The 57,671-nt window shown below is 65.1% G+C and carries 49 protein-coding genes and 1 pseudogene (1 of these 50 only partly in view); 17 read left to right on the forward strand and 33 right to left on the reverse strand.

Going from position 1 to position 57,671, the window contains the following annotated elements; genetic code table 11:
• On the reverse strand, positions 1 to 928 hold a 928-nt coding region (znuA, locus tag BVH01_RS02670), incomplete at its 3' end, for a zinc ABC transporter substrate-binding protein ZnuA (RefSeq protein ID WP_168177262.1).
• Positions 929 to 1,114: 186 nt separating this feature from the next.
• On the opposite strand from znuA, the gene BVH01_RS02675 reads away from it, so the two are divergent.
• From BVH01_RS02675 to BVH01_RS02705, 7 genes are all read left to right on the forward strand, one after another.
• Positions 1,115 to 1,615 (forward strand): Fur family transcriptional regulator, encoded by a 501-nt coding sequence (locus tag BVH01_RS02675; RefSeq protein ID WP_075928838.1) that lies wholly within the window; start codon positions 1,115 to 1,117, stop codon positions 1,613 to 1,615.
• Positions 1,612 to 2,415, forward strand: coding sequence for a zinc ABC transporter ATP-binding protein ZnuC (gene znuC, locus BVH01_RS02680; protein ID WP_075928839.1), 804 nt, complete (start codon positions 1,612 to 1,614; stop codon positions 2,413 to 2,415). Before BVH01_RS02675 ends, znuC begins: the two co-directional genes overlap by 4 nt.
• Positions 2,408 to 3,196: a zinc ABC transporter permease subunit ZnuB gene (gene znuB / locus BVH01_RS02685; protein WP_074886094.1), complete on the forward strand. Its 789-nt coding sequence runs from the start codon at positions 2,408 to 2,410 to the stop codon at positions 3,194 to 3,196. The genes znuC and znuB overlap by 8 nt, the downstream gene beginning before the upstream one ends.
• Positions 3,197 to 3,280: 84 nt before the next feature.
• Positions 3,281 to 4,108: a hypothetical protein gene (locus BVH01_RS24625; protein WP_075928840.1), complete on the forward strand. Its 828-nt coding sequence runs from the start codon at positions 3,281 to 3,283 to the stop codon at positions 4,106 to 4,108.
• A 147-nt stretch (positions 4,109 to 4,255) separates the two neighbouring features.
• Entirely contained in the window at positions 4,256 to 5,260 is a 1,005-nt protein-coding gene (locus BVH01_RS02695; RefSeq protein WP_075928841.1) for a methionine ABC transporter ATP-binding protein, read from the forward strand.
• Positions 5,260 to 5,925: a methionine ABC transporter permease gene (locus tag BVH01_RS02700; RefSeq protein ID WP_075928842.1), complete on the forward strand. Its 666-nt coding sequence runs from the start codon at positions 5,260 to 5,262 to the stop codon at positions 5,923 to 5,925. Before BVH01_RS02695 ends, BVH01_RS02700 begins: the two co-directional genes overlap by 1 nt.
• A gap of 61 nt (positions 5,926 to 5,986) precedes the next feature.
• Positions 5,987 to 6,763, forward strand: a complete 777-nt coding sequence (locus tag BVH01_RS02705) for a MetQ/NlpA family ABC transporter substrate-binding protein (protein WP_075928843.1) — start codon at positions 5,987 to 5,989, stop codon at positions 6,761 to 6,763.
• Between the two features lie 79 nt (positions 6,764 to 6,842).
• On the opposite strand, the gene BVH01_RS02710 is transcribed toward BVH01_RS02705, so the two are convergent.
• The 24 genes from BVH01_RS02710 to BVH01_RS02825 form a co-directional block, all read right to left on the reverse strand.
• Positions 6,843 to 7,274 (reverse strand): GFA family protein, encoded by a 432-nt coding sequence (locus tag BVH01_RS02710; RefSeq protein WP_075928844.1) that lies wholly within the window; start codon positions 7,272 to 7,274, stop codon positions 6,843 to 6,845.
• Positions 7,275 to 7,414: 140 nt separating this feature from the next.
• Positions 7,415 to 7,828, reverse strand: a complete 414-nt coding sequence (locus BVH01_RS02715; protein ID WP_075928845.1) for a YbaN family protein — start codon at positions 7,826 to 7,828, stop codon at positions 7,415 to 7,417.
• Positions 7,821 to 8,414, reverse strand: coding sequence for a biliverdin-producing heme oxygenase (locus tag BVH01_RS02720; protein WP_075928846.1), 594 nt, complete (start codon positions 8,412 to 8,414; stop codon positions 7,821 to 7,823). The genes BVH01_RS02715 and BVH01_RS02720 overlap by 8 nt, the downstream gene beginning before the upstream one ends.
• A gap of 90 nt (positions 8,415 to 8,504) precedes the next feature.
• Complete coding sequence (locus BVH01_RS02725; RefSeq protein ID WP_075928847.1) at positions 8,505 to 9,842, reverse strand: TolC family outer membrane protein; 1,338 nt, start codon at positions 9,840 to 9,842, stop codon at positions 8,505 to 8,507.
• Positions 9,839 to 11,167 carry an HlyD family type I secretion periplasmic adaptor subunit gene (locus BVH01_RS02730; RefSeq protein ID WP_305883334.1) on the reverse strand — a complete coding sequence of 443 codons (1,329 nt, stop codon included), beginning with the start codon at positions 11,165 to 11,167 and terminating at the stop codon, positions 9,839 to 9,841. The genes BVH01_RS02725 and BVH01_RS02730 overlap by 4 nt, the downstream gene beginning before the upstream one ends.
• Positions 11,164 to 12,924 carry a type I secretion system permease/ATPase gene (locus tag BVH01_RS02735; protein ID WP_075928849.1) on the reverse strand — a complete coding sequence of 587 codons (1,761 nt, stop codon included), beginning with the start codon at positions 12,922 to 12,924 and terminating at the stop codon, positions 11,164 to 11,166. The genes BVH01_RS02730 and BVH01_RS02735 overlap by 4 nt, the downstream gene beginning before the upstream one ends.
• 188 nt (positions 12,925 to 13,112) lie before the next feature.
• Positions 13,113 to 13,676, reverse strand: coding sequence for a heme acquisition protein HasA (locus tag BVH01_RS02740; RefSeq protein WP_075928850.1), 564 nt, complete (start codon positions 13,674 to 13,676; stop codon positions 13,113 to 13,115).
• A gap of 118 nt (positions 13,677 to 13,794) precedes the next feature.
• Entirely contained in the window at positions 13,795 to 16,791 is a 2,997-nt protein-coding gene (locus BVH01_RS02745) for a TonB-dependent receptor (protein ID WP_168177260.1), read from the reverse strand.
• 192 nt (positions 16,792 to 16,983) lie between these two features.
• Positions 16,984 to 17,961: a FecR family protein gene (locus BVH01_RS02750; RefSeq protein WP_075928851.1), complete on the reverse strand. Its 978-nt coding sequence runs from the start codon at positions 17,959 to 17,961 to the stop codon at positions 16,984 to 16,986.
• An 89-nt stretch (positions 17,962 to 18,050) separates the two neighbouring features.
• Positions 18,051 to 18,554 carry an RNA polymerase sigma factor gene (locus tag BVH01_RS02755; protein WP_075928852.1) on the reverse strand — a complete coding sequence of 168 codons (504 nt, stop codon included), beginning with the start codon at positions 18,552 to 18,554 and terminating at the stop codon, positions 18,051 to 18,053.
• A 207-nt stretch (positions 18,555 to 18,761) separates the two neighbouring features.
• On the reverse strand, positions 18,762 to 19,391 hold the full coding sequence (locus tag BVH01_RS02760) for an SCO family protein (protein WP_075928853.1): 630 nt from the start codon (positions 19,389 to 19,391) through the stop codon (positions 18,762 to 18,764).
• Positions 19,392 to 19,588: 197 nt separating this feature from the next.
• A complete protein-coding gene (locus BVH01_RS02765) occupies positions 19,589 to 21,118 on the reverse strand; it encodes a SulP family inorganic anion transporter (protein WP_075928854.1) in 1,530 nt (509 codons plus the stop codon).
• Positions 21,119 to 21,315: 197 nt separating this feature from the next.
• Positions 21,316 to 22,047 carry a carbonic anhydrase gene (locus BVH01_RS02770; RefSeq protein ID WP_075928855.1) on the reverse strand — a complete coding sequence of 244 codons (732 nt, stop codon included), beginning with the start codon at positions 22,045 to 22,047 and terminating at the stop codon, positions 21,316 to 21,318.
• 371 nt (positions 22,048 to 22,418) lie between these two features.
• Positions 22,419 to 24,083: a glucose-6-phosphate isomerase gene (pgi, locus tag BVH01_RS02775; protein ID WP_075928856.1), complete on the reverse strand. Its 1,665-nt coding sequence runs from the start codon at positions 24,081 to 24,083 to the stop codon at positions 22,419 to 22,421.
• Positions 24,084 to 24,206: 123 nt separating this feature from the next.
• Positions 24,207 to 25,142: a carbohydrate kinase gene (locus tag BVH01_RS02780; RefSeq protein ID WP_075928857.1), complete on the reverse strand. Its 936-nt coding sequence runs from the start codon at positions 25,140 to 25,142 to the stop codon at positions 24,207 to 24,209.
• 72 nt (positions 25,143 to 25,214) lie between these two features.
• Entirely contained in the window at positions 25,215 to 26,699 is a 1,485-nt protein-coding gene (xylB, locus tag BVH01_RS02785) for a xylulokinase (RefSeq protein WP_075928858.1), read from the reverse strand.
• Between the two features lie 3 nt (positions 26,700 to 26,702).
• On the reverse strand, positions 26,703 to 28,178 hold the full coding sequence (locus BVH01_RS02790) for a mannitol dehydrogenase family protein (RefSeq protein ID WP_075928859.1): 1,476 nt from the start codon (positions 28,176 to 28,178) through the stop codon (positions 26,703 to 26,705).
• 17 nt (positions 28,179 to 28,195) lie between these two features.
• Positions 28,196 to 29,302, reverse strand: a complete 1,107-nt coding sequence (locus tag BVH01_RS02795; protein ID WP_075928860.1) for an ABC transporter ATP-binding protein — start codon at positions 29,300 to 29,302, stop codon at positions 28,196 to 28,198.
• 12 nt (positions 29,303 to 29,314) lie between these two features.
• Entirely contained in the window at positions 29,315 to 30,148 is an 834-nt protein-coding gene (locus tag BVH01_RS02800) for a carbohydrate ABC transporter permease (protein WP_075928861.1), read from the reverse strand.
• A 9-nt stretch (positions 30,149 to 30,157) separates the two neighbouring features.
• Positions 30,158 to 31,090: a carbohydrate ABC transporter permease gene (locus BVH01_RS02805; RefSeq protein WP_013793411.1), complete on the reverse strand. Its 933-nt coding sequence runs from the start codon at positions 31,088 to 31,090 to the stop codon at positions 30,158 to 30,160.
• 108 nt (positions 31,091 to 31,198) lie between these two features.
• Positions 31,199 to 32,509: a sugar ABC transporter substrate-binding protein gene (locus tag BVH01_RS02810; protein ID WP_075928862.1), complete on the reverse strand. Its 1,311-nt coding sequence runs from the start codon at positions 32,507 to 32,509 to the stop codon at positions 31,199 to 31,201.
• Between the two features lie 225 nt (positions 32,510 to 32,734).
• Entirely contained in the window at positions 32,735 to 33,640 is a 906-nt protein-coding gene (locus tag BVH01_RS02815) for an AraC family transcriptional regulator (RefSeq protein WP_075928863.1), read from the reverse strand.
• Between the two features lie 268 nt (positions 33,641 to 33,908).
• Positions 33,909 to 34,631 (reverse strand): carbonic anhydrase, encoded by a 723-nt coding sequence (locus BVH01_RS02820; protein ID WP_075928864.1) that lies wholly within the window; start codon positions 34,629 to 34,631, stop codon positions 33,909 to 33,911.
• Positions 34,632 to 34,937: 306 nt separating this feature from the next.
• A complete protein-coding gene (locus tag BVH01_RS02825) occupies positions 34,938 to 35,999 on the reverse strand; it encodes a PA0069 family radical SAM protein (RefSeq protein WP_075928865.1) in 1,062 nt (353 codons plus the stop codon).
• A gap of 149 nt (positions 36,000 to 36,148) precedes the next feature.
• Between BVH01_RS02825 and BVH01_RS02830 the strand changes: the two genes are divergently transcribed.
• The 3 genes from BVH01_RS02830 to BVH01_RS02840 are packed head-to-tail and all read left to right on the forward strand — an operon-like array spanning position 36,149 to position 41,402.
• Positions 36,149 to 37,258: an efflux RND transporter periplasmic adaptor subunit gene (locus BVH01_RS02830; protein ID WP_075928866.1), complete on the forward strand. Its 1,110-nt coding sequence runs from the start codon at positions 36,149 to 36,151 to the stop codon at positions 37,256 to 37,258.
• On the forward strand, positions 37,255 to 38,319 hold the full coding sequence (locus BVH01_RS02835; protein ID WP_075928867.1) for an efflux RND transporter periplasmic adaptor subunit: 1,065 nt from the start codon (positions 37,255 to 37,257) through the stop codon (positions 38,317 to 38,319). The genes BVH01_RS02830 and BVH01_RS02835 overlap by 4 nt, the downstream gene beginning before the upstream one ends.
• The gene (locus BVH01_RS02840) at positions 38,316 to 41,402 is read left to right on the forward strand and encodes an efflux RND transporter permease subunit (RefSeq protein WP_075928868.1); all 3,087 of its coding nucleotides are present in this window, start codon (positions 38,316 to 38,318) and stop codon (positions 41,400 to 41,402) included. Before BVH01_RS02835 ends, BVH01_RS02840 begins: the two co-directional genes overlap by 4 nt.
• 197 nt (positions 41,403 to 41,599) lie before the next feature.
• On the opposite strand, the gene BVH01_RS24900 is transcribed toward BVH01_RS02840, so the two are convergent.
• Both BVH01_RS24900 and BVH01_RS02850 read right to left on the reverse strand, forming a co-directional pair.
• Positions 41,600 to 41,887 (reverse strand): transposase, encoded by a 288-nt coding sequence (locus BVH01_RS24900; protein WP_256562690.1) that lies wholly within the window; start codon positions 41,885 to 41,887, stop codon positions 41,600 to 41,602.
• A 313-nt stretch (positions 41,888 to 42,200) separates the two neighbouring features.
• A complete protein-coding gene (locus tag BVH01_RS02850; protein WP_075928869.1) occupies positions 42,201 to 43,967 on the reverse strand; it encodes a sigma-54-dependent Fis family transcriptional regulator in 1,767 nt (588 codons plus the stop codon).
• A 256-nt stretch (positions 43,968 to 44,223) separates the two neighbouring features.
• Between BVH01_RS02850 and BVH01_RS02855 the strand changes: the two genes are divergently transcribed.
• Genes BVH01_RS02855 through BVH01_RS02865 form a run of 3 tightly spaced genes read left to right on the forward strand, consistent with a single transcriptional unit; the run spans position 44,224 to position 47,528 of the window.
• Positions 44,224 to 45,714 (forward strand): benzaldehyde dehydrogenase, encoded by a 1,491-nt coding sequence (locus tag BVH01_RS02855; RefSeq protein WP_075928870.1) that lies wholly within the window; start codon positions 44,224 to 44,226, stop codon positions 45,712 to 45,714.
• Between the two features lie 43 nt (positions 45,715 to 45,757).
• Entirely contained in the window at positions 45,758 to 46,522 is a 765-nt protein-coding gene (locus tag BVH01_RS02860) for a coniferyl-alcohol dehydrogenase (protein ID WP_075928871.1), read from the forward strand.
• 58 nt (positions 46,523 to 46,580) lie between these two features.
• Entirely contained in the window at positions 46,581 to 47,528 is a 948-nt protein-coding gene (locus BVH01_RS02865) for a transporter (protein ID WP_075928872.1), read from the forward strand.
• 21 nt (positions 47,529 to 47,549) lie between these two features.
• On the opposite strand, the gene BVH01_RS02870 is transcribed toward BVH01_RS02865, so the two are convergent.
• Positions 47,550 to 48,566 (reverse strand): bile acid:sodium symporter family protein, encoded by a 1,017-nt coding sequence (locus BVH01_RS02870; RefSeq protein WP_075928873.1) that lies wholly within the window; start codon positions 48,564 to 48,566, stop codon positions 47,550 to 47,552.
• 98 nt (positions 48,567 to 48,664) lie between these two features.
• Here BVH01_RS02870 and BVH01_RS02875 point away from each other — a divergent pair.
• Positions 48,665 to 49,450, forward strand: a pseudogene (locus BVH01_RS02875) (helix-turn-helix transcriptional regulator); the annotation flags it as partial.
• A gap of 151 nt (positions 49,451 to 49,601) precedes the next feature.
• On the opposite strand, the gene BVH01_RS02880 reads toward BVH01_RS02875, so the two are convergent.
• From BVH01_RS02880 to BVH01_RS02890, 3 genes are all read right to left on the reverse strand, one after another.
• On the reverse strand, positions 49,602 to 50,381 hold the full coding sequence (locus tag BVH01_RS02880) for a DUF1835 domain-containing protein (RefSeq protein WP_075928874.1): 780 nt from the start codon (positions 50,379 to 50,381) through the stop codon (positions 49,602 to 49,604).
• Positions 50,382 to 50,400: 19 nt separating this feature from the next.
• Entirely contained in the window at positions 50,401 to 51,474 is a 1,074-nt protein-coding gene (locus BVH01_RS02885) for a hypothetical protein (RefSeq protein ID WP_075928875.1), read from the reverse strand.
• A 73-nt stretch (positions 51,475 to 51,547) separates the two neighbouring features.
• Positions 51,548 to 52,966, reverse strand: a complete 1,419-nt coding sequence (locus BVH01_RS02890) for an FAD-binding oxidoreductase (protein WP_075928876.1) — start codon at positions 52,964 to 52,966, stop codon at positions 51,548 to 51,550.
• Between the two features lie 647 nt (positions 52,967 to 53,613).
• On the opposite strand from BVH01_RS02890, the gene BVH01_RS02895 reads away from it, so the two are divergent.
• The 3 genes from BVH01_RS02895 (at position 53,614) to BVH01_RS02905 (ending at position 56,661) form a co-directional block, all read left to right on the forward strand.
• Complete coding sequence (locus BVH01_RS02895; protein WP_075928877.1) at positions 53,614 to 54,582, forward strand: tripartite tricarboxylate transporter substrate binding protein; 969 nt, start codon at positions 53,614 to 53,616, stop codon at positions 54,580 to 54,582.
• Between the two features lie 62 nt (positions 54,583 to 54,644).
• Positions 54,645 to 55,124: a tripartite tricarboxylate transporter TctB family protein gene (locus BVH01_RS02900; protein ID WP_075928878.1), complete on the forward strand. Its 480-nt coding sequence runs from the start codon at positions 54,645 to 54,647 to the stop codon at positions 55,122 to 55,124.
• Positions 55,125 to 55,134: 10 nt separating this feature from the next.
• On the forward strand, positions 55,135 to 56,661 hold the full coding sequence (locus tag BVH01_RS02905) for a tripartite tricarboxylate transporter permease (protein ID WP_075928879.1): 1,527 nt from the start codon (positions 55,135 to 55,137) through the stop codon (positions 56,659 to 56,661).
• A 63-nt stretch (positions 56,662 to 56,724) separates the two neighbouring features.
• Here BVH01_RS02905 and BVH01_RS02910 read toward each other — a convergent pair whose 3' ends face one another.
• Entirely contained in the window at positions 56,725 to 57,012 is a 288-nt protein-coding gene (locus BVH01_RS02910) for a YheV family putative zinc ribbon protein (protein WP_075928880.1), read from the reverse strand.
• Positions 57,009 to 57,671 carry the 3' portion of an oligopeptidase A gene (gene prlC, locus BVH01_RS02915; RefSeq protein WP_075928881.1) on the reverse strand. Its footprint extends 1,386 nt past the window's final position, so the window shows 663 of its 2,049 coding nt (coding positions 1,387–2,049); its start codon lies beyond the right edge, outside the window — the gene reads right to left on this strand; it ends in the stop codon at positions 57,009 to 57,011. Before prlC ends, BVH01_RS02910 begins: the two co-directional genes overlap by 4 nt.

The following is a 57,671-nucleotide window of genomic DNA, read 5'->3' on the forward strand; positions in this document are numbered from 1 at the left end:
GCTTGCCCAGGCAGGCGCTGTACCCATCGGCCAGGGTCTGCAGCATGCGTTCGTATCCCGACGCATCAAGGGGCGCTGCGGCCCCCATGGCATCGAGCTCGGCCAGGGTCGCCGGCAGGCCGGCGGTCAGGGTTTCGGCCAGGCGCGGGCGCAGCGGCGGCTCGCTGAACACGCAGCTCGGCCCGACTTCCTGCAAGCGCTCACGCATGGCCGCCACATGGCGGGCGCCGGGCTGTACTTCGCTGGCGACGCTGAACACGCCGACATGCCTGAGGCCGTGGGCAGCCTCGAAGTAATCGAAGGCTTCGTGGAACACGAAAAACGGCTTGGCAGCCAAGGGCTCCAGCTGAGCCTTCAGCCGTGGTTCCAGAACATCCAGGCGCTTGCCGAACGATTCCAGGTTGGCCTGATAGCGCGCGGCGTTGGCCGGGTCGGCCTTGGCGAGGTCAGCTGCCATGCGCGCGGCGATCACCCGGGCATTGGCCGACGACAACCACAGGTGGGCGTCCAGGCTGCCAGGGCGATGGTCATGGTCGTGCTCGTCGGCGGCCGCCTGCGCTTGCTCGGCCTCGTGATCGTGATCGTGATCGTGATCGTGATCATGCTCCTCGCCGAAGTGACGCAATGTCATGTCCGGCAGGCTCTGCACCGCCACGCTGGGCTTCTCGCGGGTCGCCAGCACGCGGGGCATGAAGCTCTCCATGTCCGGACCGATCCAGTACAGCAGGTCTACTTCCTGCACCCGACGCATGTCGGATGGGCGCAGCGCGTAGTGGTGCGGCGATGCGCCCGGCGGCAACAGCACGTCAGGCTTGCCCACGCCGTCCTGCACCGCGGCGGCGATCAGTTGCAGGGGCTTGATGCTGGTCAGCACGCGCACCTCGGCCTGGGCAGAACCCACGACAAACAGCAGGGCGAAGGAGATCATCAACGAACGTGGAGAAAGCAGGCGCGGCAACATAGGCAGGAGATTCGGTCAGCAGGCGAAAGGAGTAATACAATAACATCTCTTTATGCCCATCGTCGAAATGCATCGACGGGCTGGCTGGTCGATGCGTGGCGCCGGGCGGCCAATGCGTAATAGAATAACGTCCTACGTTTCGAGGCCCACGCCATGTACAAACCCGCCAGCGTCGTGCCGCCACTGGCATCGCGCCCCCACGATCACTCCCACTGCGTCAGCCATGCGCTGGCCGAAGCCGAGGCCATCTGCGCGCGCCAGGGCCTGCGCCTGACCGCCCTGCGCAAGCGCGTGCTGGAGCTGGTCTGGGCCAGCCACAAGCCGCTGGGCGCCTACGACATTCTAGGCGTGCTCAGCGAGGAAGACGGCCGCCGCGCCGCGCCGCCAACGGTCTACCGAGCCCTGGATTTCCTGCTGGAAAACGGCTTGGTGCACCGCATCGCCTCGCTCAACGCCTTCGTCGGCTGCAGCCACCCGGCCCACGCACACCAGAGCCAGTTCCTGATATGCCGCAGTTGCAGCGCCGCCGTCGAGCTCGAGCAGACCGCCATCAGCGACGCCATCGTGCGCGGCGCCAAGGGCGTTGGCTTCGCGGTGGAAAACCAGACCGTGGAAGTCGTCGGCCTGTGCGCAGGCTGCCAAGGCAAGAAATGAGCGACGCGCTGATTCGCCTCGAAGGCGTGACTGTCGGTTTCACCGGGCAGACCGTGCTCGACAAGGTCGAGCTGACCATCCAGCCCGGCCAGATCGTTACCCTGATCGGCCCCAACGGCGCCGGCAAGACCACTCTGGTACGCGCCGTGCTCGGCCTGCTCACTCCGGACAGCGGCACGGTGTGGCGCAAGCCGAAGCTGCGCATCGGCTATATGCCGCAGAAGCTGCACGTCGACCCGACCCTGCCGCTCAGCGTGCTGCGTTTCCTGCGTCTGGTGCCGGGCGTCGATCGCGCTCGTGCCCAGGCCGCTCTGGCCGAAGTGGGCGCCAGCCAGGTGCTCGACAGCCCGCTGCAAGGCATTTCCGGTGGGGAGATGCAGCGTGTGCTGCTGGCCCGTGCGCTGCTGCGTGAGCCGCAATTGCTGGTGCTCGACGAGCCAGTGCAGGGCGTCGACGTGGCCGGCCAGGCCGAGCTGTACCGGCTGATCACCCGCCTGCGCGACCGCCATGGCTGCGGCGTGCTGATGGTTTCCCACGACCTGCACCTGGTGATGAGCACCACCGACCAGGTGGTCTGCCTGAACCGCCACGTATGCTGCTCGGGCCATCCGGAGCAGGTCAGCTTCGATCCGGCCTTCGTCGAACTGTTCGGCCGCGACGCCCAGAGCCTGGCCGTGTATCACCACCACCATGACCACGAACACGACCTGCACGGCAGCGTGGTCAGCGACGAACCGGGCCTGACCATCCACGGCCCGGTCCGCCCTCACGTACATGGAGACGGCTGCAAGCATGGCTGATTTTCTGCTCAACGCCCTGCTCGCCGGTCTCGCCCTGGCCCTGGTCGCCGGCCCTCTCGGTTCCTTCGTGGTGTGGCGGCGCATGGCCTACTTCGGCGATACCCTGTCCCATGCCGCCCTGCTTGGCGTGGCACTGGGGCTGATGCTGGACGTCAACCCGACCTTCGCGGTGACCGTCGGCTGCGTGCTGCTGGCGATCCTGCTGGTGACCCTGCAAACCCGCCAGCCGCTGGCCAGCGACACCCTGCTCGGCATCCTCGCCCACAGCACCCTGTCCCTGGGCCTGGTGGTGCTGAGCTTCATGCGCGACGTGCGTATCGACCTGATGGGCTACCTGTTCGGCGACCTGCTGGCGGTGAGCCCTACGGATCTGGCCTGGATCCTCGCCGGCAGCGCCCTGGTGCTGGTGCTGCTGGTGCTGATGTGGCGTCCGCTGCTGGCGATCACCGTGCACGAGGAACTGGCACGCGTGGAAGGCCTGCCGGTAGCCGCCATCCGCCTTGGCCTGATGCTGCTGATCGCCATCGTCATCGCCGTGGCCATGAAGATCGTCGGCGTGCTGCTGATCACCTCGCTGCTGATCATCCCCGCCGCCGCCGCCCAGCGGCACGCCCGCACGCCTGAGCAGATGGCCTTCGGTGCCAGCCTGCTGGGCATCATTGCGGTGTGTTGTGGTCTGAGCCTGTCGTGGTTCAAGGACACGCCGGCCGGGCCATCGATCGTGGTGTCGGCCGCCAGCCTGTTCCTGCTGAGCTTTCTGCTGCCACGCCGCAAGGCCTGACACCCCGCCGTGATGGCACATTTGGTGGCCCGCCGGCCGCCGTGTAGAATTGCGTATTTTTTGCACAAACCGAGACCCGCAGCCATGACATCGTTCCCTTTACGCTGCGCCGCCCTGGCCGTACTGGCCCTGCTGACTATTGGCTGCCAAAGCCAGCAGGCAGCCGAGCCGGCGCCAGCCCCGGCCGAAGCTGCCGCAGCCACGGGCGCCCAGGAGCAGTTCGAGGCACATCTGGCCGCCGGCCAGCTGGCCGAGGCCGAAGCCCAGTTACCAGCGCTGCAGGCAGAAGGCGATTCCGCTGCACAGTTGCAGGCCCAGCGCCAGCTATCCGAGGCGTACCTGCAGGAAGGCCAGAAGGCCCTGGAAGCCGGCGACCTGGACAAGGCCGCCAAATCCCTGGCCCACGCGCGCACCCTGATGCCCAAGGCGCCAGCCCTGACCACCGGGCTGGATGGCGCCATCGGCAAGGCCCGCCAAGCCGAACTGAGCGCCGTAGAACAGGCGCGCCAAGCCGGTGAACAGGCCCAGGCAGCACGCCAGGAGCAACTACGCCTGCTGCGCCAGGCCGCCGAAGCGCAAGCTGCCGCCAGCCGTGCGGCCGATGGCGCACCCGCGCAGGTGCCGGCGCAATTGATCGACCCGGCAGACAAGCGCAGCGACGTCAGCCTGGCGATGCTCGACAGCCGTGACGAGGCGGCGCTGTTCCAGCGCCTGGATGCCGTGGCCGCCGATGTGGTGGCCTTCGACCGCAGCGTGCATGTCCAGGTACGCAGCGCCGAAGATCTGCGCCGTGTGACGGCCCTGCTCGAAGCTCGGGTGATGAAGCTCGACCCGACGTTCAAACTTGTACTCAGCCACGCCGTCAAACCGGTTCAGGTACCGCGCCTGATCTTGCGCGTTCGAGGCCAGTAAGGTTTCGATCCGGGCTCGAATCCAGCTTTTTAGATATAAACATAGGCCTACAAAGATTTTTGAGGTCTAAGCAGCGCCGGGTAAACTGGCAATCATTTTTATGCTTATGCCTACCCGGCAGAACGAAGAACCCAAAAGGTTTAACGCGTGATCGACTTTCATCAGGTTCACAAGGCGTATCGCGTCAGTGGCCGCGATATTCCCGCCCTGCAACCCTGCGACCTGCATATCGAACGTGGCGAAGTGTTCGGCATCATCGGCCATTCCGGTGCTGGCAAGAGCACCCTGCTGCGCCTGATCAACCGCCTCGAGGAGCCCTCCGGCGGGCGCATCGACATCGACGGCGTGGATGTCACCGCCCTGGGCGCCGACGGCCTGCGCAAGTTCCGTCAGCAAGTAGGCATGATCTTCCAGCACTTCAACCTGCTGTCTTCCAAGACCGTTGCCGCCAACGTCGGCATGCCGCTGAAACTGGCGGGCGTGCCGGCCAGGGAAATCGACCAGCGCGTCGCCGCCCTGCTCGAGCGTGTCGGTCTCAAGGACCACGCCAGCAAGTACCCGGCGCAACTCTCCGGCGGCCAGAAGCAGCGTGTCGGCATCGCCCGCGCCCTGGCCACGCGGCCGAAAATCCTGCTGTGCGACGAGGCCACCAGCGCCCTCGACCCGCAAACCACCGCCTCGGTGTTGCAGCTGCTGGCCGAGATCAACCGCGAGCTGGGCCTGACCATCGTGCTGATCACCCACGAGATGGATGTGATTCGTCGTGTCTGCGACCGCGTGGCGGTCATGGATGCCGGCGTGATCGTCGAACAGGGCCCGGTAGCCGAGGTGTTTCTGCACCCGCAGCACGCCACCACCAAACGCTTCGTGCAGGAAGCCGAGCATGTCGACGAGGACGACCAACGCGATGACTTCGCCCATGTGCAGGGCCGCATCCTGCGCCTGACCTTCATCGGCGAGTCCACCTATTCGCCGGTTCTCGGCCAGGTGGCGCGGGAAACCGGCATCGACTACAGCATCCTCGCCGGGCGCATCGACCGCATCAAGGACATGCCTTACGGCCAGCTGACCCTGGCGCTGACCGGCGGCGACATCGACGCTGCCCTCGCTCGCTTCGAAGCGGCTGACGTGCACCTGGAGGTACTGCGCTGATGGAAACCTTACTGCCCAATGTCGACTGGCCGGAAATCTGGCAGGCCAGTCTCGATACGCTTTACATGATTGCCGGCACCATGCCATTCACTGTGCTGCTCGGCCTGCCCTTGGGCGTGCTGCTATTTCTGATAGGCCCAAAGCAGATGTTCGAGAATAAACCGCTCTACGCTGCAGTGGCGGCGATAGTGAACATTCTCCGTTCGATCCCTTTTGTAATCCTGCTGATCCTGCTGATTCCAACAACGGTGCTGATCACCGGCACCTCGCTGGGCGTCGCTGGCGCCATTCCACCGCTGGTGGTCGGTGCCACGCCTTTCTTCGCGCGCCTGGTGGAAACCGCCCTGCGCGAGGTTGATCGCGGCATCATCGAGGCGACTCAGGCGATGGGCGCCAGCCCTCGGCAGATCATCTTCAACGCCCTGCTGCCCGAGGCCCTGCCGGGCATCCTGGCGGCCATCACCGTTACGGTAATCACCCTGGTGTCCTATACCGCGATGACCGGCTTGATCGGCGGCGGCGGCCTGGGCGACCTGGCGGTGCGCTACGGCTACCAGCGTTACCAAACGGACGTAATGTTTGTGACCGTGGCGCTCTTGGTGGTGCTCGTACAGATTCTGCAAACCATCGGCGACCGCCTGGTGGTGCACTTTTCCCGTAAATAAAAACAGCTGGAAGGGCCAGCGGCAGCGTGCCGCCACGCCATCTCACTTCAAGGAGTCAACGATGAAAAAACTGCTCACTGCCCTGGCTGTCGTCGCAGCCTTCTCCAGCGCCGCCCAGGCTGAAACCCTGCGCGTCGCCGCCTCGGCCGTCCCGCACGCCGAGATCCTCGATTTCGTCAAACCGGCCCTGGCCAAGGAAGGCGTGGAACTGGACGTGAAAGTCTTCACCGACTACGTGCAGCCCAACGTGCAGGTCGCCGAGAAACGCCTGGACGCCAACTTCTTCCAGCACCAGCCGTACCTGGACGAGTTCAACAAGAGCCGTGGCACCAGCCTGGTCAGCGTCGGTGGCGTGCATGTCGAGCCGTTCGGCGCTTACTCCAGCAAGATCAAGGACCTCAAAGACCTGCCGCAAGGCGCCAACGTGGTGATCCCCAACGACGCCACCAACGGCGGCCGCGCTCTGCTGCTGCTGCAGAAGGCTGGCGTGATCACCCTGAAGGATCCGACCAACATCCTGTCCACGCCGAAGGACATCGCCGAGAATCCGAAAGGCATCAAGGTGCGTGAACTGGAAGCCGCGACCCTGCCGCGCGTACTGACCCAGGTCGACCTGGCGCTGATCAACACCAACTACGCCCTGGAAGCCAAGCTGAACCCGACCGAGGACGCCCTGGCCATCGAAGGCAGCGACTCGCCGTACGTGAACATTCTGGTGACCCGCGAAGACAACAAGGACAGCCCGGCCGTGCAGAAGCTGGTCAAGGCCCTGCACAGCGATGAAGTGAAAGCCTTCATCCTGGAAAAATACAAAGGCGCGGTGGTTCCGGCGTTCTGATCGCCGCTACGCAACCGTTGCATCCAATGCCGCGTCGCCTCCGGGCCACGCGGCATTTTCATATCTTTGGCCCGGGTTCTCAGTCGGCGGGAATGAAGCGCAGCACCCCGGCCTGTCGCGGGCCAGCTCCGCTGGGATCGTCCTTGGGATGGGCGATGCCATCGCTGACCGGCACTTCCTCGAAATCGAACGGGCTGATGCCCTCCAGGCAGGCGACGTTGACGCCGTACTGATGGGGATTGGAGCGACGCTGGTGGTGGGTGTAGATACCGCAACGCGAGCAGAAGAAATGCTCGGCGCTCCCGGTATTGAAACGATAGGTGGTCAGCAGCTGCGCACCCTGAAGAATCCGAAAGCCGGCCAGCTCGGCCAAAACCGCTACCGCGCCGCGCATCCGGCAATAGGAACAGGTACAGCGCCGTGCCGTGTGCAGGCCGTCGCTGAGCGCCACGTGAAAGCGCACGCCACCGCAATGGCAGGCGCCGTTGATCTCGCCGATATCCTTGTTCATCGCCAGGCCCTCGTTCGCACAAGCGCACAGCATAGGCTAAATACCGAACAGGTAGCCTGGCGTTGCACTTAGCGATACTCAGGAACAGTTGTCCCAACTACTTCCGATCTACCCTGGGTATCGCTGCGCTCAACCACGGGCTACGAGACGTGATGGTCTTTGCGGGGGCGCTCTGGCCGTGACCAGATCCACAGTGCGCCGCAACTCATGCCCAGCCCGGCGAAGATCACTGACGGTGTATGCGCTACCGTGAGAACCATGATGGCGAACGCCACCAACATGCTCAGGCTGGCCGCCAGCTTGGTACGCCGAGTGATCACACCACCGTCTCGCCAGTTGCGCAGCAGCGGGCCGAACAGCCGGTGGTTTTCCAGCCAGGCGCTGAGCCGCGGCGAACTGCGCGACGCGGCCCAGGCGGCCAGCAGCACGAACTCGGTGGTCGGCAGACCAGGCACCAGTACACCGACTGCCGCCATGCCAATGCTCAGGTAGGCGAGCGCCAGCCACAGCCAGCGCGTCCAGCCGCTGGCCAGCGCCCCAGGCGTATCAGGCAAAGCAGCGCTCCAAGTGCTCGGTGAAACGCTCGAAGGCGGCGATGGCGGCAGCTTCGGCCTCGCGTTCCTGGCGCTCGTCCAGCTCGACGCCGTCGAGGGTTGCCACGAAGCTTTTCCAGCCTTGCGCCCGGCCGCCCTCGGGCTCGCCCAGATGCCGCGCCCCGAACGTTTCGCTCAGGCCCAGAGCGGGCATGCGCTTGAGCAGGAAGGCCGCGCCCAGCTTGGAACCCTCGGACACGAACAACCAGGCCAGCGCGGCACCGAGCCCGAGCGAACGGCTGCGGATGGCCTCGTCACCCTCGGGAATCGGCAAACCGAGATCAGCCAGATCCAGAAGCGCCTGCTGGAGTCGGCAACGGGCGGGCAGGTCCGGTATCAACGCGACCAAAGCCGGATCGTTGTAAAGCGTCTCCAGGTCGTACTGGAACAGGTACTGCGCGGCGACGAAGCGCGCGAAACGCTCCGGGCTGCCGAACGGATCATGGCTCTTCACCAGAGTATCGAGCTTGCCATGAGGCTCGTGGGTCAACTGGTTCAGGCGTTGCGAACGCAGAGGGTGGGCAAGCTGTGCCGGTTGGGCGGTCATCGTTCTCTCCTTGGACGGGGCCTGCCGAGCGGTGCTCGGAATAGTCTAGATAAATGACGAATCAGCGGCGCAAAGTCGGTAACGCGCCCCTCACCCCTGGCCTGGAAAGTAGCGGTTCAAGTGGCGCAGATCCGCCTCCCCCAACACCCCGGCCAGGTAACGCAGTTGCAACCAGGCCCGCAGGTAGCCGTGGCGCGCCTCGGCCAGATCGCGACGTGCGCCGTAGAGTTGCTGCTCGGCATCGAGCACGTCGCGGTTGACCCGTTCGCCACCGGCCACGCTCTTGCGGGTCGCGTCGGTCAGCGCACTTGCCGACTCGACCGCCAGCTCATAGGCGCGCACCTTGGCCGTGCTGCTGGCGCACAGGTTGAACTGCCGACGCAGGTCGACGAGCACTTCGTCGCGCCGGGCATCGAGTTCATAGCGAGCCTGCTCAAAGGACGCCGAAGCCTGACGCCTGGCCGCCGAAACGCCGCCGCCAGCGAACAGCGGCATGCTGAGCTGGATACCGATGCTGTCGGTGTCGTATTTCTGGTTGTAGGTGCTTTCCGAGTCGGAGCGGGTTTGCCGCGAGGTGGCGTACAACCCCAGCGTTGGCAGGTGTCCGGCACGCTGACGCTCGACCTCTTGCTCAGCCACGGTCAGTCCGTGACGCTGGCCGGCGAGGTCGGCATTGTGCACCAGGGCCATATCGCGCCACCCTTCGAAGCGCGCCGGTGCCAAGGGCTCGGCGCTGAACGGGCCGCTCAATGGCGCCAATTGCTGCAGCTCCACCGGCTCGCCGATGATCGCCTGCAGCTCGCGCAGCGCGGCGTCCAGCGCATCCTGCGCCTCGATCTCCTGCGCGCGGGACAGATCATGGCGGGCGCGGGTTTCCAGCAGATCGGTATGGGTACCCTCGCCGGCTTCGAAGGTGCGCTGGTTGAGCTCGAGCTGCTCGGCATAGGCACGCCGCTGGGCCGCCGCCAGCTCGATCTGCTCGCCGGCCAGCAAGGCCTGGCTGTAGGCCGCGAAGACGCGCACCACCAGCTCCTGACCACGGCCGCGCAAGCGCTCGTCGGCCAATGCCGCCTTGGCGACGCCCTGGCGGTATTCGGCCCAGGCGGCGTAGTCGAACAAGGGCTGCTGCAAGGTCAGCGTCGAGGAATAACTGTCGTAGTCGCGGTCGAGAGTCACATCGCCAGAGGTCACCTCGGATTCGTTGCGAGCCTTGCGATAGTTGTAGGAAAGGCTCGGCAACAACCCGGCACGACCGATGGCCAGGTTTTGCGCACCGGCATCCCGCTCATGGGTGGCAGCGCGGAAGGTCGGGTCGTTGCGCAGGGCTAGGGCGTAGGCGTCCATCACACCGAATGCGAAGCTCGGCGCAGTCAGCAACGCACCAATCAGCAAAACCAGGAGCCTGACGACGACGTTCGAAGGCTTCATTCTTCCACCAGCGCCATGTGGGTACGATCGGTCAGCGGCTTGAACAGGTAGTTGAGCAGTGAGCGCTCACCCGTGCGCACGAAGGCCTGCACCGGCATGCCGGGACGAATCGTCTGGCCCTGCAACTGGCGCAAGCCATCGTCATCCACCTGCACACGCAGCCTGTAGTAGGGCTGATCGGTCTTCTCGTCGAGCAGGCGATCGGCGGAAACCAGCGTCACCTTGCCGTTGACCCGCGGCGTGCGGCTCTGGTTGAAGGCAACGAACAGCAGCTCCACGTCCAAGCCCGGCTGCAGCTTGTCGACCAGTTCGACCGGCGCTCGGGCGTCGACCAGCAACGGCGCGTCCTGCGGGACGATTTCCATGAGCATCTGCCCTGGCGAAATCACCCCACCCTCGGTGAACACGTCGAGCCCGACCACGGTGCCCGCGGCCGGGGCACGGACTTCACTGTGGGCCAGTTCGAAGTCGGCGGCGCTCAGTCGGCTACCCAGTTCCTCGACCCTGAGGCGGGCGTCGGCGAGTTGCTGACGCACGTCCTGCTGATATTCCTCGCTGCGCTGGGCGGCACGCAGGCGCAACTCGAGGATCTGCCGCTGGGTACGACCGATGGTGCCGAGATCCTGGGAGATGTCACCATTGAGCTGGGCATACAGTCGCTCGTTCTCGAGCAGACGATTGCGCGCCACGTAGCCATCACGCGCCAGCTCGCGCAGCCCCTGCAACTGCGTCTGCATGCTGAGGCGTTGCTCGTCCTTGTGCGCCCTGGCGGCCTGCAACCCTTGGAGCACGGCCTGACTGCCGGCAATGCTCTCCTGCAGGCCTTCGAGCTCCAGACGCAACGCGGCCCGACGGCTGGCGAGCAACTGGCGCTGCAGGGCGACGGTCGCCTCGACGCGCGGATCCGCCATGGCACTGACGCCAGCAGGCAGGGCGATTTCCGGCAGGCCATCGCGCTCGGCTTCCAGCCGGGCGGTGCTGATCAGCGCGCCGAGGTGCTGGACGAATAACGCCTCGCGCTGAGCGCCGATCTGCGTGGCGTCCATGCGCACCAGTACCTGGCCGGCCTTGACCTGATCACCATCACGGACCAGCAGGCGCTGCACCACGCCGCCGGAAGGGTGCTGCACCGCCTGACGATTGCCGGCGACCACCACGTTGCCGCTGACCGCCACGCCCTTGTCGAGCGGAGCCAGGCCGGCCCAGAGCAGAAAGCCGCCAAACCCGAGGGCCAGCAACCAACTGCCCATGCGCGAATAACGCCGCTCGTCGAGGTGCAGCACGTCGGCCAACTGGCCTTCCTTGCGAAGCGATTCGCCCATCACGAGGCCACTCCCTGGCTGCCGTAGCTCATGCTGAACGTTGACGTGCTGCGCACCGCAGCCGCGACCGGCGGCGCCTTGGGCTGCAGCTCCTGGAGCACTCGCTCGGCAGGCCCGAATGCCTGCATCTGCCCGGCACGCAGCACCAGCAGCTTGTCGGTGCTGGCCAGTAACGACGGCTTGTGGGCGATCAGCACCACGGTGCGGCCTTGTCGCTTGGCCTCGGCAATGGCGGCCAGCAAGGCCTGTTCCCCCGGTTCGTCGAGATTCGAATTCGGCTCGTCGAGCACGATCAACGCCGGCAACCCATACAGCGCCCGGGCCAGGCCGATACGCTGTCGCTGCCCGCCGGACAGCCCGGTTCCACCCTCGCCGAGAAGCGTGTCATAGCCGTCGGCCAGTTGCAGGATCAGGTCATGCACCCCGGCCATGCGTGCCGCGGCGACTACCTTGTCCGGGTCCACCTCGGTAAAACGCGCGATATTCTCGGCCACGCTGCCGGCGAACAGTTGCACGTCCTGCGGCAGGTAGCCGATATGGGCACCGAGGGCGATGCGGTCCCACTGTTGCAGATCTGCGCCGTCCAGCCGAACCTTGCCGGTCTGTGCAGTGCTCACGCCTACCAGCAGGCGCGCCAGGGACGACTTGCCAGAGCCCGAAGGGCCGATCACACCGAGGACTTCCCCTGCCTCCAGCGCGAAACCGAGATTCACCAGGCATGGCGTGCGGGTTCCCTGCGCAAAGGCACTGAGTTGCTCGACACGCAACGTGCCACGTGGTGTGGGCAGCGGCATCCCCGCCTGACGTCGCGGGTTGGCCGCAAGCAACGCAGACAGCCGCTCGTAGGCCAGCCGTGCATTGCTCCATTGCCGCCAGACACCGAGCACCTGGTCGATGGGTGCCAGCACCCGCCCCATGAGGATGGAGCCGGCGATCATCATGCCGGGCGTGATCAGCCCATCCAGCGCCAGCCAGGCACCCAAGCCCAGCACCAGTGACTGAAGTGCCAGGCGCACGTACTTGGACCAGGCACTGAAGGCGGCGGTCTTCTCGCTGGCCAGGTTCTGCTGGCCCAGAAAACCGGCATGCAGCGCGAACCAGCGCTGGCGCAGGGCGGTGAGCATGCCCATCGACTCGATGGCTTCGGCCTGGCGCAGGTGGCCGGCAGCCTGCTGATTCGACGCGATGGACAGGCGCGCCGCCTCGCCGAGCGGCACCCGGGTCACGCGCTGGTTGAGCCAGGCCAACGTCACCAACACCAGCGCACCAACCAGGGCCAGCAGGCCGAGCCACGGGCTGAACAGAAAGATCACGCCCAGATACACCGGAAACCAGGGGGCATCGAAGAACGCGAACAGCGCATTGCCGGTCGCGAACTGGCGCAGGCTGGTGAGATCGCTCAACGCTTGGGTCGAGGTCTGCCGGGTGTTCCCCAGGTTGGCGTCGAAGGTGGCGTCGAACACCCGCCCGTTGAGGTGCATGTCCAACTGTGTACCGAGGCGGATCACCAACAGGCTGCGAACCCACTCCAACGCGCCGGCGAACGCGAACAGGCCGACCACGATGAGGGTCAGCATCAGCAGGGTCATGGCATTGCCCGAGGCGAGCACGCGGTCGTAGACCTGCAGCATGTACAGCGCAGGCGCCAGCATCAACAGATTGATCGCCGCCGAGAACAGGCCAACGTGCAGCAGCCCCGAGCGGCAGGCACGCAGGGCCTGAAGTATCTCGTTGCCAGCCGTGGGGACGGGCGCGCGCATGCAGGAACTCCTTGGCGCAGTGCCAGGCGCAGCACGCCTGGCGGTATCCCCCGGAGCCATTGACGGGCGCCCGGGCGACACCCAGAATTGATGACCGTCACAGCCTGGGCCTTGGAAAACACGGGCCGTGACGGCGTTACCAGAGCGAACGGGATGACACATCCGTTCGCTTTTTCATTGCCGGATGATCAAGCCGCCAGCAGCAGCTCGGACTCGCTGAGCGAAGAACCCGCTGCGGTGATGATGTCGTCGGTCAGCCCGGCTGCTTCCAGCACGGCCAGCAGGCCGCCGTCGTTCGGGGTGCCGGCGCTGTCGGAAGCGCCTTCGACCGAACCGTTCATCAGCCCCCAGATCACATCGTGCACGGCATTGTCACGACCTTCCGCGGCGGTTGCGGTGAGCGGCGTGTTGCCGAAGTCGAAGGTGATCAGCGGGCTGGAAACGGTACCGTTGGCGTTCAGGCCGCCACCCAGGGTCACCTGCTGCAGGGTGCCGTACAGCGAGTGGCTGCTGAAGTTGTAGGACAGGTTGCCGACTGCCGAAAACGAGAACGAGCCGTTGTTGAGCGACATCGCGTAGGTATCACCGGACAAGCCAGACGCGACGCCATTGGTGTAGAAGCCGCCGGTGTTGGCCGGGTGCTGACCGGCAACGCCATTGGTTTCGTAAGCGCCCAACAATTCTGCAAGCGTGCCACCCGAAGTGAAGCTGGTCGGGAAGTGGTCGGCATCGTAGCTATAGGAAATTGCCATCTTTGTTTCTCCTTGCTTGGCGATCGTTCGCCGGTTGATTGGCACCTCGCGGTACCGATTCGCACACCGTCACCGGTGTGCATCGAACAGGGCGGGCCATCACGGGCGACGACCCTACTCAGAACTGCAGTTCGAAGCCGCCCATCACGGTACGGCCGGGCCCATAGGATTTGACGAAGATGTCCGAGTAGCCCATGACGTAGCTGCGGTCGCGGATGTTCTCCACGGTGGCACGCAGCAGCAGGTTGCGGTTGATGCGATAGCTGGCGAACAGGTCCCAGGTGGTGTAGCTCGGCCACAGGTCGGTGCTCCAGCCCTTGGGTCGGCCGGCGGCGCTGTAGTTGAGGCGAGTACCGAGTTCCAGGCTTTCGTTCAGCCAGCGGGTGCCGAACACCCAGCTGCCGCGATCCATCGGCGAGTTGCGGGCGCTGTTCATGCCGAACACGTCTCCCCCGCAGTAGGTTTGGGCGTCCAGATAGGCCTGATAGGAGGGATATCCGGCGGCCAGGGCCTGGTTGCGAAGATCCGAATAGCTGCCGTCTTCCCGGGGCATGTCTTCGCGAATGTTGTCGCTGCCAAGCGGGTAGGTCTTCTGGCAGATATCGTTGTGGCCACCGATGACATGGGTGTAATTGACGCCGCTGTACCAACGCCGGGCGTCGTAGTCCAGTTCCAGCTCGACCCCGCGAAACTGCATGCGGGCCTGGTTATTGACGAACATGGTGTTGCCCAAGCCGCCGGTCCTGCCTGGCAGGGTATTGTTCATCGAGGTGATCAGGTAATTGTCGACGCGCGTGTCGTAGTAGGTGACCTTGGCGTTGAACTGGTCGCCCAGCGTGACCAGGTCCAGCTTGCTGATATTGAAACCCACATCCCAACTGCGTGAGGTCTCAGGCTCCGCATAGGGGTTGGGGTACATGGTGGCGAAGGGATCGCCGGGATGGGAGCCCTCCATCAGCGACTCGGTCAGCGCCGGCGGCCGCCAGGACTTGCCCCAGCTGGCGAAGACTTCCAGCCAGTCGGTAGGGCGGTAGGCGGCGGCGAGGGTAGGCAGGAACTTGTCCAGGCTCTCATCGACCTTGTACTCGCGCATGCCGCTGTTGGACGACCAGGTACCATCATAGGCACTCGTGTAGTAGCGCGGATCCGAGGTCGGGTCGGCCAGTCTGGCCTGCAGCCCCGGGATGGTGGCGCAGGCACTCGCTCTGGTACGTGCCTGACGGGCCAGGCGTGCCTCTTCGCTCTGGCCGCGGATTACAGGCGCCACGTAGCTGGTGCAGCGTAGCTCGCTGCTAGCGATGGATTGCGTGAGCAAACGGTTGTAAACCTGGGCACGGTCTTCATAGCTCCAGTCCGTGACAGGCACGCGGGTCTTGCCCTTGAGGCTGTAGTGGTCATAGCGCAGCCCACCCGACAGCGTGACCTGCTCGGTTTCGAAGGTGAGGCTGCCAAAGGCGCTGGTGATGCTGCGCTTGCCGTTGGGGTTGAGGGTATTGGTGTCGCTACCCACTTCACGGCCCTGGCGGTTGTAGACGGTGTCCGAGGCGCCTCGGTCCTGGAAGTACTCCAGGCCATGGTTGAAGCGGAAACCCTCGACGCCAGCCAAGGCGAAGCGCGCGGTGTTGTCCAGGGTGAAGCCGATGGTGTCGATCTTGGTACGCGCATCGTTACCCAGCCCCGCCTCGCAGGCACTGGTCCAGGAACCGGGCACCGGGCTCTGGTCGCAGTAACCCAGTCGCCAGGCGGTCTCGGTCATGTCCACGCCGTCAGTGACGATCGGTCGGCCAGCAGCGGTGTCGCGCTGGTTTCGGGTGGTGACGTAGTAGAGCTTGGTCTTGAGATCAATCAACGGCGAGTCGGGATTGAAGCTGTAGTCCAGCCCGAACGATTGCGAGCGGGCACTGGCATCGCCGTATTTCTGCCAAGCCTCCTCACCGTCCCGTGCGGCGCCGTCGACCGGGTTGATCACCCGGCGATCGGACACGTTGGCATAGCTGAGGTCGGTATTGAGGTAGGTGAACTGCAGCGCCTGCTCAGGGTTGAGGGCAAAGCGCGCCTTGAACAGCTCCGAATCCTGCTCCTGACCGGAGAACTTGATGCGATCGACGACCTGCGTGATCGGGCGGTCGGAATCCTGAACGCCACCGAGCAGGAAATCGAAGTTCTCGCGGCGCGAACCCGGTGCGTAATCGCCAAAGCTGCGTCTGCTACGGGCAGCGAGCAGTTCCCAGCGATCACCGAAACGCCCGGCCACCGCTGCACTGCCGATGAAATTGACGCCATTGCCGTGGCCGCCCAGGCCGGTCATGCCGCGCAGGCGCGCGCCCTGGTCCTGGCCCGGCAGAATGATGTCGTCGACATTCAGGGTGCCGAAATTGGCGCTGCCGGCAATCGACGCGGCACCGGTGACGTCGGAGCGCGGGCCCTTCTCGATCACCACGCTGCTGATCAGCTCGGAATCCACGTAGAGCTGGCCATTGCGCTGCTGGTGGCCGTTCTCGTTGAAGTTCTGGCGCATGCCATCGATCATCGTGTTGACCCGGCCGAAGTCCTGCATGCCGCGGATGTTCACCGACAGGCCGGGGTCCTGAGCGCTCACCGCGCTGTACACGCCTGGCGTTTCGACCAGCATGTCGGCGGCATGCCGTGGCGGATTGCGGTCGAGCTGCTCGCGTGTGATCACGCTCACCGAGCGGGGCGTCTGGTAGATCCACTCGTTGCTGACGTCGCGGGTCGACTCGATCAGGGTCGTGTCGATCTGCAGGGTGCCGGCGACTTCGGCCAGGCGCTCCAGACTGACTCGCCGTTCACCGGTGAAGCTGTAGCTTACCGGCGACCCGCCAAGCAGTACGCGCAAGCCCTGCTCTGGCGCGTAAGGCCCTTTCAGCTCGTGGCTTTGCAGGCCAGCCAACTTACCGCTGTCGAAGAACACCTGGATCCCCGCCTGCTCGGCGAAGGCGATCACGGCACTGCGCAGTGGCTGCGCCGGAATGTCGAAGTCGACCTCCTTGGCTGCTGAACCGCTGCCCACATCGACTTCGGCAGCCGCAGGCTGTTGAGCCCAGACGCTGCCGCCAGACGCCAGCACCATGCTGACCAGCAGGCTACCAGCCAACCCTCGCCAGCGCTGTATGCCGGACGCTGTGCGGCTTGAATGACACGTTCCCTTGATGCCCATCGACCCTGCTCTTTTCTTGTGTTGACGTGTAATGAAAATCACTATCAACAAGCAAGACGATGCAGCCGGGCAAACTCAGTAAGCGTTTTTGAAAATTATTCGATCAGGGCCAAGTGCCAAGGCGCCTGTTCAGTAGATCAGGCTCAGGCCGGGCAGATCGGCATGGCGGGCCTTCAGCTCGCCAGTGAGAGTAGCGACTGCGCCGCCCAGCGAATCGAGGCGAAACACGCCACTGACCCGGCGCTGCGCCAGCCCGTCGCCAGCGACGAAGATGTGCCCGTCCCGGTACCGGTTGAGCTGAGTCACCACCTGCTGCAACGGCACCTGATCGAAAATCAGCAGGCCGCGCTGCCAACTGCTGGCCCGCGATAGCTCCAGACTCAGGCGTTCGAGGCGCCCGTCAGCCTCGACCCGCGCACTCTGCCCCTGCTCGAGAACCAGGCTCTGGCCGTGTTTGCTGACTGCGACCCGGTGCTGCATGACGCCGACGAGCATCTGCCCGCCCTCCTCGCGACTGACCAGAAAGCGTGTGCCCAGCGCCTGGGCCTTGCCCCCGTTACTGTCGACGATGAAGGGTCGCGTTTCCTGTGGCCCAACGGGCGCCGTCTGGAATACCGCCGAGCCGGCGAGCAACTCGATACGCCGGGCCTGGGGCGTATAGTCCAGGCGTATGGCGCTGCGTGCATCGAGTGTCGCCAGGCTGCCGTCAGGCAATTCGACGGTGCGCACCTCACCGGTAGCGGTGCGGTGATCGGCGACCAACGGCAGGTACACCGCAGGCGCCTGGTTCCAGCCGATCAGGGTGACGACCCCAGCCAGCGAGGCGCTGCTCAACCAGCGCAGCACACGGCGGGTGCGGCGCCTGGGCGTAGCGATCGGTCGGGCCGGCGAGCGACGCGGCGCCTCGGCAACCGGCTCTTGCAGGCTGGCCAGATCGCCCCAGGTACGCCTGGCGAACTGCAGGGCAGCACCGTGGCGCGGATCGAGGGCGAGCCACGCCTGTAGCGCCTGCTGCTCGTGCTCGTCGAGCGGCGAGTCGCTCATGCGCACCGCCCACTCGGCAGCAGCCTGGCGAATCCCGCGATCCTGCAGGTCTGGGCTATTCACGTGTGCTCTCGGCTTTCTCTTGTAAGACTGAAGACGCTCAGGCGGCTGTTTTACCGTAAAAGTTTCCGACCATGACGGTATTTTTGCCATCACGAGCCTGCGCCGAGGCGCTCCATGACGTGAGACAACGCTCTGGACAGATGCTTTTGCACCGAGCTGTCGCTGATTTCCAGGCGCCTGGCGACCTCGGCGTGGGTCAGCCCCTCTATGCGGTTGAGGTGAAAGATTTCGCGGGTTCGCGGTGGCAGCTCGGCCACCGCACGCTGCAACAGCTCCATACGTTGCTGCCTCTCGGTGGTGTCTTCCAGGCTATCGACTTCATCCTTGACAGCATTGAGCACATCGTCGCCGACCAGGTCGGTCTTGCGCCGTTCCTGCTGGCGGAGGTGGTCGATCAGCAAATTGCGCGCGGTGCGGTAGAGATAGGCTGGCGTATTGTAGATATGGTCGTGACGCGCCTGTTCGCTCAGACGCAGGAAACTCTCCTGGACCAGATCGGCAGCCAGGTGCGGGTCACGACTCTTGCGCAGCAGAAAGCTTTGCAGAGCGCGGGCGTGCTGCTGAAAGAGGCCTTTGAGATCCAGATCCGACACTCGTCATACCTGACCTGAGCGGAAAGAGGCGGCATATTACCGGCAGATGAGAATAGTTTTCAATTATCATTTTTAGCCGGGCATTGCCGTCGCCCGAGTTGCTCGTGAAAGAGCGCCAGGCATCGATCGCAAGAAAGAGGGCCAGAATTTCAGCCCGGCTGATGCCGAGCAGTGCACATGAAAATGGGACCCGCTGGGTCCCATTTTTCATTCGCTGCCGACCAGTCCCGGCAGTTGCGCCGCCAACTTGTCGATGTTGATCGGCGCGCGGATGAAGCCGCGCTGGGTACCGTCCGGGCCGATGACGGCCAGGTTGCCGCTGTGGTCGACAAGGTAGTTTTCCTTGCTGGTATCGGCCGGAATGTAGGGAATGCTCACTGCGTTGGAGAGCTTCTGGATGGTGTCCGGCTCGCCGTTCAGGCCCATGAAGCCGGCATTGAAGTAACCCAGGTACTTCTTCAATTGCTCCGGCGTATCACGGGCCGGGTCGACGCTCACCAGCACGATGCGCAGGTTGTTCCAGGTCTCTTCCGGGATCTGCGTGCGCAGTTGGCGCAGTTGCGCCAGGGTCGCCGGGCAGATGTCCGGGCAGAAGGTGTAGCCGAAGAACAACAGGCTCCACTGATCCTTGAGCTGGCCGGTGGAGAAGCTCTTGCCGTCCTGGTCGAGGAAATCCAGGGTAGGCACCTGGCGCGGCTGGGGCAGCATGACGATACCGGCGTCGAGCAGTGCAGCGGCGTCGTTGGACTTGCCGCGCAGCGCCTGGCTGGCGATCAGGCCGAGCACCAGGGCCACGGCAGCGATGAGGACGAATACGATGATGTGCTTGCGAGTCATGATGGCCACGATGGTCAGGGTGAAGGGTATCGCCCTGCATGATCCGATTCCCCGGCTCGGTGGCGGGGTGTACCTGGGCGGCACAGAATCGGCCATCTGGCGATGCGCAACGGGAAAAGGTACCAGATACGCAGCGCCAAGTGGCCTTCGACGCCTGCGGCCAGCTGTCACGCTGACCGCAGGCCGGGCACCTGAGCTCAGGCCACCGCGCGGCGCATGCTCAGCGCACGGCCCTCGAGGCGACGGGTCAGGCCATGGCGTTCGATCAGCAGCGCACCACCCTGCTGCTCGGCGGCGCGGCCCCAGTCGTCGAGCAGCTCCATGCAGGCATGGTCGACGTAGCTGAGCTTGTCGAGCGGCACGCGCAGGCGGGTGGTCGGCGCGATGCCTTCCAGCACGCTGGCCAGGTGCGGCACCTTGAGGAAGGTCGCCGAGCCGGTCAGGCGCAGCTCCGCCTCATCGGGGCCGATCTCGCTGAGGCTGACCTTCAGGCGCGAAGCCTTGCCGGCCAGCTTGACCAGGGTCAGGGCGAAGCCGATCAGCACGCCGGTCAGCAGGTCGACGGCGACGATGCCCAGGGCCGTGGCGGCATAGATGAATACCGGTGCGCGGCCATAGCGGCCCAGGCCGCGAATCGCCTTGATGTCGACCAGCTTGAAGCCGGTGTACACCAGCACGCCGCCCAGGCAGGCGATCGGGATGCTCTGCAGCACCGACGGCAGCAGCATGACGAAGGCCAGCAGCCAGGCGCCATGGAAAATGGTCGACATGCGGGTGCGGGCGCCGGCCTGTACGTTCGCCGAACTGCGCACGATCACGCCGGTCATCGGCAGCGCACCGAGCGCACCGCAGAGCATGTTGCCGATGCCCTGGGCGGACAGCTCACGGTCCAGGTTGGAGCGCGGCCCGTTGTGCATGCGATCCACCGCTGCCGCCGACAGCAGGGTTTCCGCACTGGCGATGAAGGCCACGACCACCGCCGCGAGAATGATGTGCGGGTTGGCTAGGTTGAGCAGGTCGGCCGGCTGCACCCAGTCGATGGCATCGCTCAGGGTCGCCGGCACCTCGACGCGTGCCACGCCGAGCCCCAACCACAGGCTGATCAGGGTCATCAGCGTCACACCGATCAGCGCACCCGGCAGAAAGCGCAAACCCTGAGGGCGCAGCTTGTCCCACAGGAACATGCAGGTGATGGTGCCGAAGCCCAGCAACGCCGCCGCCATGGCACTGCCGCCACCGAGGCCGGGAATCGCCTGGCGCAGGGTGTCGGGGAAGGCCAGCAGATTGTCCAGCCCAGAGGCCTGGGGTTTCACGTCGAACATCACGTGCAGCTGCGAAAGCACGATGAGAATGCCGATCCCGGCGAGCATGCCGTACACCACGGCCGGCGCGGTGACGCGAAACCAGCAACCCAGACGCAGGCGCCCGGCGATCAGCTGTAGCAGGCCGGCGAGCAGCAGAATCGGCCCGAGCATGGCGATACCGTGAGTGCGCACCAGCTCGAAGACCAGCACGGCCAGACCGGCCGCCGGGCCGCTGACCTGCAACGGTGAGCCGGCCAGCCAGCCGACCACCAGGCCACCGATGATGCCCGTGATCAGGCCCTTGGCCGGCGGCATGCCGGAAGCGATAGCAATGCCCATGCACAGCGGCAGGGCGACGAGGAAAACCACGATGGATGCCAGGGCATCGCGTGGCAGAGCGGATTTGAATGAGGCGAGGGTCATGGTGCGGTCTCCTGCAGATCCAGCGCACGAAAGGTCATGACGATGAGCCACGGCTCACCATCAGCAGGTGTAAGGCAGTCAAAACCCAAGAGGCTTGTTGCCAGGGGCAAGGCAACAAGCCCGAAAACGGCTGTCGATTGTGGGCGGTTAATCCGCGGGTCGATTCATGGCCACCGGGTGACGTCCTGTCATTAGCGTTACGAGGCCAGGTAACGGGCTCGCGGGCTGGCATTGGGGGTGGTTTCGCCATCGAGGGGCAGGAACTCGCCACGCTCGGCGTCATACGCCTTGATGGTGCAGTTCTCGATGTCGTAGACCCAGCCATGGATGAACAGCTGACCGGCGGCCAGACGTGCGGCGACAGAAGGATGGGTGCGCAGGTGATCGAGCTGGGCGACCACGTTTTCTTCGGTCAATACACCGAGTTCCTGGTGCTCGGCGCAGTTGCAGCTCTGCTGGGTGACGGTCTTGGCGACCTCGGCATGGCGCAGCCAGGCCTTGACGGTCGGCATGCGTTCGATGCTCTGCGGGTTGAGCACCGCCTTCATGGCGCCGCAATCGGAGTGGCCGCAGATGATGATGTGCTGCACGCCCAAGCCCATTACCGCGTATTCGATGGCAGTGGAAACGCCACCGTTCATCTGGCCGTAGGGCGGCACCACGTTGCCGACGTTACGGGTCACGAACAGCGAGCCGGGGTCGCTCTGGGTGATCAGCTCGGGGACGATGCGCGAGTCTGCGCAGGTGATGAACATGGCCCGGGGGCTCTGCTGGCGGGCCAGCTTGCTGAACAGCTCGCGCTGCTCGGGGAAGACATCGCTACGAAAACGCTGGAAGCCATCAAGCAGGGTTTGCAGGGCCTCATCTGCGCTCTGCTTGCCGGCTGCGGTGGGTGTGGCGGATCGGATGGAACGAATGCGCTCGCTCATGGTGCCTCCTGGTTTTCAGTCGTGATATTGACTTGCCATCTGATGGCAGTTTGCTTAGTGACTATTCAGTCACATCGCAGACGAACTTACCCATGAAGGCTTAAACCAACCTTAATCGCAAGGAACGCGATCAATATCGGCAGAGCATTTGTAACGACATGCCACCGGGGCCAGATCAGCGCCATGGCGCAGCCAACCGCTCTAGCATGGGCCTGATAATGTCCCATCTAAAAACCGACAGATGTCTTTCGTATTACAGCGCGGCACCTCTCATCAGAAATCGGCCGCGAGTGAGGTGAGGAAGGAATCGTCGGAAAACATGCCACATCCCGCACCAGCCAGCTGTGCGGGATGTGGGCAACGTTGCGGGATCAACCGCGGTGGCGGCCGCGGAAGAAGTCGATCAGGCCCTGGGTGGAGCCATCCTCGGCGGCAACTTCATCGCTGCCGACCATGCGCGAGTAAACGCCCTTGCCCAGCTCCTTGCCCAGCTCCACGCCCCATTGGTCGAAGGCGTTGTTGCCCCAGATGACGCTCTGTACGAACACCTTGTGTTCGTACATGGCGATCAACGCGCCGAGGCGACGGGGGCTGACGCGCTCCATCACCAGGGTGTTGCTCGGCCGGTTGCCGGGGATCACCTTGTGCGGCGCCAGGCGCTGCACATCGTCCTCGCCCATGCCCTTGGCGCGCAGTTCGGCTTCCGCTTCCTCGCGGGACTTGCCGAGCATGAGCGCCTGGCTCTGCGACAGGCAGTTGGCGTACAGCCACTGATGGTGATCGGCCACCGGGTTGTAGCTGCTCACCGGCACGATGAAATCCGCCGGGATCAACTGGGTGCCCTGATGCAGAAGCTGGTGGTAGGCGTGCTGGCCGTTGCAACCCACGCCACCCCAGATCACCGGGCCGGTCGCCACGCTGACCGGCTGGCCGTCGCCGCGCACGCTCTTGCCGTTGGACTCCATGTCCAGCTGCTGCAGGTGCTTGGTAATGTTACGCAGGTAGTGGTCGTACGGCAGGATGGCGTGGCTCTGGGCGTTCCAGAAGTTGCCGTACCACACGCCCAGCAGGGCCAGCAGCACCGGCATGTTCTCCTCGAACGGCGCGGTCTTGAAGTGCTCGTCCATGCGATAAGCGCCGGACAGCAGCTCCTTGAAGTTGGACATGCCGATCGACAGGGCGATCGGCAAACCGATGGCCGACCACAGCGAGTAACGGCCGCCGACCCAATCCCACATCGGGAAGATGTTTTCCTCGCGGATGCCGAAGCCCACCGCCGCCTCGCGGTTGCTCGACACGGCGATGAAGTGGCGGTACAGCTCGGACTCCGAACCGCCCTGGGCCAGGTACCAGCCGCGGGCAGCCTGGGCGTTCTTCAGAGTTTCCAGGGTGCCGAAGGACTTCGACGAGACGATGAACAGGGTGGTCTCGGCGCGCAGCTTGGCGACCAGTTCGTGGAACTCGCTGCCGTCGATGTTGGCCAGGTAATGGCAGCGCACGCCGCGCTGGGCGAATGGCAGCAGCGCCTCGGAGACCAGCTGCGGGCCGAGGAAGGAGCCGCCGATGCCGATATTTACCACGTCGGTGATCGGTTTCTCGGTGTAGCCGCGCCACAGGCCGTTGTGGATACGCCCGACCAGCTCGGTCATCTGCTGCAGCACGCGCTGCACTTCGGGAACGATATCGACGCCGTCGACCTCGACCTTGTCGCCCAGTGGACGGCGCAGCGCGGTGTGCAGGGCCGGGCGTTTCTCGGTGTTGTTCAGCAGCTCGCCGTCGAACAGCGCGCGGATGCCCTTCTCCAGCCCCACTTCACGGGCCAGGTTGACCAGCAGCTCGCGGGTCTCGGTATTGATCAGGTTCTTCGAGTAATCCAGGAACAGCCCGCAGCCGCTCAGGCTGAAGGTCTCGAAACGCTTCGGGTCGGCGGCGAAGGCCTGGCGCATGCTGAAGCTGGCAAGGCGCTCACGGTGGGCGACCAGGGCTTGCCAGCTCGGTAGTTGGGTGACATCCAGCGATGAAGAAAGATACGGCATGAAGACTCCTTGGTTCGGGCCAGCCTCCTGGCCCTGCGAATTCGATTGCATGCCGTGGAACGCGTGCGTTGGCAAGTACGGCGTTGAAAATTGCCTACTACGCCTCGCGCCACTCAACGGCCTTTACTGCGCCAGCTCATGCCGATACGGCAGTTGCGGGCCAACCCGTGAACAGGTCAGCGCCGCCGCCTGTACGGCGAAGTCGAGCATCGCCGCGAGCGCCTCGCGCGACACCGCGGCCAGGCCAGCCGGGCTATCCAGCCCATGCTGCACCAGGTAAGCGATGATCGCCGCCTGAAAGGTGTCCCCGGCGCCCACGGTGTCACGGGTGACCACCTGCCGTGCCGGTACCGACCACTGCCCATGCTGCCGGCTGAACACGCTTGCACCCTCGCTGCCGCGGGTCAGGAACACCAACTGGCAGCGCTGGGCCAACCAGCGCTCGATGCTCGTCGACGGTGAGACACCGGGATACAGCAGCTCCAGGTCCTCCTCGCTGACCTTGATCAGATGCGCGTGGGCGGCAAAAGATTCAATTCGCTGCCGCCAGCGCTCGATATCGGGTGCCGGATTGAGACGCACGTTGGGATCCAGGCTGATCAGCCGCCGCCCGCTCTCGCGCTCCACCAGCGCCAGCAGGGTGTCGCCAACCGGCGCCACCACCAGCGAATAGGAGCCCACGTGCAGGCCACTGACCGTTTCGTCGAGTAGCGGCAGGTGCCCGGCCAGCACCTGGCGATCGGCGCAGCCTTCACCACGGAACATGTACTGCGGCGAACCCTTGGCATCCAGCGCGACCATGGCCATCGTGGTCGGCGCGTCGCTGGCGATCAGGTAACGATCACTGACGCCCTCTTCGCTCAGCACCTGGCGCAGGCGCTGTCCGAGGTAGTCGCTGGAGATGCCGCCGAATAGCGCCGACTCGACGCCGAGGCGGCGCAGGCCGACCGCCACGTTGAACGGCGAGCCGCCGGCCAGGGCCTTGAAATTCAGCTCGCTGCTGCGCTCGCCGGGGTTGCAGAAGAAATCGAACAGGGCTTCGCCGCATACCAGATACATGGGATCTCCGCGTCACGGAACAGGCGCATTCGCGCAGGAAAGGGGCCGGTGGCGACAGGCCACCGGATTGGATTATTGCAGCGCGCGAACCTGTTCGCGGTAACGCTGGTAGACGCCTTCGTAGGCGCGGCTGCGCAGCTCGTCGGGCTCGGCGCTGCGAGCGTCATCGAGGCTCACGCAGCGCTCGCAAAGGCTTTGCAGGCTCGCCGCATCGCCGTGCTGATGGCTCACGCACCAGGCCGCCTGGATCGCCGCACCCAGCGCCGCCGCCTCGGTGTGCTGCGGGCAGGTCACCGGCGCGCCCATGATGTCGGCGACGATCTGCCGCCAGGTCGCGCTTTTCGCGCCGCCACCGATCAGGCGGATGCTGTCGCTGCGAATGCCGCTGGCCTTGAGCAGATCGAGGCCGTAACGCAGGCCGAAGGTGGTGCCTTCCACCACCGCGCGGCAGAGGTTGGCGCGGGTCAGGTTGTCGCTCGTGAGGCCGTGCAGGCTGGCGGTGGCCAGGGGCAGCGCCGGTACCCGCTCGCCATTGAGGAACGGCAGCATCAGCACGCCCCCGGCGCCGATGGGCGCCTCGCCGACCAAGGCGCCGAAGGTCTCCACATCCAGCCCCAGCAGGTCGCGGATCGCGCCGCTGGCGTTGGTCAGGTTCATGGTGCAGATCAGCGGCAGCCAGCCGCCGGACGACGAGCAGAAAGTCGCCACCTGCGGGTGTGGGCTGACGCGCGGCTGCTCGGCGTAGGCGTACACCGTGCCCGAGGTGCCGAGGCTCATGGTGATGACGCCAGGGGCGATGTTGCCGGTGCCGATGGCGCCCATCATGTTGTCGCCACCGCCGCTGGCGACCAGTGCCCAGGGGTTGAGGCCCAGGCGTTCGGCGATTTCCGGGCGAATCGAACCGACGCACCGGTCGGACTCGATCAGCTCCGGCAGCGCCCGCACCAGGGCGCCCTCGGGGTCGATCAGCTCCAACAGCTCGGTGTCCCAGGTGCGCGTACGCACGTTGAAATAACCGCTGCCGGAGGCATCGCCGTACTCGGCGCAGGCGCGCCCGGTCAGCCAGTAGTTGAGGTAGTCGTGGGGCAACAGGATGTGGGCGATACGGCCGAATACCTCGGGGTGATGGTCACGGGTCCACAGCAGTTTCGACACCGTGTAGCCCGGTGCGATGGCCACGCCCAGGCGTTCCAGCGAGCCGCTGTCACCACCGAGAAAATCCAGCAGGTGGGCGTTTTCGGCAGTCGATTCGGTGTCGCACCACAGCTTGGCCGGGCGCAGCACCTCACCCTTGGCATCGAGCAGCACCAGGCCGTGCTGCTGGCCGGACACGCCGATACCGAGAATCTCGCTGCCCGCCACCCCGGCCTGCTGCAGGGCCTGGGCGGTGGCCTGCTCGAAGGCCAGCAGCCAGTCGGCCGGGTCCTGCTCGCGGCGGCCATTGGCGCCGCTGATCAGCCGGTGCGCCGCACTGCCTTCGCCGAGCACCTTGCCGCTGTGGATATCCAGGATCAGCGCTTTGGTGCCCTGGGTGCCGCAATCGATGCCGAGGTACATGGCTCAGTCACCCAGCAAGGTCTGCAGGGTGCGCGTCACGCCCAGCTTGCGCAGGCTGTCGTAGCACAGCTCGAAGGCGGTGACGAAGGCCGCCGATTGTGGGATGGCGGTGCCGAAGATCACCTCGACGCCCAGCACACGCTCGCGCACCCTGTCGTCGTCGGCCACCAGCGCCTGGCAGAACTCGGCGCGCGGATCTGGGATGCGGTAGGTGGTACCGGTCTCGTCGACGCCCTTGAGATACAGCGCCCAGGCCGCGACCACCAGGGCCGCGCGCTCCAGCGGCCGGCCATCTTCGATCAGGCGGTTGATAGTCGGCACGATGAACTTGGGAAACTTCGACGAGCCGTCCGAGCAGACGCGCTCGAGCTGGTCGGCGATGGCCTGGTTGGAAAAGCGCTCGATCAGGGTGTCCTTGTAGTCGTCCAGGTCGATGCCCGGTACTGGCGCCAGCTGCGGGGTCACGTCCAGGTCCATGAAGGTGCGCACGTAACGGCGGAACAACGGGTCGTTCATGGTTTCGTGAACGTAGCGGTAGCCCTTGAGAAAGCCCAGGTAGGTCAGCGCCAGGTGGCTGCCGTTGAGCAGCTTGATCTTCATTTCCTCGTAGGGCGTGACGTCGTCGGTGAACTGCACGCCGACCTTCTCCCAGGCCGGCCGGCCATTGACGAACTTGTCTTCCAGCACCCATTGCAGGAACGGCTCGCAGACCACCGGCCAGGCGTCAGCGATGCCATGGCGCTCGGCCAGTTGGGCACGGTGAGCATCGCTGGTCATCGGCGTGATGCGGTCGACCATGGCATTGGGAAAGCTCACATGGCTGTCGATCCAGCCCGCCAGTTCATGATCGGCCAGGTGGGCGAAGGCCAGCAGCGCCTTGCGGGTCACCGCGCCGTTGTGCGGCAGGTTATCGCAGGACATCAGGGTGAACGCCGGGGTGCCGGCGGCACGGCGTTTGGCCAGGGCCGCGCAGAGGAAACCGAACACGCTGCGCGGCGCCTCCGGGTGCGCCAGGTCGTGCTGGATGTCCGGCAGGTGGGCCATGAATTCGCCGCTGCTGTCGTCGATGCAGTAGCCGCCTTCGGTGATGGTCAGCGAGACGATGCGAATCGCCGGGTCGGCCAGCTTGTCGATCAGCGCGGCGGGCGAATCCTCGGCCAGCAACATGCCGTTGATGGCACCGACCACGCGCACTTCCAGGCCCGGCTCGTCGCCCAGCACGAACATCGTGTAGAGGTGATCCTGCTCGGCCAGCGCCTGCTGCATGGTGCGGTCTTCGCGGCGCAGGCCGACGCCGCAGATGCCCCACTCGCGGGCTTCGCCGCGGTTGAGCAAGGCTTCGGTGTAGATCGCCTGGTGGGCGCGGTGGAAGCCGCCGACGCCGATATGGGCGATGCCCTGGCGCACGTCGGTCGGGTCGTAGGCTGGCACGTCGATTTCGGGGGCCAGTGCGCAGAGGTTCTTGCGATTGAGTTTCATGGGGCGATTCCTGCGCGTCAGGCGGCCTGGCCGGCCTGGATGCGTTTGTCGATGGCCAGGCCATCGGCGTTGAAGACGTGGCAGTGGGCCGGGTCGAAATCCAGCGCCAGGGCTTCGCCATAAGCCGGTGAGAAGTCGCCGCGCACCCGTACGGTGAGGTCTTCCTCGCCGACGCGCACGTGGCAGAAGGTGTCGCTGCCCAGACGTTCGCTGACGTCGGCGGTGGCCTGCAGGCGGCCCTGCCCGGCCGGCACCACGTTGAGGTGCTCGGGCCGGATGCCGAGGGTGATCTGGTCACCGGTGCGCAGGCCGGTAGCGGCCAGCGGCAGGTCCAGCGCTGCGCCGCAAGTCAGGCGCAACTGGCAGCGACTGCCGTCGACGCCTTCCACCTGGCCACGCAGGAAACCCATCTTCGGCGTGCCGAGAAAGCCGGCGACGAACAGGTTCACCGGGTGGTTGTAGAGTTCCAGCGGCGAGCCGACCTGCTCGACGCGGCCACCATTGAGCACCACCACCTTGTCGGCCAGGGTCATGGCCTCGACCTGGTCGTGGGTCACGTAGATCATCGTCGCCTTGAGCTCCTTGTGCAGGCGCGCCAGTTCCAGGCGGGTCTGCACGCGCAGGGCGGCATCGAGGTTGGACAGCGGCTCGTCGAACAGGAAGATCTTCGGGTTGCGCACGATGGCGCGGCCAATGGCCACGCGCTGGCGCTGGCCGCCGGAGAGTTGCTTGGGCTTGCGCTCGAGCAGCGCACCCAGCTCCAGAATGCGCGCGGCATTGGCGACCTTCTCCTCGACCTCCCCCTTGCCGACCCGGGCCAGATCGAGGGCGAAGGACAGGTTCTTGCGCACCGTCATGTGCGGGTACAGGGCGTAGGTCTGGAACACCATCGCCAGGTCGCGCTTGGCCGGCGCGGTGTCGGTGATATCGGTGCCATCGAGGGTGATGGTGCCGCTGGAGACTTCCTCCAGCCCGGCGATCAGCCGCAGCAGCGTGGACTTGCCACAGCCGGACGGGCCGACGAACACCACGAACTCACGGTTTTCGATATCCAGGTCGATGCCCTTGATGATCGCCGTGCCGTCGAAGCCCTTTTTCAGGTTGCGGATTTTCAAATCAGCCATGACGTAAACCTCTTATTTGACGGCGCCGAACGACAGACCACGCACCAGCTGCTTCTGGCTGATCCAGCCGAAGATCAGGATGGGCGCGCAGGCGAGGGTCGAAACGGCGGAAAGCTTGGCCCAGAACAGGCCTTCGGGGCTGGAGTAGGAGGCCACCAACGCGGTCAGCGGCGCGGCGGCGGAGCTGGTCAGGTTGAGCGACCAGAACGCCTCGTTCCAGCACAGGATCAGCGACAGCAGCATGGTCGAGGCCAGGCCGCCGCGGGCGATGGGCAGCAGCACGCGAACGATCTCCTGCCAGGTGGTGGCACCATCGAGCCGTGCCGCTTCGAGGATCTCGCCGGGAATGTCCTTGAAATAGGTGTACACCATCCACACCACGATCGGCAGGTTGATCAGGGTGTAGATGACGATCAGCGCGATACGGGAATCGAGCAGGCCGAACTGCTTGGCCAGCAGGTAGATCGGCACCAGCACGCCCACCGGCGGCAGCATCTTGGTCGACAGCATCCACAGCAGCGTGCCCTTGGTGCGTTTGGTCTCGAAGAACGCCATCGAGTAGGCCGCCGGCACCGCGATGAGCATGCATAGCAGGGTCGCGGCGAAGGAGATCAGCACCGAGTTCCAGGCATAGGCGAAGTAGTCGCTGCGCTCGTTGATGTGCAGGTAGTTCTCCAGGGTCGGGGGGAAGATGAACTGCGGCGGCGTGGCGAACGCGTCCAGCTCGGTCTTCAGGCTGGTCAGCACCATCCAGAAGATCGGGAAGAAGATCAGCGCGGCCACGGCCCAGGCTAGCGTGCCGACCAGCACGCTTTGCAGGCGACGGGATTGCTTGAGAGTCAGCATGCTCTGCTCCTACTGCCGGTCGGTCAGGTTCTTGCCGATCATGCGGATCAGCACGATGGCGGCGATGTTGGCGATGACCACGGCGATCAGCCCGCCGGCGGAGGCCATGCCCACGTCGAACTGCAGCAGCGCCTGGGTGTAGATCAGGTAGGCCAGGTTGGTCGACTCGTAACCCGGGCCGCCGCTGGTGGTGGTGTAGATCTCGGCGAACACCGAGAGCAGGAAGATGGTTTCGATCATCACCACCACGGCGATCGGCCGTGCCAGGTGCGGCAGGGTCAGGTGCCAGAAGATGGCCAACGGGCCGGCACCGTCGAGGCGCGCGGCCTCCTTCTGCTCCTGATCCAGCGACTGCATGGCGGTCATCAGGATGAGGATGGCGAACGGCAACCACTGCCACGACACGATGAGAATGATCGAGAACAGCGGGTGGTGCGCCAGCCAGTCCACCGGCTGGGCGCCGAAGAACTGCCATACGGCGGCGAGAATCCCCGATACCGGATGGAAGATCAGGTTCTTCCACAGCAGCGCGCTGACCGTCGGCATGATGAAGAACGGCGAGATCAGCAGCACCCGCACGATGCCGCGACCAAAGAACTCGCTGGCTTCCAACAGCGCGGAGATCAACACGCCGAACACCACGCTGATCAACAGCACGCTGCCGACCAGCAGCAGGGTGTTGCCGGCGCCGGACAGGAAGGCGGCATCGGTGACGAAGTATTCGAAGTTTTCCAGGCCGACGAAATCGTTCTCGCCGGGGTACAGCAGGTTGTAGCGGATCAGCGAGAAGTAGATGGTCATGCCCAGGGGCACGATCATCCAGATCAGCAGCAGAACCACCGAAGGGCTGACCAGGAACCAGCCGGGCGCCAGGCGCTTGCGCCGCGTAGCGACGGCTTCGCCTGCCGCTGGCGAGCGGGAGTCGAGGGTTGTGTTATCCATGGGGGCTCCGCAATGAGCGGTTGGGTATGACGGATCGGGCCGAGTGACCCAGGCGTTGTCTGATCACCCGCGGTGGGCCGCTGCACGGCGGCCCACCACCGGGCGTGCTTACTTCGGATACCCGGCGCGCTTCATTTCCCGTTCGGTGCTCTGCTGCGCGGCCTGCAGCGCCTGCTCGGGCTGCATCTGCCCGGTCAGGGCGGCGGCGAACAGCTTGCCGACGGCGGTGCCGATGGCCTGGAACTCGGGAATGGTCACCAGCTGGATGCCCACGTACGGCACCGGCTTGGCGCTCGGGTCGGCCGGGTTGGCCTTCTTCAGCGAATCGAGGGTCACCTTGGCGAACGGCGCAGCCTTCATGTAGGCATCGCTGTAGGTCGAGGCGCGGGTGCCTGGCGGCACGTTGGCGACGCCATCCTTCTCGGCGACCAGCTCGGCGTAGGCCTTGGACGTGGCCCAGGCGCTGAAGGTCTTGGCGGCATCCTTGGACTTGGAGCTGGTGGGGATCGCCAGCGCCCAGGAGTACAGCCAGGAGGCGCCCTTGTCGGTGACCTGGGTCGGCGCGAAGGTGAAGCCCACCGAGTCGGCGACCTTGCTCTGCGACTCGTCGGTAACGAACGAGCCGGCCACGCTGGCATCGACCCACATGGCGCACTTGCCGCTGTTGAACAGCGCCAGATTCTCGTTGAAGCCGTTGCTCGAGGCGCCCGGCGGGCCGTATTTCTTCATGGTGTCGACGTAGAAGTTCAGCGCGTTCTTCCACTCGCTACCGGTGAATTCCGGCTTCCACTGTTCATCGAACCAACGCGCGCCGTAGGCGTTGGCCACGGTGGTGATCAGCGCCATGTTCTCGCCCCAGCCGGCCTTGCCGCGCAGGCAGATGCCGTACTGGCCCTTGTCCGGCTGGTGAAGCTTGCCGGCGAACTCCGCCATCTGCTCCCAGGTCGGCTGCTCGGGCATCTTCAACCCGGCCTGCTCGAACAGGTCGGTGCGGTAATAGGTGATCGAGGCTTCGGCGTAGAACGGCAGTGCGTAGAGCTGGCCGTTGGCCGACAGGCCTTCGCGCACGGAGGGGAATACATCGTCGAGGGCGTAATCGGCAGGCAGGTCCTTCATCGGCTCCAGCCAGCCCTTCTCGCCCCACAGCGCCGCTTCGTACATGCCGATGGTCAGCACGTCGAACTGGCCACCCTGGGTGGCGATGTCGGTGGTCAGGCGCTGGCGCAGCACGTTCTCTTCGAGCACCACCCACTTGAGCTTGATGTCCGGGTGCTGTTCTTCGAAGGTCTTGGCCAGGCGCTGCATGCGAATCATGTCGCTGTTGTTGACCGTGGCGATGGTCACGGTCTCGGCAGCCTGGGCGCCGACGGTCAGGGAAAGGCATGAAGCGGCTACGAATACTTTGAGCGTATGGTTCATGGTCTTGAACTCCTCTCCCTGGCCCGGTGAGCCTCGGGAGACGTTATTGTTTTTGTGGGCCGACCCGGATTACACCCCTAGCGCCGAACCCGAACAACGCCTCGACTGCACTGCAACCGATACTTTTTTGCACTGAACGGCAAAACCAAGGCAGCCAGGAAATAGCCATCCAACACGTCAAGCACGACGCTTTCGGCTATTTCCCGTCAGATTGGGGCGACGGAATCAGTACAGGTTTTGCGCCGTGATTCGCTGGGTAACCAGCCGTCGGTAGCCGCTGGGCGTCATGCCCTTGAGCTGCTGGAAGCGCCGGTTGAAGTTGGAAATGTTGTTGAAGCCGGACTCGAAACACACCTCGGTCACCGGCTTGTCGCTCTGGGTCAGCAGCTCGCAGGATTTGCTCACCCGCATGCGATTGACGAACTCGACGAAGCCGCGCCCGGTGGCCTGCTTGAAGAAGCGCGAAAAGTAGGTGGGCGTCATCCCGAGGTACTCGGCCACTTCCTCCTGGCTCAGTTCCTGGGCATAGCGCTGGAAGATGTAGTCGACGGCGCGGTTGATGCGGTCGACGTGGTGCTCGTCGGCCAGCTGCGCAGCGGTGCGGTCCGAGAGCAGTTGGTACGCCTCGCAGCCGGCCAGCAATTCCATGAGGATGAAGAAGTGCCCCAGGCGCGTCATGCCCTGGGAATTGGCGATGCGCTGCAGCAACTGGCGTGCCTCGCCGATGGTGTGCGGGCAACGGAACTCGATGCCGTACTGGGCGCGGGCCAACAGCGGCTGCAGGTCCTTGAGCTCGGCGAACACCGCGGTGCCGCTTTCCAGCACCTCGTCGGTGAAGTTGACCAGCATGTCGCGCTCGGCCACCGCTTCGCCCGGCGCCATCTGGCTGATCCAGTTGTGCGGCAGGTTGGGGCCGGTGAGAAACAGGGTATCGGGAGAGAAATTGCCGATGTAGTCGCCGATGAACACCTTGCCGGCGCTGGCGACGATCAGGTGCAGCTCGTATTCCTTGTGGAAATGCCAGCGCACCAGCGGGCTGGGAAAGCCGTGCTGGCGATAGATCAGCGAATGACCTTCGTGGTCATCCATCAGCTCATAAGAGGGGTCGAGCGTTCTCTGCGATCGGGACATGGCGGGCCGGCATCGTCTTGTTCTTGTCGGTGATTGCCGGTTGGACGCGCCTCATGCGCGGGCCAACCGACCGACTAAAGACCCTAGCACAGTCCAGCGGGTTCGCTGGTTCGACTCAGAACGGGAAATGGGTCACAGCTTGAGGCGATGACGCATGCAAGCCCGTTAAAAGTCCAAGCGGCGGATCACCTGCTTTTGTGGGAGCGTGCGGGGACGCCTAGTCCATGCCCGCTCCCACAATTCGTAGGGTGGGACGCCGTAGGGTCGATCAACCCTGTGGATAACGCGGGCGCGGCGTCGCCATCGGCAGTGGGCCGTCGCCGATTTGGCGGAACTCACCGGTTTCGGCATCGTAGGCCTTGATCTCGCTGCTTTCGATGTCGTACACCCAACCATGGATGAACAGCTGGCCGGCTGCCAGGCGCGAGGCCACCGACGGATGGGTGCGCAGGTGGTCGAGCTGGGCCACCACGTTTTCCTCGGTGAGCACGCCCAGCGTGGTGTGATCGGCGCAGCCGCAGTTGTCGGCGACCACCGTCTTGGCCACTTCGGCATGGCGCAGCCAGGCCTTGACCGTCGGCATGCGCTCCAGGGTTTCCGGGTCGAGCACGGCCTTCATCGCGCCGCAGTCGGAGTGGCCGCAGACGATGATGTGCTGCACGCCCAGGGCGGCGACCGCGTACTCGATAGCGGTGGACACGCCGCCGTTCATCTGGCCGTACGGCGGCACCACGTTGCCGACGTTGCGGGTCACGAACAGGTCGCCCGGCTCGCTCTGGGTGATCAGCTCGGGCACGATGCGCGAGTCGGCGCAGGTGATGAACATGGCACGTGGCGACTGGGCATGGGCCAGCTTCTTGAACAGCGCCTGCTGCTGCGGGAACACATCCTGACGAAAGCGCAGAAAACCTTCGACCAGATGATCAAGCGCCTCGGCGGCCGAAGCGGCGTTCTTGGGGGTGCTCTCGGCAGGACGACGATTACCAGGCATTAGCGTTACCTCGCGTACGGATGGGAGACGAAGCGTGCGACAGCGCACAGCTTTCCAGCCGGCAGGACTGCCGACGAGATCGAAGGATTTGACTGTGGCAGAACCACTCAAGACACGTCGGCGTGAAAAATCTCCACCCGCCCGTCAATGTCGACCATATTTTCGCCGTGTCGTGCACCGCGCTAACGATCCATGACACGACCAGTATCCAACCTGGGTATCGCTACGCTCAACGCCAGGCTCCAGAGCTGCGGACATCGCCAGTGCGTGGCAGGGTCGAGCGCAGGCTAGCGCCTCAAGCAGCCCTCAGAACAACCCCATCTGCTGCCCCGGCGGCGCGAACTGCGAGCAGTCCAGCACGGCGCGCTTGCTGCCGTCGTAACCGTAGCGGCGGCGCGCCAGGCGAAAGCGCTGCGCCAACAATTCGGCGAAGTGCCCCTCACCCTTCATTCGCGCGCCGAAACGGCTGTCGTAGTTCTGCCCGCCGCGAGACTGGCGGATCAGGCTCATCACGTGTTCGGCGCGGTCGGGGAAATGGGTCTTTAGCCACTCCTCGAACAGATCGGCGATCTCCAGCGGCAGGCGCAGCAGCACGTACCCGGCAGAACTGGCACCCGCTTCGCGGCCCGCTTCGAGCAGGCGCTCGAGCTCCATGTCGTTGATCATCGGGATCATCGGCGCGGCCATCAGGCCGACCGGCACACCGTGCTCGTGCAGGGTCTTCATCGCCCGCAAACGCGCCTTGGGTGCTGCGGTGCGCGGCTCCATGATGCGCTTGAGCTCGTCGTCCAGGGTGGTGACGCTGAACGCCACGCTGACCAGATTGCGGCTGGCCAGCTCTTCGAGCAGATCCAGGTCGCGCAGAATCAGCGCGCTCTTGGTGATGATGCTCACCGGGTGGCGATAGCGCAGCAGGATCTCCAGAGCCTGGCGGGTCAGCTGGTGTTCGCGCTCGATGGGCTGGTAGCCGTCGGTGTTGATGCCCAGGGCGATGGGCGCCGGCACGTAGCCCGGCTTGCTCAACTGCTCTTCGAGGCGATCGGCCAGGTTGGTCTTGGCGATCAGCTTGGTCTCGAAATCGATGCCCGGCGACAGGTCCCAATAGGCATGGCTGGGCCGGGCGAAACAGTAGATGCAGCCGTGCTCGCAGCCGCGGTAGGGATTCACAGAGCGGTCGAAGCCCACGTCCGGCGAGCTGTTGCGGCTGATCACCGTTTTCGCCCGTTCGTGGCGCACCTCGGTGACGAAGGTCAGCGGCGTCTGTTCCTGATACCAGCCGTCGTCCTCGGCCTCACTGGTGGTGGGCGCGAAACGATTGTGCGGCTTGCTGGCGGTGCCGCGCCCGCGCGGCGCTGAAGTCGGGTTCATGGCTCGAGCTCGATAACTGTATATAAATACAGTATTTGGATTGCGTCCCCAGCACAAGCCACGCTCGTCGCACGAGTAGCCTGAACCGTTCGTCGCCTGGTGCGGTCGCATCTGCACACACCCTCGCGTCCTGCCGTGCCGGAGTCTCCATGCCGCCCGTATCGACCTCTGCGTTGCCTCGCCTCGTCGCGGCCTTGCTGGCTTTCGCGCTGCTGGCCGGCTGCGCCGAGGAGACGCCGCCCGCGCCCAAGCATCCGCGCGTGAAAGTGGCCACCGTCAGCCAGGTCGACTACGCCGCGGACGCCACCATTACCGGTGATATCCAGGCGCGCATTCAAACCGATCTGTCGTTCCGCGTAGGCGGCAAGATCACCGAGCGCCTGGTGGACGTCGGCGATGCCGTGAAGGCGGGCCAGGTCCTGGCCCGCCTCGACCCGCAGGACCAACGCAACGCCGTGCGCTCCGCCGAAGCGGCCGCCGAAGCCGCCCGTGCCCAGGTCAAGCTCAGCGCCGCCAACCTCTGGCGCCAGCAGCAACTGCTGCCCAAGGGCTACACCAGCCGCAGCGAATACGACAGCGCCGTGGCCAGCGACCGCAGCGCGCGCAACAGCCTGGCCGCCGCCGAAGCACAACTTGCCGACGCCCGCGAACAGGCCGGGTACACCGAGCTGCGCGCCGAGAGCGACGGGGTGATCACCGCCCGGCAGGCCGAGGTCGGCCAGGTGGTGCAGGCGGCCACGCCGATCTTCGGCCTGGCCCGCGAGGGCGAGCGCGATGCGGTGTTCAACGTCTTCGAAGCGCTGCTGGTCGAACCCGGCCAGCCGTTGCACGTGAGCCTGCTCGACAACCCCGAGGTGGGCGCCAGCGGCACGGTGCGCGAGGTCAACCCGCAGGTGTCGGCGCAGAGCGGGACGGTGCAGGTCAAGGTCGGCCTGGAGCAGGTGCCGGCAGCGATGACCCTGGGCTCCACCGTCAGCGCCCATGTCAGCAATCCGGCGGTACGCAGCGTCGAGCTGCCCTGGTCGGCACTCACCAAGGCCGAGCGCGAACCGGCGGTGTGGCGCCTGGGCGACGGCGATGTGGTGCAGCTGCATCCGGTGCAGGTCGGTCGTTACCTGACCGACAAGGTGATCATCCGCGCCGGCCTGCAGGACGGTGACCGCGTGGTGGTGGCCGGCGGGCAACTGTTGCACCCCGGCCAGAAGGTGGAAGTCGCCGAGGCCCACGAGCAGAATCCACAGCAGGAGCAGCAGCCATGAAGCGCGCGATGGCTTTCACGCTGGTTGCCGCGCTGCTGGCAGGCTGCGCCGAAGACGAGAAACCCGAGCCGATCCGCCCGGTGCTGTACAGCGAAGTGCAGCAGCAGGATCAGCAGGTGCTCGGCCGCTTTGCCGGTACCATCGAGGCGCGGGTGCAGAGCACCTTGGGCTTTCGCGTCGGCGGTCGGGTTTCTCACCGCCTGGTGGACGCCGGCGCCGAGGTGCAGGCCGGCACGCCCCTGGCCACCCTCGATCCCACCGATCAGCAGAACGCCCTGCGCGCCAGCGAGGGTGATCAGGCGCGCAGCGAAGCGCAGTGGATCAATGCCCAGGCCAACGCGCGCCGCCAGCAGGAACTGTTCGACCGTGGCGTCGGTGCCAAGGCCACCCTGGAGCAGGCGCAAACCGAACTGAGCAACGCCCGCAGCAACCGCGACCAGGCGGCGGCTGCCACCCGCCAGGCCCGCGACCGCCTGAACTACGGCACCCTGAAGAGCGACTTCGCTGCGGTGGTTACCGCCTGGCACGTGGAGGCCGGCCAGGTGGTCGGCGCCGGTCAGGAAGTGGTCACCCTGGCCCGCCCGGACGTGCGTGAGGCGGTGTTCGACCTACCCGTGGAACTGGCCGACGGCTTGGACGATCAGGTGCAATTCAATGTCGCCTCCCAGCTCGACCCGAGCATCGCCACCCGCGGCCAGTTGCGTGAGCTGGAGCCCCGCGCCGATGCCGCCACCCGCACCCGTCGCGCTCGGCTGACCCTGGAAGAAACCCCGCCCGGCCTGCGCCTGGGCACCGCCGTGGCCATCAGCCTGACCCGTGCGCAGACCCCGCGCAGCCTGCTGCCGGCCGCCGCCGTGCAGGAGGTCGACGGCCAGAGCCGCGTCTGGGTGATCGACACCCAGGCCAAGACCGTGCACCCGCGCAACGTGCGGGTGGTCGGCCGCGAAGGCGAACAGATCAGCGTCGAGGGCCTTGCGGCCGGCGACAAGGTAGTCAGCGCCGGCCTGAGCGAGCTCAGGGACGGCCAGCAGATCCGCATCGATGAGGGCGTCGCACCATGACCCAGCAGGCGCCGCGCAAGGACGGCTTCAACCTCTCGGACTGGGCGCTGCGCCACCAGTCGTTCGTCTGGTACCTAATGTTCGTGTCGCTGCTGATGGGCGTGATCTCCTACATGAACCTGGGCCGCGAGGAAGACCCGGCGTTCACCATCAAGACCATGGTCATCCAGACCCGCTGGCCGGGCGCCACGGTCGACGAAACCCTCAACCAGGTCACCGACCGCATCGAGAAGAAGCTCGAGGAGCTGGACTCGCTGGATTACGTGAAGAGCTATACGCGGCCGGGCGAATCGACCGTCATGGTGTTCCTGCGCGACACCACCAAGGCCGGCGACATCGACGGCATCTGGTACCAGGTGCGCAAGAAGATCGACGACATCCGCGGCGAGTTTCCCCAGGGCCTGCAGGGCCCGTCGTTCAACGACGAATTCGGCGACGTGTTCGGCTCCATCTACGCCTTCACCGGCGATGGCCTGAGCATGCGCCAGCTGCGCGACTACGTGGAAAAGGTCCGCGCCGAGATCCGCAGCGTGCCGGACCTGGGCAAGGTGCAGATGGTCGGTCAGCAGAACGAGGTGTTCTACCTCAACTTCTCGACCCGCAAGCTGGCCGCCCTGGGCATCGACCAGAGCCAGGTGATCCAGAGCCTGCAGGCGCAGAACGCGGTGACGCCCTCGGGAGTGATCGAGGCCGGGCCGGAGCGGATTTCCGTGCGCACCAGCGGCCAGTTCGCCTCCGAAGCCGACCTGCGCAACGTCAACCTGCGTATGGATGACCGCTTCTATCGGTTGACCGATATCGCCGAGATCACCCGCGACTACGTCGACCCGCCCCAGGCGCTGTTCCGCTACAACGGCAAGCCGGCCATCGGCCTGGCCATCGCCATGCGCGACGGCGGCAATATCCAGACCTTCGGCAAGGCCCTGCACACGAAAATGGATGAGCTGACCGCCGACCTGCCGGTGGGCGTTGGCGTGCATGTGGTGTCCGACCAGGCCGAAGTGGTGGAGGAAGCCGTAAGCGGTTTTACCCGCGCCCTGTTCGAAGCGGTACTGATCGTCATGCTGGTGAGCTTCGTCAGCCTCGGCATCCGCGCCGGCCTGGTGGTCGCCTGCTCGATTCCGCTGGTGCTGGCCATGGTGTTCATGTTCATGGAATACAGCGGCATCACCATGCAGCGCATCTCCCTGGGCGCGCTGATCATCGCCCTTGGGCTGATGGTCGACGATGCGATGATCACCGTGGAAGTGATGGTCACCCGCCTGGAAAAGGGCGACTCACTGCACGACGCCGGCACCTTCGCCTACACCTCGACGGCCTTCCCGATGCTCACCGGCACCCTGGTGACGGTGGCCGGCTTCGTGCCCATCGGCCTCAACGCCAGCTCGGCGGGCGAGTACACCTTCACCCTGTTCGCGGTGATCGCCGTGGCGCTGTCGCTGTCCTGGCTGGTGGCCGTGGTGTTCGCCCCGGTGATCGCCGTGCACATCCTGCCCAAGCGCATGAAGGCCAAGGAAAGCGGCCCCGGTCGTATCGCCCGCGCGTTCGACAAGGGCCTGCTGCTGGCCATGCGGCACCGCTGGTGGACCATCGGCCTGACCATCGCCCTGTTCGCCGCCTCCCTGGCCGGCATGACGATGGTGCAGAGCCAGTTCTTTCCTGCCTCGGATCGCCCGGAGATTCTCGTCGACCTCAACCTGCCGCAGAACGCCTCGATCAACGAGACCCGCGCCCAGGTCGACCGCCTCGAAGCCACCCTGCAGGGCGACGAGGACATCGCCCGCTGGAGCACCTACATCGGCCAGGGTGCACTGCGTTTCTACCTGCCGCTGGACCAGCAACTGCAGAACCCGTTCTACGCCCAGCTGGTGATCGTCGCCCAGGACATCGATGCCCGTGATCGCCTGGTAGCCAAGCTCAACAAACGCCTGCGCGAGGACTTCGTCGGCATCGGCACCTTCGTGCAGCCTCTGGAAATGGGCCCGCCGGTGGGCCGGCCGATCCAGTACCGGATCAGCGGCGCGGACGTCGATCAGGTGCGCAAGCACGCCCTGGAGCTGGCCACTCTGCTGGACGAGAACCCGGACATCGGCGAGATGGTTTACGACTGGAACGAGCCCGGCAAGGTGCTGCGCATCGACGTAGCCCAGGACAAGGCGCGACAGTTCGGGCTGTCCTCCGAAGACGTCGCCAATCTGCTCAACGGCATCGTCAGCGGCACCACGGTCACCCAGGTGAAAGACGACATCTACCTGATCGACGTGATCGGCCGCGCCGAAGACAGCGAACGCAGCTCGCCGCAAACCCTGGAAAACCTGCAGATCGTCAACCCCAACGGCGTGGCCATTCCGCTGCGTGCCTTCGCCACCGTCGGCTACGAGCTGGAGCAACCGCTGGTCTGGCGCCGCGACCGCAAGCCGACCATCACCCTCAAGGCCGCGGTGGTCAGCGATATCCAGCCCACCGACCTGGTGGCGAACCTGGCGCCGGACATCCAGAAATTCTCAGATGGGCTGCCCAACGGCTACAGCGTCGCCACCGGCGGCACCGTGGAAGAAAGCGGCAAGGCCCAAGGCCCGATCGCCAGCGTACTGCCGCTGATGCTGTTTTTGATGGCCACCTTCCTGATGATCCAGCTGCACAGCGTGGCCAAGACCTTCCTGGTATTCAGCGTGGCGCCGCTGGGCCTGATCGGCGTGGTACTGGCTCTGGTGCCGACCGGCACGCCGCTGGGCTTCGTGGCGATTCTCGGGGTGCTGGCGCTGATCGGCATCATCATCCGCAACTCGGTGATCCTGGTCACCCAGATCGACGAATTCGAGCGGGCCGGCGACTCGCCCTGGCAGGCGGTGATCGACGCTACCCACCACCGCCGCCGGCCGATCCTGCTGACCGCCGCCGCCGCCAGCCTGGGCATGATCCCCATCGCCCGCGAGGTGTTCTGGGGGCCGATGGCCTACGCCATGATCGGCGGCATCTTCAGCGCCACTCTGCTGACCCTGCTATTCCTGCCGGCGCTGTATGTGGCCTGGTATCGGATCGAGGAGCCAAGCGACGAGCAGCGCGAGGATGCACAGGTGTAAGTTTTAACCGGCGCGCCGCTAGCAAGCCCGTGTTCATTCAGCAGGGTCAGCGGTGCTCGGTAGCCCCTTCGCGGGCATGGACTGGGCGTCCCCGCCCGCTCCCACGTGGGATTTGCGGGCACTGAAAAATTTGGTGCCGAGGACAGCTTTTGTGGGAGCGGGCCATGCCCGCGAAAAACTCAGCAGTCGACTCACACCTAGAGCCAGACCGCATTCCAGAACGGATAATCCCCCACCCGCCTGACCAACCCAGCTCGTAGCGGATTGGCCACGATATAACGCGACACACCGAGCAAATCCTCCTCGACGCGCAGACCATGATCATGGAAGCCCGACGCCCAGATACCCCTCTCGGTGCCCACACATTTTCCCGCCATCCGACTGCTCGACGACTTCAGCAGATTCACCAAAGCAGCCAGGCTGTCCGCCTCGCCCAATTGAATCAGCCAATGGGCGTGATCCGGCATCAGCACCCAGACGAGCATATGGCTGTCACGAAGGAGCGTTGGAAGCGGGCAGCTGCACAGGCAGCGGGGAAATGGCTGAACACCGGTGTGCGATCGCGGGTGATGGTGGTAACCAGATAGGCCGCGCCCGGACAGGAGGCACGGCCTCTACGCAAGGCACGATAGCTCGGTTTCGATGGCATAGGCATGAATCGCCCCACGTGTTGATTCAGTGGCGCCAGCCTAGTGCTCGCTAACCATTCGCGCGCATGGCGCGCTCCCACAAAATGTGTGGGAGCCATCCGAGGCGTGGGAGCGGGCGGGAACGCCTAGTTCATGCCCGCCAATAATCTCAACCGACCCGCGCCCGCTTCAGCCGATACGCAAACTGCGCCCGGCTCAGCCCCAGCATGCGGGCAGCCGCAGCCAGGTTACCGGCACTGCGTTGCAAGGCTTGCTCGAGCAACTGGTTCTCCACGGCCTGCAGCGACAGGTTGGCATCGGGCAGGTCAGGGCAACCGAGACGAGTCAGCAGGTCGGTTTCGCCAGGCCGATCCTGATGCTGCACCAGCCGCCCCTGCTGCAGCAGCGAATAGAACTCGGCCGGCAGTTCTTCATCGCGGAACAGGTGGTTGAGGTCGATGGGCGCGCCTTCGTTACTGGCGATCACCCCGCGTTCGATCAGGTTCTGCAACTCGCGGATATTGCCGGGGAAGCTGTAGTTGAGCAGCGCCTTGAGGCCGCGCATGGTCAGCCCGACCGGGGTTCGCCCGTAGCGCTCGCAGTAGCGGCGCATGAAGAAATCCACCAGCAGCGGAATGTCGTCGCGCCGCTCGCGCAGCGGCGGAATATGGATCGGGTAGACGTTGAGGCGGTAGTACAGGTCTTCGCGAAACTCGCCACGGCGCACCGCCGCACGAAGGTCGACGTTGGTGGCGGCGATCACCCGCACGTCGATGCTGATCACCGAAGTACCACCAACCCTCTCGATCTCGCGTTCCTGCAGGGCGCGCAGCAGCTTGCCCTGGCCCGGCAGGCTCAGGCAGGCCACCTCGTCGAGAAACAACGTGCCGCCCTGGGCGCGCTCGAAGCGGCCGGGCCTCGAGTGGCTGGCGCCAGTGAAGGCACCGCGCTCGACGCCGAACAGCTCGGCCTCGATCAGACTCTCGGCGATGGCCGCGCAGTTGAGCGCCACGAACGGCCCGTCGCGGCGCTCGCTCATGCGGTGCAGGTTGCTGGCGAACAGCTCCTTGCCAACCCCCGACTCGCCGCCGAACAGCACCGTGGCCGGCGTGCGCGCCACCCGCTGCAACGACTGGAAGGCGGCGTTGAAGGCGGCCGAAGCGCCGATCATGCGGCCTTCGTCGATTTCCCCGGCGCTGGCCGGTAGCGGCTGATAGGCCGCTCGCTCCAGGCCGCTGCGCTCGCCCTCCTCGGTCGAGGCGTTGAGATAGCGCAGGTCTTCGCTGACATCACCCCACAGCTCGGCGGTCTTGCCCAGTACGCGACATACCTGGTGGCCCATGGCCCGGCATTCCACCTCGCGAAACACCACCAGGCGGCCGAACAGACCGCTCACGTAGCCGGTGGCGTAGCCCAGTTCCATCCAGCAGGCCGGGTCATTGCCGATTCCATAGGCGGCGATGTGCTCGTCGTCTTCGTGGGCGTGGTGCCAGAGAAATTCGCCGTCGTAGTGGCCGCGATCGACATCGAATTCGAAGTGCAGCGGCTCGACCTTGACCATACCCTCCAGCCCATGCAGGCGGATGCCCGCGGCGAAGATCGACGCTGGCTCGGCGTCCGCCCAGCGCTGCTGCACCAGCCGTGCATCCCGGGCGCCGGACAGGTACCCCGCGCGAGTCAGCAAACCGCGGGCACGCTCCAGGCCGAGGCTGTCGATCAGCTCGCGGCGTAGCGCGCCGAGCGCTTCGCAATGCAACAACACCATGCGCTGGTCGTTGAGCCAGATTCGCCCGTCACCCGGCGAGAAGAACAGGCACTCGGTGAGGTCGCGCAGGGTCGGGGAATTCTCCCAGTCCAGCGCGTCGCTGGCACCACGGTAGTGCGGCGCTTCAGTGATCTGCAGCGCATCCAGGGAAATGCGACGGCTATCGGCCATGCACGGCTCCTCGCTTGCGCAATTCATCAGATGGGCATGGCAAAACGGCTCCTCGACTTACTCATTTGCTCAAACGTGAGCAGCTGAAATCGATGCCTGACCAACCTGAAAACCCCGACGAACGCGCCCAGCTTATTGAAATTGTTATGGATTATCCAAATCGCTCAGTGCCCCCACATGGCTGGGCACGCTCCTTGCGATCAGTGCTGATGCCACCGGCACATCACTCAAAACAACAATACTCCAAGGAGACACCATGTCTCGACTGCCACGATCAGAATCGACTGCTGCACTGCTGGATGAAGGCATATGGGCCGCCAAACTGTTTTCCGGCACCTGGCGGCCGCCCCTGGCGGGAGGATGCAACGCCGTCATCGAGCCGGCCACGGGTGAACGCCTGGCCATCACCGGCCAGGCTCGCGCCGAGGATGTCGCCATCGCTACTGCGGCGGCAGCCGCCCAACAGCCGGCCTGGGAGGCCGTGCCGCCGCGCCAGCGTGCCGATATCTTTCTGCGCGCCGCCGGGCTGCTGCAGGCCCAGGCCGACGAGTGCGCGCTGTTCATCGCCCGTGAAACCGGCGGCATCCTGCCCAAGGCCCAGCATGAGGTGCGTGAGGCGGTGCTATTCCTGCAGCTCGCCGCCGGCCAGGTGATGCAGCCCCACGGTCTGGTGCTGCCGAGCAACACCGCTACGCTGTCCTACGCGCGGCGCCTGCCCCACGGCGTGGTCGGGGTGATCTCGCCGTTCAATTTCCCGCTCATCCTGTCGATCCGCGCCGTGGCCCCGGCACTGGCGGCAGGCAACGCGGTGGTGCTCAAGCCCGACCCACAGACGCCGATCGCCGGCGGCTTCTTGATCGCCCGGCTGTTCGAGCTGGCCGGCCTGCCCGAGGGTGTGTTGCACGTGCTGCCCGGCGGTGCCGATGCCGGCGCGGCGCTGTGCAGCGACCCGCACGTGCGGATGATCGCCTTCACCGGCTCCACCGCAGCCGGGCGCAAGGTCGCGGAAACCGCCGGGCGCCACCTCAAGAAAGTGGCGCTGGAGTTGGGCGGCAAGAACCCGCTGATCATTCTCGACGACGCCGACCTGGAGCGCGCCCTGAGTTGCGCCAGTTGGGGCGCCTTCCTGCATCAGGGACAGATCTGCATGGCCAGCGGGCTGATCCTGGTGCACGAGTCGCTGCACGAGCGCTTCGTCGAGGGTTTGGTCGAGCGCACCCGGCGCCTGCGCCTGGGCGACCCGGCCGGCGGTGACGTGGAGCTGGGCCCGATGATCAACGAGAACCAGCTGGTACGAACCCATCAACTGGTGCTCGACAGCGTGGTGGCCGGTGCGCGCCTGCAGGTGGGCGGCCAGTACGAGGGGCTGTTCTATCAGCCCACCGTGCTCAGCCATCTGGCGCCGGGCATGCCGGCCTTCGACACCGAGCTGTTCGGCCCGGTGGCCTGCGTGGCCAGCTTCGCCAGCGACGAAGAGGCCGTCGAACTGGCCAACCGCAGCGAATACGGCCTCGCCGCGGCGGTGATCTCACGCTCCATAGGCCGCGCCATGGCGATCGGCGCCCAACTACGCGCCGGCATGCTGCACATCAACGACCAGACCGTGAACGACGATGGCGTCAACCCATTCGGCGGCCGTGGCAATTCCGGCAACGGCGGCAGCATGAGCGGCCCCGCCAACTGGGACGAATTCACCCAGTGGCAATGGGTGACGGTCAAGGACACGCCGCCGCAATACCCCTTCTGACGCTTCAACCGATTTGCCCACAACAAGAACAAGAGGACGCACCATGAACCTGCATGACAAGACCCTGATCGTGACTGGCGCCGCTTCCGGTATCGGCGCCGAAGTGGCTCGACTGGCACGCTGCGCCGGCGCCCGTGTGATCGCCCTGGATCGCCACGAGCCGCAGATCAGCGTGCACGCCTATCACCAAGTGGATCTGGGCGACCCGACGAGCATCGACCAGGTCATCGCCCGCCTGCCCGAGCGCATCGACGGCCTGTGCAACATCGCCGGCGTACCCGGCACCGCGCCGGCCGAGCTGGTCGGCCGGGTCAATTACCTGGGCCTGCGCCACCTCAGCGAGGGCCTGCTGTCGCGTCTGGCTGGCGGCTGCATCGTCAATGCCGCGTCGATTCTCGGCGCCGAGTGGCCACAGCGCCTCGCCGCGCACAAGGCCCTGGCCGCCACATCGGGTTTCGCGGCCGGCGGCACCTGGCTGGACGCCAATCCGGTCGAGCAGGCCACCTGTTACCAGTACTTCAAGGAAGCGTTGATCGTCTGGACGTACCAGAACGCCTCGCCCTGGTTTCGCGAACACGACGTGCGCATGAACTGCGTGGCGCCCGGCCCGGTATTCACGCCGATCCTCGGTGACTTCGTGCAGATGCTCAGCGACGAGCGCCTGGAGCGCGACGGACGCCACATGAAGCGCCCGGCCCTGGCTGACGAAGTAGCTGCCGTGGTGCTGTTCCTCTGCTCGGATGCGGCGCGCTGGGTGTGCGGCGCCAACATCCCGGTCGATGGCGGGCTGGCAGCCAGCTACGTGTGAGCCTCGCCGAGGCTGCACCACGATCTACGACAAGAACAACAAGACAAGGATCATCACCATGCACGCATCACGTCTCCCGCTTCTGACCCTCGGCCTGGCTGCGCTGGCAGGCACAGCCCAGGCCTACGACCAACCCTCGGTCAACCTCGGCTCCACCAGCTTCTACGACGGCTCGCCGTTGCCCGGCGGGCCCGGCAACTACCTGGTCGAGTACCTGATCTACGGCAAGGCTTCGCGCTTCAACGACGAGCACGGCGACAAGCTGCCGCTGCCCAAGCAGGAGATCGAGACCTTCGCGCCGGTCACCCAGTACATTCACCTGGGCCAGCCGATGGCGGGCGGCTGGATGCCCGGTTTCACGGTGATCGTGCCCTGGCTGGCCCATGCCGAGGTAGACGATGGCCTCGACAACGCCGCGCTCAGCTCACGCGAAGGCGTGGGCGACACCGTGCTGGGGGCGTTCCTGCAATCCTCGCTGACCACTCGCGCCGACGGCTCGCCACTGTTCGCCCAGCGCATCGAGGCCGAGGTGATCCTGCCCACCGGGGCCTATGATCGCGACAAGTCGGTCAACCCCGGCGGCAATTTCTGGTCGTTCAACCCCTACTACGCGGCGACCTACTGGTTCACGCCCAGGTGGTCGGTCAGCGGGCGCTTCTGGTACCTGTGGAATGCCAAGAACCGCGACCCGTCAACGGCCTTCGGCGATGTATCGAGCACCCAGGCCGGCCAAGCGCTGCATGCCAACTTCGCCACCCAGTACGCGCTCGACGACAAACTGAGCATCGGCCTGGCCGGCTACTGGCTCAAGCAGATCAGCGATACCGAGGTCGACGGCCGCGACGTCAGCGGCCGGCGCGAACAGGTCTGGGCCATCGGCCCGGGGCTGACCTACAGCTTCTCGAAGGAGAACATCCTGACCGCCAACAGCTACTTCGAACAGGGCGCCGAGAACCGCACGGAGGGCAACAAGTTCGTGCTCAGCTTCGTGCACAAACTGTTCTAGCAGCCCCCGGCGCGATACGCGTCACGGCGCCTTGGCGACGGGCGCCGGCTGCACGGCCGGCGCTTCGACGGCGGTTTCCGGACGGCGTGCATAGCGCTGGGCGAGTACCGCGCAGACCATCAGCTGGATCTGGTGGAACAGCATCATCGGCAGGATCATCAGGCCGATGCTGCTGCCGGCGAACAACACCTGGGCCATCGGCACACCGGTGGCCAGGCTCTTCTTCGAGCCACAGAACAGGATGGTGATGCGGTCTTCCTGGTTGAAGCCGCACACCTTGCCGAGCAGCGCGGTGATACCCAGCGCCAGGGCCAGCAACAGGCAGCAGGAGAGGATCAGCAGGCCCAGGGTCGGCCAGGACACCTGATTCCACAAGCCTTCGACCACCGCCGCACTGAAGGCGGTGTAGACCACCAGCAGGATCGAACTCTGGTCGACGTACTTGAGCCAGTTCTTGTTGCGGCCAACCCAGGCACCGATCCAGCGCCGGGCGATCTGGCCGAGGATGAACGGCACCAGCAACTGCAGGGTGATCTTGCCGATGGCACCGAGCAGCGAGCCGCCGCTGCCGTGCACGTCCATCAGCAGTGCCACCAGTAGCGGCGTGAGAAAGATGCCGAACAGGCTGGAAGCCGCCGCACTGCAGATCGCCGCCGGGATGTTGCCGCGTGCCAGCGAGGTGAAGGCGATGGCCGACTGCACGGTGGCCGGCAGGGCGCACAGGTAAAGCATGCCCAGGTACAGCTCGGTGCCGATCATTGGCGACAGCAGTGGCTTGAGCGCCAGACCGAGCAGCGGGAACAGAATGAAGGTGCAGCTGAACACCAACAGATGCAGGCGCCAGTGGCCGGCACCGGCAAGGATCGCCTCACGCGACAGCTTGGCGCCATGCAGGAAGAACAGCAGGGCGATGGCCAGGTTGGTGATCCAGCCGAATGCGACTGCCGCCTGGCCACTGACGGGCAGGAAGGTGGCGGTGAGCACGACGGCGATCAACGTCAGGGTGAAGTTATCGGGCAGTAAGCGAGAGCGGGCCATGGGTAAAGATTCCGGGCAGTCGAGGCAGGCAGTTGCCACACGAAGGTGCTCACTTTACCCTGCACGAAAATTGCCGACTAACGCCATAAAGCCAAATCATGTCGACTAACGGACAGAACAGCATCGCCGAACGCAGTATTCCGCAACTGGAACGCCTGCCGCGCCCGCTCTATGCACGCAACGAATCCCTGCCGCGCCAGACCGGCACGCCGCGCCACAGCCATGCCTGGGTGCAGTTGACCTATGCCATTCAGGGCGTGCTGCACGTACACACCGCAGCCGGCCGCTTCGTCGCACCGCCGCAGCGGGCCATCTGGATTCCCGCCGGCCTGGAACACGAAGTGCTCAGCTCGCCGAACACTGAAATGCGCAGCCTCTACCTGCAGAACGACAATTCCGAGCGCACAGCGCAAACCTGCCGGGTGCTGGGCGTGGATGCGCTGACCCGCGAGCTGATCCGCAGCTTCTGCGAGCTGCCGGTGGAGTACGACGAAAGCGGGCCGGACGGCCGCCTGGCTCAGGTGCTGCTCGACCGCCTGCGCGCGGCGCCCGAGGTGCACCTGTCGCTGCCGTGGCCAGGCGATACGCGCCTTCGCACCTTGTGCAGCCAGTTGCAGAAAAAACCAGACGATGACCGCACCCTGGCCGCCTGGGGCGAAGGGCTCGGCGTGTCGGAAAAGACCCTGAGCCGCCTGTTCCTGCGCGACACCGGTCTGACCTTCCGCGCCTGGCGCCAGCGCCTGCGCCTGCTCGGAGCGCTGACCCCGCTGGAGCGCGGCGAGCGGGTCACCGATGTCGCCCTGCTCTGCGGCTACGACTCCACCTCGGCCTTTATCGCCGCCTTTCGCCAGCAGTTCGGCGCCACGCCGGGCGAGTTCTTCAGGGCAGCTCTAAAAACGTCGGCGAGGCAGTCAGCGCAAGGCAAAAACAGGCTAAAAAGCGGAGTTTACGTGCTGTAAATGAGCATTTTTAGCCTGTTTTTAACGCCGCGCTGACAACGTAGGTAGTTTTTAGAGGTGCCCTTCAGCGGCTGAATCAGCTGCTGCGGCGCACCTGCAGCCCCGAGTAACCGTGCTCGCCCGGCTCACCGCCGAGCACCAGCTGGCCGCTGTCGGCCAGCTCGCGGGCACGCCAGAACAGGAAGAAGTCGGTGGCGAAGAAGCCGTCGCAGCGCGCCATCACTTCGGCCATCACCCGTGCCAAGGGTTGTGGCTCGGCGCGGGCGTGGCGCAGCAGTGCCGCGTCGATGGCCTGGTAATCCTCGGCGCTGAACGCGCCAGCCTGCCAGCGATGAATCAACCCGCCATCGGCAACCACGGCACGCCACTGCGCCGCCAGCGCGGCGAGGCGCTCAGGCCCGACCGGCTGCGGGTTGGCCAACTCCAGCAGCGCCTGCGGAGCGTGCATGGCCACTGCCTTGCGGCTCTGCACCCAGCTGTTGCCGGTGCCGCAGGCCACTTCGAGCAGGGCGACGCCGCTGCCTTCGAGGCCGTGAGCCACACGCGCCAGCAGCAATTGCTCGCTGGCGCTGTCGCCGTGCCAGACGGTCACCGGCCGCTGCTGGCGGGTCAGATCGGCGAGCCACCGCGCATCGGCGGGCAGGTCCGCGGCAAAATCCGGTACCGGCGTCACGCCCGCCGGCCATACCCCACGCCAGAACGCCACGCGGGCCGCACAGGGGGGCGCGTCGACATCGCCCAGCGGGCCGACGGCCAGGTCGTCGCGCAGCACACGCAGGCCGGCCTCGGCGGCCTCCTGGCCGATCACATGGGTGACGCCGGCGACGGCATTGTCACCACAGACCAGATGCCACATAAGTCCTCCTCGTCGAACGCTACGGGGTGAGTCTCACGGCCAGCGGCGGTTTCTCGCCCTGCTGCCAGGTGCCGGTCAAGCTGCCATCGGCCTGGAATTCGAGTTCGAAGCGGGCCGGTGGTTCGCCGCTTTCGTGAAAGGTGAGGAAGTCCTGCTGGAACTCGCCGCCCAGTTCGATCTGCCTGGCGTGCTTGTCGTAGAAGTAGCTGGCGGACAGGCTGTGGTCGCTATACAGCTGCTCGATCACCAGGGTGATCGGATAAGGCCCGATGCTGCCGTGGTAAACGCCTTGCGCCGTACTGTTCGCCGGCAGGGTGCAATCGTTGCGTTTTTCCAGCAGCAGGCAGCGGCCGTAGGGGCTGAGGTCGGCGCTCAGGGGCTGGTAGCTGACACTGTTGGGGAAATCGCCAAGCTCGTCCAGCGCGCGGCTGGCGTGGTTGGCGCAGGTCTCGCCGATCACGGTCAGGCTGTCAGCACCCAGTTGCAGGCGGTCGTAGTCGAGGCTGGCGTCGCGACGCGTGTCGAGGCATTCGGTGTACATGGCGCGCTGGTCTTCCAGCCACTGCTCATCGTCAGTCAACGTGCCTGGTTTTTCCGGCTTGCTCGGCGGCATGGCCTTGAGAAAATCCTCCAGGCGCTTGACCCGCTGCGCCTGCAGTTCGCCCTGAAGACGCAGCAGCCCCTCGGGGCTGAGCAATTGTGGCAAGCCGATGGGGCGGCCGCTGACCAGATCGAAATTGTAGCCCCGCGAACCCTGGCTGCTATAGGCAGCGGTGTATTCACCGTCGACGTTCAGCGACAGATAACCCGGGCCCTGGCCGATGACCTGGTAATCGAGGCTGTTCACGCCCCAGTGCTCGCCCTCCTTGGGCTGCACCTTCTCGAAGGGTGATTTGGCGAAGCGCCCCGGCAGCGCCTGCAACTCGCGCGCCTGCAGGAAGGTGTTGATCCGGGCGGTGGCCGGGCTATCGCCGACCAGCAGCGGGAAGCGGTAGGTTTCCCAATCGCTGCGTTTGTCGGTGAGATCGTCGATACGCACATCGGCCAGCGCAGGCAGGGCGATGGCAAGCAGGGGCAAAAGCAGCAGGCGCACGAGAAACGTCCTTATTCCGGTCACGGGAGGCCGGCAGTATCCGTCACGCCCCGCGTGAACTCCAGGCGCAGGATCAGAGCAGCTTGCCGGGGTTCATCAAACCGGAAGGATCCAGCGTCTGCTTGAGGCTGCGCATCAGCTCCAGTTCCAGCGGGTCCTTGTAGCGCTGCGCCGCCTCGCGCTTGGCCTGGCCGAGGCCATGCTCGGCGCTGATGCTGCCGGAGAACGCCGCGGTCACGTCGTAGATGATGTGCATGATCGCCTCCGCCTGGGCCTTGAACGGAGCATCCTCGCTGCCTACCGGCTTGCTGATGTTGTAGTGCAGGTTGCCGTCACCAACGTGGCCGTAGCAGACGATGCGCACACCCGGGAACGCCTGCTGCAGGCGCTCGTCCGCCTGGGCGATGAAGACGGCGATGGAGCTGACCGGCACGCTGATGTCGTGCTTGAGGCTCGGCCCCTCGTGGTTCTGCGCTTCGGAAATGCCCTCACGCAGCTTCCACAACGCCACGACCTGCGCCTCGTTGCTGGCCACCACGGCGTCCAGCGCCTCGCCCTGCTCGAAGGCGGCACCGAGGCCGGTTTCCAACATGGCGTTGAGCGGTGCGTCGGGCAGCGTGTCACTGAGTTCGATCAACACGTACCAAGGATGCTCCTCGGCGAAGGGATTGCTGCAACCCGGTACGTGGCGCAGCACGAACGCTACGCTCTGCCGCGACATCAGCTCGAACCCGGTCAGCCGATCGCCACACAATGCGCGCATACGGCCGATCAGCTCCACCGCCGCCTGCGGGCTGGGCAGCGCAACCCAGGCGGTGGTGCGGCTGCGCACCGCCGGGTAGAGCTTGAGCACCGCCGCGGTGATGACGCCCAGGGTGCCTTCGCTGCCGATGAACAGGTGCTTGAGGTCATAGCCGGTGTTGTCCTTGCGCAGGCCGCGCAAGCCATTCCAGAGGCGCCCATCGGGCAGCACCACTTCGACGCCCAGGGTCAGGTCGCGCATGTTGCCGTAGCGCAGCACAGCGGTGCCGCCGGCATTGGTCGCCAGGTTGCCGCCGATGGTGCAACTGCCCTCGGCGCCGAGCGACAAGGGAAACTGACGGCCTACCGCGGCGGCGGCTTCCTGCACCTGCTGAAGCAACACGCCAGCCTCGACGGTGATGGTTTCGTTGCCCGCATCGACGTCACGAATCCGGGTCAGGCGGGTCATCGATATCACCACCTGGCGCCCCGAGTCGTCGGGGATCGACCCGCCACACAGCCCGGTGTTGCCGCCCTGGGGCACCAGCGCCACACCGGCCTGGTGGCAGGCACGAACCACTGCGGCCACTTCCTCGGTGGAGGCCGGGCGCACCACCAACGCGGCGCGGCCGCGGTAGGCGTTACGCCAGTCGCTGAGGTAGGCCTGCATGGCGGCCTGGTCATCGATCAGGCCGGCCGGGCCGACGATCTCGCCCAGGGTCCGTAGCAGTTCGGCTGGCAGGTGGCTCATGCAATGGCACTCCGCTGGGAATGGTCAGGATCGCCGCTGACGCGACAGTGCGAACTCGGCAGTCAGAGAAAGAAACCGCTGTACCCAGAGCTCGGCTGGAGAAGTGAGCACTGGCGGCAATACATGGCAAGGCTTACTGAGCCGCGACGAGAAGTTAGGCGAGCAAGTCACTGTCACCGACCAAATCATAAGTCATCGTATAACAAAAATTAAATAGGCAAGAATCCGCTCATTCATGAACTATTAATCGGCAATAATTCGCTTACTCAATAAACAATATCGAAAGCAGCATAATAAGAAAGATAATGAAACATTTAATAAAACACTTATTAATCAATTATTTATAAAAATTAAACATTATGAATCGGTTTATCGAAAGATGCTTCATTGACAGGCCGAACAACGCAGACAATCATCTTCTCGTCGTCATATGACAACGTACGACACCAACTAATAATAATCATAGGATCCGCTCTCGCCATGAGTCCCCGCAGCAGTCCAGACCGGCACTAACGCCGCCTCGCCATCCCCAATCGCCATATGACTTACCTGCTGATTAATTATCAGGCGGATTGGGCTTCCTATTAAGTGCGCGCTGGAAACAAGCCATCGAGTTGTTCAGGCGTGGCGTTATCGGAGAACTTCCAATGAATAAAATTCTGTCCGCGACCTTGCTGTCCGCAGCCCTGCTGACCACTTCCGCCACCAGCTTCGCCCAGGAACCGAACTGGCCGACCCGCGCGGTACAGGTCGTGGTGCCGGCCAACGCCGGCGGCGACACTGACTTCAACGCCCGCATGATGGCCAAGTACTTCACCCAGATCACCGGCAAACCGATGGTGATCACCAATATGGGCGGTGGCGGCGGCACGGTGGCCGCCTCCCACGTAAAAGAATCATCGGCTGACGGCCACACCATTCTGTTTACCCACACCGGCCAGTTGATCGTCAACGAAGTCGCCGGCCTCAGCGAAGACAGCTATGACGCCTTCGACATTTCCTGCATCGCCGGCGTCGACAAGGCGTCGATCTTCGTAGCCTCCAAGCAGTCGGGTATCGACAGCGTCGAGAAGCTGATCGCCCAGGCCAAGGAAAAGCCCAAGAGCATCTCCTACGGCACCGAGATGGGTAACTTCTCCCACCTGCAGGGCCTGATGTTCGAGAAACGCACCGGTACCGAGCTGCGCTACATCGACACCGGCACCGTGGCCGAGCGCATCGTCGCGCTGCTGGGCGGGCGCATCGACATGGGCGCGATCAGCTACGGCGCGCTGCAGGACTACATCCAGAGCGGCGCGATGAACGCCCTGGCGCAGCCCAACGAGGAGCGCAACCCGCTGGTCGGCGACATCCCCACCTTCCGCGAGAAGGACGTCGACCTGATCGTCGAGAAGCCCTACGTGGTGGCCTTTCCCAAAGGCACCGACGCCGCCATCGTCGCCAAGATGGCCGAGGTCATGAAACAGATCACCGAGATCCCCAGCTACGGCGAGGAACTGGCCAAGACCTACAAGCAGCCGGTGGCCTACTACGGCACGGACGACGCCATCGCCATGCTCAAGGAACACCGCGAGGAGTTCATGCAGTTCAAGGACGCCCTGCGGCAATCGAACTGATCCCCGGCAGCCGCAAGCCCACGCTTGCGGCTTTTTCATTCCCCGATCCATAGGAGTTCGCTGTGGATGCTTTCAAGCGAAAAGAGCTGATCACCGGCAGCTTCATGCTGGCCGCCGGCATCGCTTACCTGCTGGCCACCATGAGCCTGCCGCGCAAGTCGTTCATCGACGCCGCGTTCGTGCCCTACGTGCTGGCGATCTTCATGTGCGGGCTGGGCGTGCTGCAGCTGGTATTCGGCTTTCGCAACCCGCCGGCCGCAGATAGCCCGGCCGACGACAACAAGGGCGAGGTCTCGGAGTACGGCACGGTGATCAAGACCCTGGCGCTGATCGCCGCCTACATCGCCACCCTGGAGCCCATCGGCTTTCCCATCGTCACGGCGATCTACCTGTACCTGCAGTTCATCGTGCTGACGCCCCACGGGCAGAAGATCGGCCACCTGACCTACGCGATCACGGCGAGCATCTCGGCCATCGTCATCTACCTCATCTTCCGCCAGGGCTTCGATCTGATGCTGCCCTCCGGCGTGCTGAACATCTAGGAGGCGCGCCATGCTCGACCTGATGACACACGGCTTCGCCGCCGTTTTCTCGCTGCAGATCTTCATCCTCATCACCATCGGCGTGGTGGTCGGCATCATCTTCGGCGCCGTGCCGGGCCTGTCGGCCACCATGGCCGTGGCGCTGTGCCTGCCGCTGACCTTCACCATGGGCCCGGCCGCCGGCCTGTCGCTGCTGGTAGCGCTCTACGTGGGGGCGATTTCCGGCAGCCTGATCCCGTCGATCCTGCTGAAGATTCCCGGCACGCCCTCCTCGATCGCCACGGTGTTCGATGGCGGGCCGATGATGGAAAAGGGCGAAGGCTTCAAGGCCCTCGGCATCGGTATCGTGTTCTCGTTCCTGGGCACCTTCTTCGGGATCGGCGCACTGATGTTCATCGCCCCGATGCTGGCCAAGGTGGCGCTCAGTTTCGGCCCCCACGAATACTTCGCCATCGCCATCTTCTCCCTGACCCTGATCGCCACGCTGTCCACCGGCTCGCTGACCAAGGGCGTGTTCTCCGGCGCCCTGGGCTTCGCCTTCTCCACCGTCGGCATTGCCCCGGTGGATGCGATCCGTCGCTTCACCTTCGACCAGTCCAACCTCAACGGCGGCTTCGCCATGCTGGCGGTGATGATCGGCATGTTCGCCGTGGCCGAGGTGATTCGCCTGGCCGAGACCGGGCGCCACGCCGGCATGACCAAGGTCAAGCCACTGGACATGTCCAAGGTGCGCGGCTTCGGCTTCTCGCTGAAAGAGTTCGTCGGCCAGCTGCGCAACGCCTTCCGCTCGGCGATGATCGGCCTGGGCATCGGCGTGCTGCCGGGCGTGGGCTCGGGCACTTCGAACATCATTTCCTACATCGTGGCGAAGAAGCGCGCCAAGGACCCGGACTCCTACGGCAAGGGCAACCCCGGCGGCGTGGTGGCCAGCGAAACCTGCAACAGCGCGGCCATCGGTGGCGCCATGGTGCCGCTGCTGACCCTCGGCATTCCGGGTGACACGGTGACCGCCATGCTGCTCGGCGGCTTCCTGATCCACGGCATCCAGCCCGGCCCGTTGCTGTTCATCACCCAGGGGCCGCTGGTGTACACCATCTTCGCCGCGCTGATCCTGGCCACGGTGATCATGCTGGTGCTGGAGTTCTACGGCCTGCGCATCTTCATCAAGCTGCTGTCGGTGCCCAAGCACATCCTGCTGCCGATCATTCTGGTGCTCTGCGTGGTCGGGGCCTTCGGCCTCAACAGCCGCCTGTTCGATGCGTGGAGCATCCTGCTGTTCGGCATTCTCGGCTACGGCTTCATCAAGGCCGGCATGCCGGCGCCGCCGTTCATCATCGGTTTCATCCTCGGGCCGATGGCCGAGACCAACCTGCGCCGCGGGCTGATGCTTTCCGACGGTAGTTTCACCGCCTTCCTGACCAGCCCGATCTCGGCGCTGTTCCTCGGCTTGGCGGCGCTGTCGGTGCTCTGGCACGCGTACAGCCTGCTGCGCGCCAGGAAGAGCAAGAAACCCGCCGAAGCATTATCGACGAGTTGATTGCCCGCTCCTGAAACGAAACAAGCGCCCTGGGGCGCTTGTTTCGTTTCCGCGAGGTGAAACCTATTCGGGCTTCTTCAGCTTTGGATTGGGAAAGAACTGCACCGCCTTGACCTTGGGATCAGCCGGTTTCTTCGGCGTCAGGCCGCTGACGTTGACGCGGGTAGGCAGCTCCCTGGCGACCGAGTTGCCACGCTCGTCCAGGGTGTCGGCGTAACCGCACTGCACGCATTCGCGGTGAGGCACGCCGTCGACGTTCCACATCTTGATGCTGTCCATCTCGCTGCACGCCGGGCACACGGCCCCGGCGATGAAACGCTTGGGCGTGACGTCTACAGGGGCGTCGCTCATGCCGCCTCCGCACTCAGGCCCAGATGGCGCAGCAGCGCGTCGATGCTCGGCTCGCGGCCGCGGAAATCGACGAACAGCACCATCGGCGCCTGGGAACCACCGCGCGCCAGAATCGCCTCGCGGAACGCACGACCGGTCTGCGGGTTGAGCACGCCCTCTTCCTCGAACTTCGAGAAGGCATCGGCGCTCAGCACCTCGGCCCACTTGTAGCTGTAGTAACCGGCCGCGTAACCGCCGGCGAAGATATGCGCGAAGCTGTTGGGGAAGCGATTGTAAGCCGGCGGACGCAGCACCGAGACCTCGTCGCGGATGCCTTCGAGCACCTCCAGCACGCTGCGACCATCGCCGTGGGTGACGTGCAGCTCGAAGTCGAACAGCGAGAACTCCAGCTGGCGCACCATCATCAGGCCGGACTGGAAGTTCTTGGCGGCCAGCATCTTATCGAGCAGGTCCTGAGGCAGCGGCTCGCCGGTCTGGTAATGGCCGGAGATCAGCGCCAGGCCCTCGGGCTCCCAGCACCAGTTTTCCATGAACTGGCTCGGCAGCTCCACGGCGTCCCAGGCCACGCCGTTGATGCCGGACACCCCGACATGCTCGACGCGGGTCAGCAGGTGATGCAGGCCATGGCCGAATTCGTGGAACAGCGTGGTGACTTCGTC

It is taken from the genome of Pseudomonas sp. PA1(2017) (genome assembly GCF_001945375.1).
In the GTDB taxonomy this organism is placed as follows: domain Bacteria; phylum Pseudomonadota; class Gammaproteobacteria; order Pseudomonadales; family Pseudomonadaceae; genus Aquipseudomonas.

Coding starts and splice junctions, on each gene's coding strand:
- BVH01_RS02675 (WP_075928838.1), top strand. CDS start 1,115: ATGTACAAACCCGCCAGCGTCGTGCCGCCACTGGCATCGCGCCCCCAC.
- znuC (WP_075928839.1), top strand. CDS start 1,612: ATGAGCGACGCGCTGATTCGCCTCGAAGGCGTGACTGTCGGTTTCACC.
- znuB (WP_074886094.1), top strand. CDS start 2,408: ATGGCTGATTTTCTGCTCAACGCCCTGCTCGCCGGTCTCGCCCTGGCC.
- BVH01_RS24625 (WP_075928840.1), top strand. CDS start 3,281: ATGACATCGTTCCCTTTACGCTGCGCCGCCCTGGCCGTACTGGCCCTG.
- BVH01_RS02700 (WP_075928842.1), top strand. CDS start 5,260: ATGGAAACCTTACTGCCCAATGTCGACTGGCCGGAAATCTGGCAGGCC.
- BVH01_RS02705 (WP_075928843.1), top strand. CDS start 5,987: ATGAAAAAACTGCTCACTGCCCTGGCTGTCGTCGCAGCCTTCTCCAGC.
- BVH01_RS02710 (WP_075928844.1), bottom strand. CDS start 7,274: ATGAACAAGGATATCGGCGAGATCAACGGCGCCTGCCATTGCGGTGGC.
- BVH01_RS02720 (WP_075928846.1), bottom strand. CDS start 8,414: ATGACCGCCCAACCGGCACAGCTTGCCCACCCTCTGCGTTCGCAACGC.
- BVH01_RS02725 (WP_075928847.1), bottom strand. CDS start 9,842: ATGAAGCCTTCGAACGTCGTCGTCAGGCTCCTGGTTTTGCTGATTGGT.
- BVH01_RS02735 (WP_075928849.1), bottom strand. CDS start 12,924: ATGCGCGCGCCCGTCCCCACGGCTGGCAACGAGATACTTCAGGCCCTG.
- BVH01_RS02740 (WP_075928850.1), bottom strand. CDS start 13,676: ATGGCAATTTCCTATAGCTACGATGCCGACCACTTCCCGACCAGCTTC.
- BVH01_RS02760 (WP_075928853.1), bottom strand. CDS start 19,391: ATGACTCGCAAGCACATCATCGTATTCGTCCTCATCGCTGCCGTGGCC.
- BVH01_RS02765 (WP_075928854.1), bottom strand. CDS start 21,118: ATGACCCTCGCCTCATTCAAATCCGCTCTGCCACGCGATGCCCTGGCA.
- BVH01_RS02770 (WP_075928855.1), bottom strand. CDS start 22,047: ATGAGCGAGCGCATTCGTTCCATCCGATCCGCCACACCCACCGCAGCC.
- pgi (WP_075928856.1), bottom strand. CDS start 24,083: ATGCCGTATCTTTCTTCATCGCTGGATGTCACCCAACTACCGAGCTGG.
- BVH01_RS02780 (WP_075928857.1), bottom strand. CDS start 25,142: ATGTATCTGGTATGCGGCGAAGCCCTGTTCGATTTCTTCTGCAACCCC.
- xylB (WP_075928858.1), bottom strand. CDS start 26,699: ATGTACCTCGGCATCGATTGCGGCACCCAGGGCACCAAAGCGCTGATC.
- BVH01_RS02790 (WP_075928859.1), bottom strand. CDS start 28,178: ATGAAACTCAATCGCAAGAACCTCTGCGCACTGGCCCCCGAAATCGAC.
- BVH01_RS02795 (WP_075928860.1), bottom strand. CDS start 29,302: ATGGCTGATTTGAAAATCCGCAACCTGAAAAAGGGCTTCGACGGCACG.
- BVH01_RS02800 (WP_075928861.1), bottom strand. CDS start 30,148: ATGCTGACTCTCAAGCAATCCCGTCGCCTGCAAAGCGTGCTGGTCGGC.
- BVH01_RS02805 (WP_013793411.1), bottom strand. CDS start 31,090: ATGGATAACACAACCCTCGACTCCCGCTCGCCAGCGGCAGGCGAAGCC.
- BVH01_RS02810 (WP_075928862.1), bottom strand. CDS start 32,509: ATGAACCATACGCTCAAAGTATTCGTAGCCGCTTCATGCCTTTCCCTG.
- BVH01_RS02815 (WP_075928863.1), bottom strand. CDS start 33,640: ATGTCCCGATCGCAGAGAACGCTCGACCCCTCTTATGAGCTGATGGAT.
- BVH01_RS02820 (WP_075928864.1), bottom strand. CDS start 34,631: ATGCCTGGTAATCGTCGTCCTGCCGAGAGCACCCCCAAGAACGCCGCT.
- BVH01_RS02825 (WP_075928865.1), bottom strand. CDS start 35,999: ATGAACCCGACTTCAGCGCCGCGCGGGCGCGGCACCGCCAGCAAGCCG.
- BVH01_RS02830 (WP_075928866.1), top strand. CDS start 36,149: ATGCCGCCCGTATCGACCTCTGCGTTGCCTCGCCTCGTCGCGGCCTTG.
- BVH01_RS02835 (WP_075928867.1), top strand. CDS start 37,255: ATGAAGCGCGCGATGGCTTTCACGCTGGTTGCCGCGCTGCTGGCAGGC.
- BVH01_RS02840 (WP_075928868.1), top strand. CDS start 38,316: ATGACCCAGCAGGCGCCGCGCAAGGACGGCTTCAACCTCTCGGACTGG.
- BVH01_RS24900 (WP_256562690.1), bottom strand. CDS start 41,887: ATGCTCGTCTGGGTGCTGATGCCGGATCACGCCCATTGGCTGATTCAA.
- BVH01_RS02850 (WP_075928869.1), bottom strand. CDS start 43,967: ATGGCCGATAGCCGTCGCATTTCCCTGGATGCGCTGCAGATCACTGAA.
- BVH01_RS02855 (WP_075928870.1), top strand. CDS start 44,224: ATGTCTCGACTGCCACGATCAGAATCGACTGCTGCACTGCTGGATGAA.
- BVH01_RS02860 (WP_075928871.1), top strand. CDS start 45,758: ATGAACCTGCATGACAAGACCCTGATCGTGACTGGCGCCGCTTCCGGT.
- BVH01_RS02865 (WP_075928872.1), top strand. CDS start 46,581: ATGCACGCATCACGTCTCCCGCTTCTGACCCTCGGCCTGGCTGCGCTG.
- BVH01_RS02870 (WP_075928873.1), bottom strand. CDS start 48,566: ATGGCCCGCTCTCGCTTACTGCCCGATAACTTCACCCTGACGTTGATC.
- BVH01_RS02880 (WP_075928874.1), bottom strand. CDS start 50,381: ATGTGGCATCTGGTCTGTGGTGACAATGCCGTCGCCGGCGTCACCCAT.
- BVH01_RS02890 (WP_075928876.1), bottom strand. CDS start 52,966: ATGAGCCACCTGCCAGCCGAACTGCTACGGACCCTGGGCGAGATCGTC.
- BVH01_RS02895 (WP_075928877.1), top strand. CDS start 53,614: ATGAATAAAATTCTGTCCGCGACCTTGCTGTCCGCAGCCCTGCTGACC.
- BVH01_RS02905 (WP_075928879.1), top strand. CDS start 55,135: ATGCTCGACCTGATGACACACGGCTTCGCCGCCGTTTTCTCGCTGCAG.
- BVH01_RS02910 (WP_075928880.1), bottom strand. CDS start 57,012: ATGAGCGACGCCCCTGTAGACGTCACGCCCAAGCGTTTCATCGCCGGG.